Genomic DNA, 56,237 nt, shown 5'->3' on the forward strand with positions numbered 1-56,237 from the left:
CCGATGGTACTGCACTCGACAGGGTGTGGGAGAGTAGGACACCGCCGGAACATCCTTCGCGAAGGCCCCCAGCTCATGCTGGGGGCCTTCTGCGTATCCAGGGGTACCTGCGCGTATCCCGGGTACATATGGATAGGGTATGGATACACAGCAGGCTCCCAGCGAACAATCAGTTCTGATGGGGCCGGGAAGACAATGATCGACAGTATGATTCACCAGCTCGCGCCCCAGCGGCCGGCCGACCAGGCCCGGCGGTTCCGCTGGGCTGCTCTGTGGCTGCCCGCCACCTACAGCTATGTGGGTCTGCTGCTGCTGGGGGCCGTGGCCCTGACCATGGTCAGCGCGCCGCGGGAGTCGCGAATCGTGTTGCATGCCAGCACGAACCTGAACAATCTGACCGAGGGCCGCCTCGGCACGCTGTTCTCGAGCGCCTTCCTGGTGGGTGAGGGCGCGGCGACGGTGTTCCTGATCGTGCCGATGCTGGCCTGCCTGCTCGCTCTGGCGGAGCGGCGCTTCGGAACCGTGAAGCTGGTGCACACCTTCTTCGTCGGCCATGTGGGCGCGACCGTGCTGGTGGCGGTGGGCCTGTGGGTGGCGGTGCAGTCGCAGCTGGTGCCGGGCAGTATCGCGATGGCCGAGGACGTCGGCGTCAGCTACGGCGCGATGGCCGTGGTGGGTGCGCTGGTGGCGGTGCTGCCGCCGCATCGCCGGTGGGTGTGGGCGAGTACCTGGCTGGCGTTCGCGCTGGGCGGGGTGGTGCTCTGGCACACCTTCACCAATGTGGGTCACTTCCTGGCGCTGTGCCTGGGTCTGGGCATCGGGCGGTTGACGATCCGCCGGCAGGGCGGGGCGGTGCGGCCGTTGAACGTACCGGAATACCTGTTGCTGGCGGGCGGTTCCGTTTTTGCCTGCCTGATGCTGCTGGGCTGATGCCCGGTCACTAGACTCGACCGGTGCGCCTTGTGATTGCTCGTTGCCAGGTCGATTACGTTGGCCGTCTGACCGCCCATCTGCCCATGGCCCGTCGTCTGCTCATGATGAAGGCCGACGGTTCGGTGCTGGTCCATTCCGATGGCGGCTCCTACAAGCCCCTCAACTGGATGAGTCCGCCGTGCTGGCTGGAGGAACGGGAAACCGATTCCGAGACAACCCAACTGTGGGTGGTGTCCAACAAGGCCGGCGAGGAACTGCGCATCACCGTCGAGGACATCGAGCTGGATTCCAAGCACGAGCTGGGCGTCGATCCCGGGCTGGTGAAGGACGGCGTCGAGGCACACCTGCAGGAATTACTCGCCGAGCACATCGAAACCCTCGGTCCCGGTTACACCTTGATCCGCCGCGAGTACATGACCGCCATCGGCCCGGTCGACATCCTGTGCCGTGACGCCGACGGCGCGACGGTGGCGGTGGAGATCAAACGCCGCGGTGAGATCGACGGCGTCGAACAGCTCACCCGCTACCTCGAACTCCTCAATCGCGACCCGCTGCTGGCTCCCGTCGCGGGCGTCTTCGCCGCCCAGCAGATCAAGCCGCAGGCCAAGACCCTTGCCGCCGACCGCGGCATCCGCTGCCTCACACTGGATTACGATGCCCTGCGCGGCACCGACTCCAGCGAGTTCCGGCTGTTCTAACCTCGATACCATGCCCCGCCGGAAACCCCGCCCCAAGGACTCGGCGCGATCCCACTCGGACCCGCGCCCCCTGGGCGACGTCTTCGGCCGCACCGAACACGGTCCCGGGACCGACGAGACCTTCATCGTCCGCACGGTCCCCGGCACCCGCGCCACCAAGCCCTACCGCTGCCCCGGCTGCGACCACGTCATCCCACCGGGCACACCGCACATCGTCGCCTGGGCAGTCCACGGCGGCGAAGACGATCGCCGTCACTGGCACACCGGCTGCTGGAACGGCCGCAACACCCGCACCATCACCCGCCGCTGGTCCTGAGCCCCGGGAGGCACAAACGAATCGTGCTGGCGCTGAATGCGTTCGGGGCGGTTGCGGTATCGCAGATCCTGCCCGCAATCGTCGGTGACGGTCGCGTTCACGGACAGCGGGTCCTGATCGTCAACGGCTCCAGCGGGTTTGCATAAGGAAGGCCGCTTCCCCCGGAGGGGAAGCGGCCTTCGAACGGATGCGGGTTGTCGCCCGGTCGGTGAATTAGCTGGAGACGTCAGCGTTCTCGCGCTCGTCGACGATCTCGTCCTCTTCGCGAGCGTCGGCGATGGCCTTGCGGCCGCCCTTCTGGATGGAGCGCTGTTCCGGTGCGCCGTCGAGCAGTTCGCTCTCGCGGTTGACGGCGGCGAGCATGGCCGGGACCGAGTCGAGCTGGCCGCGGATGCCGAGCAGCTGGGCCAGGACGCGGCCGCGGAGCACACGCATCTCCTCGGCAAGTTCCTTGGCGTGCGCGATCTTTCGATCCGCGGTGTTGGTCGCCGAGGTGATGAGGCGGTTGGCCTCGTCGGTGGCGTCCTTGATGCGCTGGGCGGCCTCGGCGCGCGAGGTGGCCTCCAGCTCCTCCATGGCGCGGGTCAGCTTGGTGCGCCGCTCCGCCATGGTGACCTCGAAGTCCTGCTGTGTGGCCTTGCGCTTGGCCTCGGACTCCTTGGTGAGGCGGTCGGCCTCGGCATTGGCGGCTTCGACGATCTTGGCGGACTCGGAGCGGGCGTTCGCGAGAGTCTGCTCGAACTCGATTTCGAGCGCTTCGCGCTTCTCCTTGGTCTCGGAGAGGAGCGATTCGTACTTCCCACGCATTTCGGTGGCCTGCTGCTCGGCAATCGAGATCATCTCGGCGGCCTCGGCCTGCGCCTGGGCGCGGACCTCGGAGGCCTCATCCGAGGCCAGACGCAGCATGCGGGAGATGCGATCGGACATGCCTTCGGCGGTGGTCGGCGGCACCGAGAGCCGGTCGACCTCCTTACGGAGCTCGTCGATCTCGTCCCGGGCATCCTCGAGCTGGGCCGCCAGGTTGCGGGCCTGGGCTGCGGCGGCATCGCGGTCGGTGGCGGTGACCCTCAGCTCGGCATCGAAACGGTCGAAGTAGTTACGCACCTCGTCACGGTCATAGCCCTTCCGCACAACGGTAAAGGGCAGCGCGACGAAGCGATTACGATCGGGCTCAGTGGACGACATGACCCACAAACTACAGCCTGACGACACCCAATGGTGACCCGACCGCGAATGTTGTTACGCCCTCTTTAGGAGGGCGGAACACGGTACTAGTGGGTAGTTTTCGCCGCCGGTTCGACGAGTTCCACCAGCACACCGCCAGCATCCTTCGGGTGGATGAAATTGATGCGGGAACCAGCGGTGCCGCCGCGAGGCTCTGCGTACAGCAAACGCAAGCCACGTTCCCGCAGTTGCGCGGAAACAGCCTCGACATCGGTGACACGATACGCGAGCTGCTGCAGGCCAGGCCCGTTTCGGTCGATGAACTTCGCGATCGTCGACTCCTCGTTGAGCGGAGCCAGCAACTGCAGAGCGACCGAGCCGGCCGGAGTGCCGGGCACGGACAGCATCGCCTCGTGCACGCCCTGCGCCTCGTTGATCTCGCGATGCGTCTCCACCATGCCGAGATTGTCGCGGTACCAGGCCACCGCCGAATCGAGATCTGGCACAGCGATTCCGACGTGATCGACGGCGGTGACGTATTCCGACGGGATGAATCCGGTGTTCTCTGTGTTGCTCACACCAGTGACGGTAGCGCGCCCCTCGGAAGGATGCCGGAGCGCCGCACGTTACCTTTGAGTACGGCTCCGATGGTTGGCGGAGCAGTCACCAAACGACGTAAGCGAGGCTCATCGTGACCACCACCTCCGTCATCGTCTCCGGCGCGCGCACCCCGGTGGGCCGGCTGCTCGGATCCCTGAAGGACTTCAGTGGCTCCGACCTGGGCGGGTTCGCCATCAAGGCGGCGCTGGAGAAGGGCGGGGTGGCGCCCGAGCAGGTCGACTACGTGATCATGGGCCAGGTGCTCACCGCGGGCGCGGGCCAGATCCCGGCCCGGCAGGCCGCGGTCGCCGCCGGTATTCCGATGGATGTCCCGGCGCTCACCGTCAACAAGGTGTGCCTGTCCGGTATCAATGCAATTGCGCTGGCGGACCAGCTGATTCGGGCTGGCGAGTACGAGATCGTGGTGGCCGGCGGCCAGGAGTCCATGACCAACGCCCCGCACCTGCTGGAGAAGAGCCGCGAGGGCTACAAGTACGGCGACGTCAACCTGCGCGACAGCATGGCCTACGACGGCCTGCACGACATCTTCACCGATCAGGCCATGGGCGCGCTCACCGAGCAGCGCAACGACGCCGACGCCATCAGCCGCGAGGAGCAGGACGCCTTCGCCGCCGCCTCGCACCAGAAGGCCGCGGCCGCCTGGAAGAACGGCCTCTTCACCGACGAGGTTACCCCGGTCTCGATCCCGCAGCGCAAGGGCGACCCGATCCAGTTCGCCGAGGACGAGGGCATCCGCGCTGACACCACGGCCGAGTCGCTGGGCAAGCTGCGCCCGGCCTTCCGCAAGGACGGCACCATCACCGCCGGTTCCGCCTCGCAGATCTCCGACGGCGCGGCCGCGGTGGTCGTCATGTCCAAGGCCAAGGCCGAGGAGCTGGGTCTGAGCTGGATCGCCGAGATCGGCGCGGCCGGCGTCGTGGCCGGCCCCGACTCCACCCTGCAGGACCAGCCCGCCAACGCCATCGCCAAAGCCTGTGCCAAGGAAGGCATTTCGCCCGCCGAGCTGGATCTGGTCGAGATCAACGAGGCGTTCGCGGCGGTCGGCATCGCCTCCACCCGCAAGCTCGGCATCGACCCGGAGAAGGTCAATGTCAATGGCGGCGCCATCTCCATCGGCCACCCGCTCGGCATGTCCGGCGCCCGTATCGTGCTGCACCTCGCGCTCGAGCTGCAGCGCCGCGGCGGCGGTGTCGGCGCGGCCGCGCTCTGCGGTGGCGGCGGCCAGGGCGACGCCCTCATCGTCCGCGTGCGGTAGGGACAACTGCTCATGAGGAACAGCCCCGGCTCGTGAGCCGGGGCTGTTCCGGTTCTCATACCAGGAATCCAGCGCGCCCGTCCCAGATGTGACCAGGTCCACTACAGGGCGTCGTAGGCATCGGGCAGAATGGTTGCCATGGGTGATCTGTTCGACCTGTCCACGGTCGCTAAGCGCGTGCGTTTCTTCGGCCTGCTCGAGGTGCCCTCGTGGGTGCTGCTGTTCATCGGCTCGGCCCTGAAGCGCGCGGATGCGCTGGGGATCGCCGATCAGCCGATCAAGTGGCCGGTGATGGTGTTCGGCATGCTGCACGGCATCGTGTTCCTGGCCTACGCCATCAACTGCCTGCTGGCCTCGCGCGAGTTCGAATGGCCGGGCAAGACCACGGGTCTGGCGCTGCTGTCGTCGGTGGTCCCGTTCACGTCCGTGTTCTTCGAGCGGTGGGCGATCAACTCCGGTCAGCTGGGTGAACTGAGCCAAGCCGCGGCACCCGCCGCCGCACGGTCGTGACAAACTGGATGTCGTGACTCGACCTGCACGCCGTCCCTCCGCCGCCGCAGCCGCCGCCATGTCGGGCGCGGTGGACCTGTCCGCTCTCAAGCAACCGGCCGCCGCCGCGGGAGATGTCCCGGGCGACCATGCCGTCACCGAGGCCAATTTCGAGGATCGAGTGCTACGGCGCTCCACTCAGGTGCCGGTGGTGGTGGCGCTGTACTCGCAGCGCAGCCCCGGGAGTATCGAGCTGGTGAAGCTGCTGGAGCAGCTGGTCGGCCAGAGTGGTGGTGACTGGGATCTGGCCACCGTCGAGGCCGAGGCCAATATGCGCATCGCGCAGGCCTTCGGCGTGCAGGGCATTCCGACCGTGGTCGCCGTGGCCGCGGGCCAGCCGCTCGCCGACTTCACCGGCAATCAGCCGGAGGAGCAGGTGACCCAGTGGATCGCCGCCGTGGTGGACGCCGTGCGCGGCAAGCTCCCCGGCGTCGGCGCGGAGGCCGCCGCGGCCGAGCCCGAGGCTCCCGAGGATCCCCGCTTCGTCGCCGCCGAAGAGGCCTTGGAGCGCGGCGAATTCGACAATGCGATCGCCGCGTACGAGGCCATCCTGGCCGCCGAGCCGAACAACGCGGAGGCCAAGGCCGCCCTGCGTCAGGTCCAATTCCTTTCCCGCGTACAGGATCTCGACCCCGCCGCCGTCGCCAAGTCCGACGCCGACCCGGCCGATCTGGACGCTGCCATCGCCGCGGCCGACCTGGAAATGTTCAACCAGCAGCCGGAGGCCGCCTTCGACCGCCTCGTTGCCCAGGTCAAGCGCACCGCCGGCGACGACCGCACCAAGGCCCGCACCCACCTGCTCGAACTCTTCGAACTCTTCGACCCCGCCGAGCCCATCGTGGTCGCCGCCCGCCGCAAGCTCGCTGCCGCCCTGTACTGACGACTGGAGATCAGGGAGCTCTCACCGCGGGGATTCGGACGAAATCCCGCAGCGAGGGCTCCCTGATCTCGTTCAGACGGTGGGGAGGCCGGCGAGCGCGGCGTCGATACGGGGCTGGGGGAGTTCGAAGTCGGGGATTTCGCCTGCGAGGTAGCGCTCGTAGGCGGTCATGTCGAAGTGGCCGTGGCCGCACAGGGCGGTCAGCAGGACCTTCTCTTCACCGGATTCGGTGCAGCGCTTCGCCTCCTCGATGACGGCCGCCAGCGCGTGGGAGGGCTCGGGGGCCGGAAGAATGCCCTCGGCCTTGGCGAAAGTGACGGCCGCGGCAAAGCATTCGCGCTGCTGCTTCGCCACCGCCTCGAACAATCCGAGCTCGTACATGTGCGACAGCAGCGGCGACATGCCGTGATATCGCAGCCCGCCCGCATGTACCGGATCGGGGATGAAGTCGTGGCCCAGGGTGTGCATCTTCATCAGTGGGGTGAAGCCGGCGGTGTCGCCGAAGTCGTAGGCGTAGATGCCGCGCGTGAACGACGGGCACGCGGCGGGCTCGACGGCCCGGATCACCGGATCGGCTCGGCCCGCGAGCTTTTCGCGCAGGAAGGGCAGGAACAGTCCCGCGAAGTTGGAGCCGCCGCCGGTGCAGCCGACGATCAGATCGGGCGGGCGTTCACCCGCCGCGGCGAACTGTTTCAGCGCCTCCTCCCCGATCACGGTCTGGTGCAGCAGTACATGATTGAGCACGCTGCCCAGCGCGTAGCGGGTTGCCGGATCGGCCGCGGCCACCTCCACCGCCTCGCTGATGGCGATGCCCAGGCTGCCGGGTGAATCCGGATGGTCGGCAAGGATTTTCGCGCCCGCGGCGGTGATCGGCGAGGGGCTGGCGTGCACGGTCGCGCCCCAGGTCTGCATGAGCGTGCGCCGGTGCGGTTTCTGGTCGTAGGAGGCGCGCACCATCCACACCTCGCAGTCGATGCCGTACTGCGCACAGGCGAAGGCGAGCGCGCTGCCCCACTGGCCCGCGCCGGTCTCGGTGGTCAGTCGCCGGGTGCCCTCGGCGGCGTTGTAGAACGCCTGCGGCACAGCGGTATTCGGCTTGTGTGAGCCGGCCGGGGAGACACCCTCGTACTTGTAGTAGATCCGGGCCGGGGTGCCGAGCGCCTGCTCCAGCCGTCGCGCCCGGAACAGTGGCGTCGGCCGCCAGAGCCGGTAGACGTCGACGACCTCGTCCGGAATGTCGAGGTAGCGGTCGCCGCTCACCTCCTGCCGGATGAGCTCCATCGGGAACAGCGGGGCCAGATCCTCGGGCCCGACAGGCTGTCCGGTACCGGGGTGCAGTGGGGGCGGCGGTGGTGCGGCCAGGTCCGGGATGACGTTGTACCAACGCCTCGGGATCTCGGATTCGTCCAGCGTGATCTTGGTGCGCTCGTCCACGGGACCCTCCCGGCTCGAAACGGCTGTCTGTCCAGACTGCTCTCGCAGCGGACCCGTTGGTGTGGAATTCGCCGGATTGTCTCTGTCGCAGTCGCGCGGAAATTAGTAAGCTGGTGCGTATGATAAGCACATACGAAGAATTGCTGGCCTCGGGAACCGAACTGCTGGCGCTGGACGCCCGCGCGGTGCGCACCAGCATCGAGGTGGTGGCGGGACTCACCCCCGCCGATCTGGACGCACCCACGCCCTGCGCAGGCTGGACACTGCGAGACCTGCTGGAGCACATGATCGTTCAGCACTACGGCTTCGCGGCCGCCGCCCGTGGCGAGAGCGACCTCGCGCTGTGGAAGCCGCAGCCGCTCGGCGACGATCCGATCGGTGAGTACCGGGCGGCGGCCGAGCACGTGCTGGCCGCCTTCGCCGAGCCGGGCGTCCTGGAACGGCAGTTCCCACTGCCGGAGGTCCGCGACGGCATCGTGATTCCTGCGCCGCTGGCCATCAGCTTCCACTTCATCGACTACATCGTGCACGCCTGGGATGTGGCGCGGGCGCTCGGACAGACCGTGGAATTCGACGCGGACCTGCTGAGCGCGGGGCTGCCGGTGGCCGAGGCGGTGCCGCGCGGTCCGGAGCGGGAACTGCCGGGCTCGTCGTTCGCGCCCGAGGTCGCCGTGCCGGAGACGTCCGGGCTGGATCGGATCCTGGCTGTGCTGGGCCGCGCGCCCGGCTGGCCGGAGTGATCGGGGGGAGGCCTCCGTTCCGCACTCCCGTCCGGTGGGAACCGGTCGTCCTACCCGGTGCCGGCCGGTGGCGTCTTCGACAACCAGAGGGCACTGTTCGGCGCGAGGGTCAGGGCGGCCGACACCGGGCGGCCGTGCCAGGGCACGGGCTCGGCGGCGATCGCGCCGGCATTGCCCGTGCCGCTGCCGCCATAGGCGATGGCGTCGGTGTTCAGCACCTCGTACCACGAATCCGGTTCGGGCCCGGGCAATCCGATGCGATAGTCGCCGAGCTGACGGCCCGAGAAGTTGTAGACGCAGGCGAGAATGGATCCGTCGGTGCCGTACCGCAGGAACGACAGCACATTGTTGTCGCGGTCGTCGGCGTCGATCCAGGAGTAGCCGCCCGGCGACGTATCCTGGCTCCACAGTGCGGGATTGGCGGCATACCGCCGGTTGAGGTCCCCTACCAGCCGCTGAATGCCCTGGTGCAGAGGGTTTTCCAGCTCGTGCCAATCCAGTCCGCGATCGTGGTCCCACTCCCGGAACTGGCCGAATTCCTGGCCCATGAACAACAGCTGCTTGCCCGGATGCGCCCACATGTAGGCCAGCAGCGCGCGAACCCCGCTCGCCCTGGTGAAATCGTCGCCGGGCATCCGGGTCCACAGCGTCCCCTTGCCGTAGACCACCTCGTCGTGGCTGATGGGCAGCAGGTAGTTCTCGCTCCAGGCATAGGTCAGCGAGAAGGTGACCTCGTTGTGGTGCCAGGTCCGGTACACCGGGTCGTGGGCGAGATACCCGAGCGTGTCGTGCATCCAGCCCATATTCCATTTCATGGTGAAGCCCAGGCCGCCGACCTCGGTGGCGCGGGTGACCCCCGGCCAGGTGGTGGACTCCTCGGCCACCGTCAGCACGCCCGGATGGTGCTTGTGCACGGTCGCGTTCATTTCCTGCAGGAAGGCGACGGCCTCCAGATTCTCGCGGCCGCCGTGGATGTTCGGCTCCCAGTCGGGGCGGGAGTAGTCCAGGTAGAGCATCGAGGCCACGGCGTCCACGCGCAGGCCGTCGATGTGGAACTCCTCGATCCAGTACAGCGCGTTGGCGACCAGGAAGTTGCGCACCTCGTGGCGGCCGAAGTTGAAAACGTAGGTACCCCAGTCGAGTTGCTCGCCGCGGCGCGGGTCGGCGTGTTCGTAGAGGGCGGTGCCGTCGAATCTGGCCAGCGCCCACTCGTCCCGCGGGAAGTGCGCGGGCACCCAGTCGAGGATGACGCCGATTCCGCTGCGGTGCAGGTGATCCACCAGGAACCGGAAGTCGTCGGGGGAGCCGAAGCGGGCGGTCGGCGCGTAATAGGAGGTGACCTGGTAACCCCAGGAGCCGCCGAAGGGATGCTCGGCCACCGGCAGCAGCTCGACATGCGTGAAGCCCTGGGCGAGCACGTATTCCGCCAGCTGCTCGGCGATCTCGCGATACCCGAGCCCCGGCCGCCACGAACCCAGATGCACCTCGTAGACGCTGACCGGCGCGCGCAGCGGATCGGTGCGGGCCCGCGCCCGCAGCCATTCGGCATCGCCCCAGGTGAATTCGCTCGCGGTGACGACCGACGCGGTCGCGGGCGGGACCTCGCTGGCGTAGGCCATCGGATCGGCGTGGTCGGCGATGCGTCCGTCCGCCCCGTGCACGCGGTACTTGTACAGTGCCCCGGCCTCGATGCCGGGCAGGAACAGCTCCCACACCCCGGAATCGCCGAGTTTCCGCATGGGGGCGGTGTTTCCGCTCCATCCGTCGAAATCCCCGATCACCGCCACGCCCCGCGCATTGGGGGCCCACACCGCGAAGGCCGTGCCGGACACCTTGCCGTCGAGGGTGGGGTAGCGCTTCGGGTGCGCGCCCAGCACCTCCCAGAGCCGCTCGTGCCGGCCCTCGCCGAGCAGGTGCAGATCGATGTCGCCGAGGGTGGGCAGGAAGCGGTACCCGTCCGCGTCCACCACCGTGCGCCCGCCCGGATAGGAGGTGACCAGGCGGTAGTCCCACAGCTGCGGGAACGGCACCACGGCCTCGAACACGCCGTGCTCGCGGTGTGCCAGTGGATGATCCACGCCGTCGATCCGGGCCGCAACCGTCTCCGCGTGCGGCCGCAGCACCCGGATGACCGTCCCGTCGGGATGCGGATGCGCCCCCAGCACCGTGTGCGGATCGGGGTGCGTGCCCGCCGCCAGCAGCAGAAGGTCGCGCCGATTCATCGGAACGATCGGCGATGGGCGAGCTCGGTGCGCGCGGCGGCCGGCACCGGCGGCAGCACGAGAATGTGGGCTGCCACCCGGGCCGGGTCCAGACGCACGTAATTGCTCTGGCCCCAGTGGTATTCCTCGCCGGTGACCTCGTCGTACACCGTCGGCCGGTCGTGCCATTCGCGGCCGATGGCGGGCAGGTCGAGCGAGACCATGCCCTGCTCGGCGCCGAACGGGTTCAGGTTCACCACCACGAGCACCGCGTCGCCGGTGGTGGGGTCGAACTTCGAGAACGCCAGCAGCGCATCGTTGTCCACGTAATGGAAGTGGATGCAGCGCACCTGCCGCAGCGCGGGATGCGCGCGCCGGATCTCGTTGAGCCGGGTCAGCCACGGCTCCAGGGATTCCCCGCGCGCGGCCGCCTCGGCGAAACGGCGTGGCCGCAGCTGGTATTTCTCGGAGTCCAGGTACTCCTCGCTGCCCGGCTGCACCGCCTGGTGCTCGTACAGCTCGAAGCCCGAGTACACGCCCCAGGTGGCCCCGAGCGTCGCGGCCAGCACCGCGCGAATCGCGAACATGCCGGGCCCGCCGTACTGCAGGCTCTCGTGCAGGATGTCGGGGGTGTTCACGAACAGGTTGGCCCGGGCCTCATCGGCCTTGGCGGCCAATTCCCGGCCGAATTCCTCGAGGTCGTGTTTGTGGGTGCGCCAGGTGAAATACGTGTAGGACTGGCTGAATCCGCGCCGCGCCAGACCGTACATGCGCGCGGGACGAGTGAAGGCCTCCGACAGGAAGATGATCTCCGGATTCTTGCGGTGCACCTCGGCGATCAGCCATTCCCAGAAGTCCGCCGGTTTGGTGTGCGGATTGTCGACCCGGAACACGGTGACGCCCAGGCCGATCCAATGCCGCACCACCCGCAGCACCTCGGCGTAGAGCCCGTCGGGCTCGTCGTCGAAATTGATCGGATAGATGTCCTGATACTTCTTCGGCGGATTCTCCGCATACGCGATGGTGCCGTCGGGCAGCGTGGTGAACCACTCCGGATGCGCCGCCACCCACGGATGGTCGGGCGCGCACTGGAGCGCCAGGTCCAGCGCCACCTCCATATCCAATTCCCGTGCGGCCGCGACGAAGTCGAGGAAGTCGGCCTCGGTGCCCAGCAGCGGGTGGATGGCGTCGTGCCCGCCCTCCGCCGAGCCGATGGCCCACGGCGAGCCGACATCCGCGGGTCCCGCGGTCAGGGAGTTGTTGGGCCCCTTGCGATTCACCGTGCCGATGGGGTGGATCGGCGGCAGGTACACCACGTCGAAGCCCATGGCGGCAATGCGGGGCAGATCCTTGGCGGCGGTGGCGAAGGTGCCGTGCACGGGGCGGCCCTCGGCGTCCCAGCCGCCGGTCGACCGCGGGAAGAATTCGTACCACGCCCCGACCAGCGCCCGCTGCCGCTCCACCTGCACGGTGTGCAATGGTCCGTGAGTCACGAACTCCCGCAACGGTGTTGCTCGTAGGATCTCGCCGACCTCGGCGCCGAAGGCGGCGGCGACCCGGGCGGGCAGTTGCGTGTCGCTGCGCAGCGCGGCGGCCGCGGCGCGCAGGATCTCCCACTGCCGCTTCGGGACCGCGAGCGCGGCCCGCTCCAGCAGCCGGGCCCCGGTCTCCAGATCATTGGCCAGATCGACGGCGCTCTGCCCGACGGCGAGCTTGGCCTCGACCCCGGACCGCCAGGTGGCGAGGGGATCGCTCCAGCCCTCGATCCGAAAGGTCCAGCGCCCGGACATGGTCGGGGTGAACACCGCGTTGAACACGTCCGGCTCGTACTCCGGGCTCATGCGAATGCGGTGCGTGCGTGCCGAACCCGGGGCCTGCACCGCCAGCGTGGCGGCGACCGCCTCGTGGCCTTCGCGCCAGACCACCGCTCGCACCGGGACGACCTCGCCGACCACGGCCTTGGTCGGCCGGCCGCCGGGAATCACGGGGGCGGTGTCATCGATGGCGATGCGGCCGGTCACGCCCTCGAACTTACCGGAGTGGCTACTGCTGGCCCGGCTTGAGGAGCACGAACAGGCCGTGGGCCTCGGCACACAGCCGGTCGCCGTCGTGCAGGGTGGCGCGCACGAACACCTTGCGGCCCTCCTGCCGCTCCACCCAGCCGCGCAGCACCAGCTCGGTGTTCAGCGGCGTGATGGACCGGTAGTCGACGTGCAGGTAGGCGGTGCGGGTGGCCTGCCTGGTGTACAGCGCCGCCGTCATGCCGAGCAGGTCGTCGAAGCCGAGGGCGATGTGGCCGCCGTGGGCCGCGCCGTTGCCGCCCAGGTGGAAGGTGCGGAAGGTGATGCGGGCCCGCACCCCGTCCTCGCTCGCGGCGTCGACCTCGAACGGCGGCAGCGTGATGTTGCCGCGCGCGGGCAGGTCGTTGCGATGCCACGCCGGCGCGTCCCATTCGTCGACGACCGCCGCGTCGAGCTTGTCGTTGAGCTCCTTCAGGGTGGCGATCACATCCTGCGCCAGCGCGTCGGACGGGTCGGCCAGCCGCACCCGGTCCATCAGCCCGCGCACCTCGTCGATGAACTCCCCGTAGTGCGCTCCACCCCTGGTGTTGTCGCGGCCCAGTTCTCGGATCGGCCGGAACCCGCCCTCGTGATGCTCCTGGGTGGGCTGTCCCTCGACCGCCTCGATCTGCTGCTCGCTCATGTGAAGCACGTTATCGGTTGCCGACGGGATGCTCCGCGCGGGGGATGTTCTGACCAGCATCAGATGCGCGCAGAGGTTCGCGGCCGTCTCGATTCTGGCCCGCGGCTGGAATAGACCTCCGCCTTGGAGCGGGGGAGCGAAGCGGAGGAGCGGAGGAGGGAAAGAATCGAGACCTGGGGGCCGCGAACCCGCCCGGAGCGAAGCGGAGGGCAGAATAAGCACTGTGAAGGCATTGCGTCGATTCACCGTTCGTGCCCATCTGCCGGAGCGGTTGTCCGCATTGACCGAGCTGGCGACCAATTTGCGCTGGTCGTGGCACGGGCCTACCCAGGATGTTTTCGCGGAGCTGGATCCCCGGCTGTGGACCGAGGTCGGGCACGATCCCGTTCGGATGTTGGGGGAGGTGCCCGCGGCCCGGCTCGACGAGCTGGCCGGGGACGAGACCTACGTGCGGCGGGTCGATGCCGCGGCGGCCGATCTGCAGGACTATCTGGACCGCCCGCGCTGGTTCCAGAAGCAGCAGCGCGGGCCGCGGGGGATCGCCTACTTCTCCATGGAGTTCGGCGTCACCGAGGTGCTGCCCAACTATTCGGGCGGGCTCGGGATTCTGGCGGGCGACCACCTCAAGGCCGCCTCGGATCTGGGCCTGCCGCTCATCGGTGTCGGATTGCTGTACCGCTCCGGCTATTTCCGGCAGTCCCTGACCGCCGACGGCTGGCAGGCCGAGCACTATCCGGCCCTGGACCCGATGGGACTACCGCTCCGGCTGCTCACTGACGGCGGCGCGCCGGTGCTCGTGCACGTGGCCATGCCCGAGGGGCGGGTGCTGCGGGCCCGGGTGTGGATCGCCCAGGTGGGCCGGATTCCCCTGCTGCTCCTGGACTCCGATATCGCCGACAACGACCCGGAACTGCGGGCCGTCACCGACCGGCTCTACGGCGGCGATCAGGACCACCGCATCAAGCAGGAGATCCTGGCCGGCATCGGCGGCGTCCGGGCGGTGCGCGCCTACACCCGCGCCAACGGCCTGCCCGATCCCGACGTCTTCCACATGAACGAGGGCCACGCCGGATTCCTCGGCATCGAGCGCATCCGCGAATTCATGGCCGCCGGAATGGATTTCGACTCCGCGCTGGCCGCGGTCCGCGCCGGCACCGTCTTCACCACCCACACCCCGGTCCCCGCGGGCATCGACCGGTTCGCCGGCTCCCTGGTGCGCCGGTACTTCGGCGGCGCGCACGGCGAACGGGAATCACCGGTGCTGCCGGGCGTTTCCGTGGACCGCATCCTGGCCATGGGGCGCGAGGCCGATCCGTCGGTGTTCAACATGGCCCACCTCGGCCTGCGCCTGGCCCAGCGCGCCAACGGCGTGTCGAAGCTGCACGGCGAGGTCAGCCGCGCCATGTTCGCGCCGCTATGGCCGGGCTTCGACGCGAGCGAAGTCCCGATCGGCTCGGTCACCAATGGCGTGCACGCCCCCACCTGGGCCGCGCGCGAATGGATCGACAAGGCCCGCGAACTCATCGGCGCCGAACTGGTCGAGGAGGCCCGCGGCTGGGAGCGGCTGTGCGATGTGGACCTGCGTGAACTGTGGTCCACCCGGAATGCGCTGCGCGGCATCCTGGTCGGCGAGGTGCGCCGCCGGCTGCGCAACTCGTGGCTCGAACGCGGCGCCGCCAGCGCCGAACTCGGCTGGATCGATGAGGTTTTCGACCCGGACGTGCTGACCGTCGGCTTCGCCCGCCGCGTCCCCACCTACAAGCGCCTCACCCTGATGCTGCGCGATCCGGAACGCCTGCGCGCCATGCTGCTCCATCCGGAGCATCCGGTGCAGCTGGTGGTCGCCGGCAAATCGCATCCGGCCGACGAGGGCGGTAAGGCGCTCATCCAGCAGGTGGTCCGCTTCGCCGACGATCCGGCCGTGCGCCACCGCATCGTCTTCCTGCCCGACTACGACATGTCCATGGCCCGCTACCTGTACTGGGGCTGCGACGTCTGGCTCAACAATCCGCTGCGCCCGCTCGAGGCCTGCGGCACCTCCGGTATGAAGTCGGCCCTCAACGGCGGTCTCAACCTGTCCGTCCGCGACGGCTGGTGGGACGAGATGTACGACGGCGAGAACGGCTGGTCCATCCCCACCGCCGACGGCGTCCGCGACGAGCATCGCCGCGACGACCTGGAGGCGTCGGCCCTCTACGATCTGCTGGAACGCGCTGTGCTGCCGCGCTTCTACGACCGCGATCACGACGACCTGCCGGCCCGCTGGATGGAAATGGTCCGCCACACCTTGCGGACGCTGGGCCCGAAGGTGCTGGCCTCTCGCATGGTCCGCGACTACGCCGTCGACTACTACGCGCCCGCCGCCGCGGCCTATGAAGCGGTGTCCGCCAACGACTTCAAGGGCGCACAGGACCTGTCGGTGTACCGCCGCCGCGTCGAATCCGCCTGGCCCACGGTCAAAGTCCTGCAGGTGGACAGCTCCGGCCTGCCCGACACCCCGGTCATCGGCGCGGATCTGGATCTGCGCGCCCGCATCGACCTCGGCGGCCTGACCCCCGCCGACGTCAGCGTGCAGGCCGTGCTCGGCCGGGTCTCACCCACCGACGACCTGACCGACGTCCACACCTTCCCCATGCGCCATGCCGGAACCGATTCCGGCACCGACATTTTCACCATCCAGACGCCGGTCCCGCTGTCCGGTGCGGTCGGATACACGATCCGCATCCTGCCGCACCACCCGCTCCTCGCCACGGACGCCGAACTCGGCCTGATCGCCACGCCCAGCCCCTGACGATCAGGTGGGCGCGATCAGCGTCCGTTTGAGAATCTTCCCGGTGGGGTTGCGGGGCAACGCATCCAGGAACGTGACGTCGCGGGGGACGGAGAAGCGGCTGACGCGGTGGCGGATGTAGTTGCGGACCATGTCGGAGTCGAGGCCGGAGCCGGGGCGTTTGACCACGAAAGCGGCCAGGCGCTGGCCGAATTCGTGATCCGGGACGCCCACCACGGCGACCTCGCTCACCTGCGGCAGATGGGAGAGGGCCTCCTCGACGGCACGCGGGAAGACGTTCTCGCCGCCGGAGATGATCATCTCGTCGTCGCGGCCGGCCACGAACAGCTTGCCGGACGCGTCCAGGTAGCCGATGTCGCCGGTGTCGAGCATGCCGTCGGCCTCGTCGGGCGGGGTGGCGTCGGTGTAGCCGTCGAACAGCATGTGATTGCCGACGAAGATGCGCCCGGTCGCCCCCACCGGCACCGGACGCCGATCCGGGCCCAGCACCGCGAGTTTCGTGCCCAGCGGCGGTCGCCCCGCGGTGGTGGGGGACACGCGCAGATCCGCCGGATCGGCGATGGAGGCCCACGACACCTCGGTGGAGCCGTACACGTTGTAGAGGATCTCGCCGAAGGCATCGAGGAACGCCAGCACCGTCGCGCCGGCCAGCGGCGCCCCGCAGCTGGCCACGATGCGCAGGCTGGACAGGTTGTAGCGGGCGCGAACATCCTTGGGCAGGTCCAGGATCCGGTTCACCATGATCGGCACCACGATCAACGCCGTCACCTTGTGCTCGGCGATGCGGCGCAGGCAGTCCTCGGCGTCGAGGCGGTCACCCAGCAGCACCGTCGCACGGACGGCCGTGGAGATCTGCAGGGCCCCCAGCCCCCAGGTGTGGAACAGCGGGGCCGGAATGAACATGGTCTCGTTGGTGCCGAACGGAATTCGCGACAGCAGCGCCGCCACGGTCCCGAAACCCTTGGGATGCGGCCGCCGCGCGGCCTTCGGCATGCCGCTGGTCCCCGAGGTGAGCACCACCAGCCGGCCCGGCCGCGGCGGCTTGCGCGGCGGCTCCTGGCGCATGGCGATGAGTTCCTCGATGGTGGTGCGCCCGGGATCCGCTGCGGCGTCGTCGGTGGTGAAGCGCGGCAGCTCGGTGGGCAGATACCGCACCAGATGCTCGAATTCACTGTCCGCGAACAGCGCCGACAGCCGATGCCGCTCCACGATCTCCTCGACCTGCCGGGCGGGCAGCCCGGTATTGAGCAGCACCGCGTCCGCCCCCGACTTGCCCGCCGCCACCATGCACTCGACCATGCCGGTGTGATTGCGGCACAACAGCCCGATCGCGGTGCCGGGCCCGAACCCCAGCGCGGCGAAGGCTCCCGCCAGAGCGCTACTACGCGCGTGCAATTGGTCGAAGGTGCTGGAATACCGGTCGTCGATGACGGCCGGTCGCTGGGGCGAGTGCGCGGCCCCCGCCGCGTAGCCGCCGGCCAGGCTGAAGCCCCACTTGGCCAGCCCGCCGATCTGCCGCAGACCCACATCCGGCCGGTAGGTGCGCACCACGCCGGAGGCCACCATCCGCTTGACCACCCCGGCCTGCAGCCGCATCCGCGAATCCTCGCCATTGACGATGAGCGAGGACGGCGTGCCCTGGACCAGGTCGCCGACCCGCCGGAGCCCGGCCAGCGTCCAGGCCACCACCGCCGAGTTCGGCAGCTGCGCGGGCAGCGGATGCACCAGCCCGGCCTTGAAGTAGGTGACGTGGATCCGGGTGTGCTGGGTGTCGCCGCGCAGGCGCACGGTCGCGAAGCTGCCCTGTTCGGGGCAGTGCAGCTCGAAGCTCTCGCCCGCGCGGGTGAGGTGCAGTTGCACTCGCAGCACCCGGATTTCGATGCCATTGCCGCCGACGCGCATATTCAGCGTGGGATGCGTATCGACGGTGTCGAGTTGTTCGCATGCGCCGATTCCAGGAAATAGCCGGGGGTAGGTCTGCGGGTCGACCAGGACATCCCAGATCGCTTGGCGGTCGATCGCGAAGTCCGCGACCGCGTCGATGACATCGGTTACCACTGGCGTACTACTTCTGCCTGGCCGGTTCCCCTGAACACCTCCGGCGGAATACGTATTTGTAACGTTCCAGGCAATAGGGGTCAAGACTCTCAAATTACCGGCCGGTAGTTATTTAAATAGCCGACGAATTGCGCTGGCGGCACCGGAAATACAACGCTCAGGCAGGTGTGATTGCCCACAATTCGCGGGGTCAGTGACAGATCGTGCCATCCGGACCAGTACGGTGCCCACGGCAGCCTTCTACCCTCCCGCCGACTGGAGACACCCCACATGACCACCGACGTCCTCACGCGTACCAAGGGGCGCGTCGACGCGTACTTCGGCATCAGCGAACACGGATCCACCTTCAAGCGCGAGGTCATGGCGGGAACCATCACGTTCCTCGCCATGTCGTATGTGCTCGCCGTGAACCCGCGGATCCTGGGCGACCACGGCGACCTCGGTGACAAGGGCATGCCGTTCCAGGCCGTCTTCACCGCGACCGCCGTCGCCGCCATCTTCGGCACCCTGGTCATGGGCCTGTGGGCCAAGTATCCGGTCGCGCTCGCGCCGGGCATGGGCCTCAACGCCTTCTTCGCCTACACGGTCGTCCTGCACATGGGAATCCCGTGGCAGCAAGCACTTTCGGGCACCCTCATCTCCGGTGTGGTGTTCTTCGTCCTCGCTGTCACCAAGGTGCGCGAGAAGATCATCGAAGCCATCCCCATGCAGATGAAGCTCGCGGTCGGCGCGGGCATCGGCCTGTTCGTGGCGTTCCTGGGTCTCAAGAGCGCGGGCATCGTCACCTCCGACCCGGCCACGCTCGTGCACCTGGGCAATTTCCACCACGGCACCACCCTGCTGGCGCTCTTCGGCCTGGTCGTGACCGTCGTCTTCCTGACGCTCGGCTGGCACGGCGCGGTGCTCTACGGCATCCTCTGCACCACCGTGGTCGGCATCGTCACCGGCCTGGTGCAGCTGCCGAATTCGGTCGCCGCCATGCCGCACGGGCTGGATCAGACCTTCGGCCAGGCCATCATCCACCTGCCCGACGCCTTCACCGGGAAAATGGTGGTCGTCGTGCTGACCATGCTGTTCGTCGACTTCTTCGACGCTTCCGGCACCTTGATCGGCGTCGCCAACCAGGCCGGGCTGCTCACCAAGGACGGCAAACTGGACCGCGCGGGCCAAGCGCTGGCCGCCGACTCGGTCGGCACCGCCGCGGGCGCGATCATCGGCACCTCCTCGACCACCGCGTATGTCGAATCCACCGCGGGTGTCTCGGCGGGCGGCCGCACCGGCCTCACCGCGGTCACCACGGCCGGCTGGTTCCTGATCGCCCTGTTCTTCTTCCCGATCTTCGCCACCTTCGCCGATGTGTCGGCCGTGACCGCGCCCGCGCTCATCGTGGTCGGCGTGCTCATGTCCCGGGCGCTGGGCGAAATCGAGTGGAACAGGCTGGAATACGCGGTCCCGGCGTTCATCACCGTGATCATGATGCCGCTGACCTACTCGATCGCGAACGGCATCGCCATGGGCCTGCTGTTCTACCCGATCGTCATGGTGGCCAAGAAGCGTGCGCGCGAGGTGCATCCGGTCATGTGGGCGCTGATGGCCGTGTTCCTCTACTACTTCTGGTACCTGGCCAAGTAGAGCCGACTCTCAGGGGCCGGCCCTGAAGTCCCTTTCCGGGCGCGAGGCGGAATAGCCTCGCGCCCGGTCTCGTTTGGGGGCCTGCTGTAGGGTGCAAAACGGACCACGGTCCGGATGGGATCGCCGCCGAGCCGTACAGACCCGAGAGACGAGGACCCCGACATGACCGCAACCGTGAACGCCACCGCCCGAGCCGCCGCCTCGAACGGCCTCGGCGGCACCGATATCGGCCTGCTGGTCGCCCGGCTGGGCTTCGGCGGCGGACTGGCCGTGCACGGCGCGCAGAAGCTGTTCGGCTGGTTCAACGGCTACGGCCTGGACGCGACCGCGCAGGGCTTCCAGGGCATGGGCTACGACCCGGGCAAGTTCTTCGCCACCCTGGCCGGCCTGAGCGAGCTCACCGGCGGGCTACTGCTGATGCTGGGCCTGCTGACGCCGCTGGCCGGCGCCATCGCGCTGGGCACCATGATCAATGCCGTGCACGCCACCTGGAGTGGCGGATTCGCAATGTGGGAGCTGCCGGCGGTGTACGCCGTGGCAGCCGCCGCCTTCGCCTTCGCGGGGCCGGGCCGGCTGTCGCTGGACTCCGGCCGCCCGTGGCAGCGCCAGGGTCTGGTCTGGGGCGCCGGGGCGGTCGCGCTGGGCGTGGTGGCCGCGCTCGTCACCCTCGCGGTGAAGTAGGACGGGAAGAAAGTTTCGGTGTCCCCGCGCCGCGTGCAGGGCTTGGCGCGGGGACGACGGACACATCCGATGTGGGAATTGGGGGTTCACCGGAGTATCGAAAGCCAATTTACTTCTGATCGGAAGTAGGGACCACCCCTGTGACTGTTCTCACAAGCTCATTTCATTTGCGCGACACTATTTGTCAGTCTTTCGAGAGCTTTTGTCACAACTTGGGGATCGGATGTTTCCCAATATGGTGGTAATGATGCTCGGAGATAACCGCCATAGCGCGCCGTCGCCAGTCTCGAATCCAGAATTGCGATAACGCCGCGATCGTCCACACTGCGCAGCAAACGGCCCGTTCCCTGTGCCAGCAGCAGTGCCGCATGATTGGCCGCGACCGACAGGAATCCATTGCCACCTCGCGATTCCACCGCGCGCTGACGCGCCACCAGCAGCGGGTCGTCCGGGCGCGGGAACGGAATCCGGTCCAGGATCACCAGACTCAGCGACGGGCCGGGAACGTCCACGCCCTGCCACAGTGAAAGTGTCCCGAAGAGGGAGATTTCCGGGTCCTCGGCGAATTTCCGGACAAGGGCGCCGGTGGCGTCGTCACCCTGGCACAGGATGGGGGTGTCGAGACGCTCCCGCAGAATTTCGGTGGCCGCCTTGGCCGCTCGCATGGACGAGAACAGCCCGAGGGTGCGCCCGCCCGCCGCGCGGATGAGGCGTTCGATCTCGTCCAGGTACGACTGCGGCAGCCCGTCCCGTCCCGGCGCGGGTAAATGCTTTGCCACATAAAGGATTCCGGACTTGGCGTGGTCGAACGGCGAACCCACGTCGACCGAATTCCAGCGCAGCGTCTTCTCGTCCGACGGGGCCTCGGCGCCGGTGGCCAGTGCCGGGTCCACGGTCGCCGAGGACTGCGGCGGCAGGCCCCAGGTCACCGCCAGATTGTCGAACGAACCGCCGATCTGCAGCGTCGCCGAAGTGAGAACCACGGTGGCCGTGCCGAACAGGCGGCTGCGCAGCAGCCCGCCCACCGACAGCGGGGCCATGTGCAGCGTGCGGCGCGCGACTCCGCGCACATCCTCCGACGCCAGCCAGATGACATCGCGGTGCGCGGCGGGATCGGACTCCTCGAAGGTGGTCAGCACCCGCACCGCCGCGTCGTGCACCTCCTCGACGGCCGCCAGCGCCTGATTGCGGGCCGCCGCGGATTCCGGGTCGCCGGTGGCGGAACTTCCGCCCTGCGGCGCCAGGGCGGTGCGCGCGTTCCAGGCCGCGTCGCGGATGAGCGCGAGCACGGGGGCCGCGCCGTCCGGCATCCGGTCCCAGCGTCCGGGCTGCAGGTCGTCGAGCAGCTCGTGCCAGGCCTCGGCCGCACCCTCGAGCCGGTCCACCTCCTGCTCGTCGATGAGTTTCGTGCATCGCTTGGCCGCGGCGCTGATGGCCGAGGTGGACAGTTCGGCGGTGGCCACACCGGTCACCCGGTCCACCAGCTCGTGTGCCTCGTCGACGACCACCACATCGTGTTCGGGCAGCACCTGGATGCCGCTGATGGCGTCGATGGCCAGCAGTGCGTGGTTGGTGACCACCACGTCGGCCTGCCCGGATTCGGCGCGGGCCTTCTCGGCGAAGCAGTCCTGCCCGAACGGGCAGCGCGACTTGCCCAGGCATTCCCGGGAGCTCACGCTGACCTGCCGCCAGGCTCGATCGCTGACGCCGGGGGCGAGCTCGTCGCGGTCGCCGGTCTCGGTGTCGGACACCCACTCGTTCAGCCGCTGCACCTCGCGGCCCAGCTTGGAAATGGCGAAGGCGTCGAAGAGTTCGGCCTCCGGCTCCTCCGGAATGGCGCTGTTGATCTTGTTCAGGCACAGATAGTTGTTGCGCCCCTTGAGAATCGCGAACTGCGGCACCCGACCCAGCGGCGTCGCGAGCGCATCGGCCAGCCGCGGCAGATCCCGGTCCACCAGCTGCCGCTGCAACGCGATGGTCGCGGTCGACACCACCACGGTCCGCCCGGTCCGCACCGCGTGCCGCAGGCTCGGCACCAGATACGCCAAGGACTTCCCGGTACCCGTCCCCGCCTGCACCGCCAGATGCTCGCCGGTGTCGATGGCGTGCGCGACAGCCGCCGACATCGTCTGCTGCCCCTTGCGCTCCCTACCCCCCAACGCCTGCACAGCGGTGGCCAACAGCTTCGGGACGGGAGGCAGTTCGGGCACGGCGGCCAGATTACTGCGCCGCCCCGACAACCCTCGCGCAAACCTCTGCGGGCCGCCCAGCAGGACCGATTTCCGCCGATCAGGGGCAGGACTTCGCACCCGCCCGGGTACTGGGTCAGTTCTCCAGTGTTCCGGCCAGTTCGACGCCGGAGGCACGAAGTTTGTCCAGGGCGGTGGCCAGGGTCACGGGGGAGACGGCGGCGGTGAGGCCGAGGAGGACCCGGGTGTCGAAGCCTGCGGCGCGGGCATCCAGGGCGGTGGCGCGGACGCAGTGGTCGGTGGCGATGCCGCAGACGTCGACGGCGTCGATGGCGTGGGCGCGCAGCCAGTCGGCGAGGGTGGTCGAGCCGTCGGTGGCGGTGCCCTCGAAGCCCGAATAGGCCGCGGTGTACGCGCCTTTGGAGAAGATCTCCTGGATGGGCCCGGTGTTCAGGCTGGGATGGAAGTCGGCGCCGGGGGTGCCGACGCGGCAGTGCGGGGGCCAGGTGTCGACGTAGTCGGGCTGCTCGGAGAAGTGCGCGCCCGGGTCGATGTGGAAGTCGCGGGTGGCGACGATGGCGGTGTAGTCGGAGACGCCCAGGTATTCGGTGATGCGCTCGGCCACGGCCGCGCCGCCCGCGACGGCCAGTGATCCGCCTTCACAGAAATCGTTCTGGACGTCGACGACGATCAGGGCTCGGCTCATGCGCGGACCTCCCGGGAATCGGCGGCTGAACCACAACGGCGCGCCGCTCGTATTGCATTGTGCCGCCCGGCGCCCGGCCGGTCCACGGCAGCATCGGTCGCTCCATCGTGGGCCGAGACGAAATGTAACGGGGGAAATGATGAAAAGTGCCGCACTGATGGCCCTGCGGTTCTTCGTGGCGTTCGAGCTCGCCAGTGTGGTGGCGAATCTGGCGTGGCACGAGATCTCGTTCGAGGCCGATGACTTGCTGGGCGCGCTGGTGCGCACGGCCCTGTTCGCCGCGCCCGCCGCGGTGATCGCGGCGGGGCTGTGGTGGCGGGTCAGCTCAGAAACGTCGTCGGAATCGCGGGTTCGCCAGCCGACAGCTTCAGGCCCTCCCAGGGAAGGCTGATCAGGCTCTTGGCCACCAGTTCCCGGCTCTGCGCCAGGGTGGGCCGGCCGGTCAGCACCTCGCCATTCCGGACCAGCGGGACCTGGACGTCGCGGATGTCGAAGCCGTCCGGGTCGGGGCGGGCCGCGGCGGCGGGGTAGACGATTTCCTCGACGATGGTGCCGGTGCGCCGCGCCAGCCGGACCGCGCGCTTGGTGCCGCCGCGAGACTCCTTGTGGGAGCTGCGTTTCGCCACCGGGATGCCCTCCACCTCGACCAGCTTGTAGACCATGCCCGCGGTCGGCGCGCCGGAGCCGGTGACCAGCGAGGTGCCGACGCCGTAGACGTCGACCGGTTCGGCGCGCAGCGCGGCGATGGCGTATTCGTCCAGGTCACCGGACACCACGATGCGGGTGCGCACCGCGCCCAGCGCGTCGAGCTGCTCGCGCACCTGCCGGGCCAGCACACCCAGATCACCGGAATCGATGCGTACACCGCCCAATTCGGGCCCGGCCACCTCGATGGCGGCGGCCACCCCGCGGGTGATGTCGAAGGTGTCGACGAGCAGCGTGGTGCCCACGCCCAGTGCCTCGACCTGGCTGCGGAAGGCGGCCGCCTCGTGCGCGCCGTCCGCGCCGCTGTGCAGCAGGGTGAAGGCGTGTGCGCTGGTGCCGCCGCTGGGGACACCGTAACTGCGGGCCGCCTCCAGATTGGAGGTGGCGTCGAAACCGGCCAGGTAGGCGGCGCGGGCGCTGGCGGGGGCGGCGAGTTCGTGTGTTCGGCGCGAACCCATTTCGATCATGCGGCGGCCGCCGGCGGCGCTCACCATGCGGGCGGCCGCGGCGGCGATGGCGCTGTCGTGGTTGTAGATGGACAGGATGAGGGTTTCCAGCAGCACGCATTCGGCGAAGGTGCCGCGCACCGTGACGATCGGTGAGCCGGGGAAGTAGAGCTCGCCCTCGCGGTAGCCGTCGATGTCGCCGCGGAAGCGGTAGTCGCGCAGCCACTCCAGGGTGCGGTTGTTCAGGAAACGCCCGGCGACCGCGAGTTCGGGTTCGCCGAAACGGAATTCGCTCAGGGCCGTCAGCAACCGCCCGGTCCCCGCGACCACACCGTAGCGCCGGCCGTTCGGCAACCTGCGAGCGAATACTTCGAAGGTGCACTGCCGCTGGGCCGAACCGTCGGCCAGCGCTGCCGACAGCATGGTGAGCTCGTACTGGTCGGTCAGCAAGGCCGTACTGGTCAGTCCGTCCGCGATCATCACGGGAACACTCTAAGCACATCGACGGCCGTACCACCGACCGTGCGCCACGCCCGGGCATCGATCTCACGTCCACGTCGGGACGGCGTGTCGCGCGGGCTGTTGTTTCTGTGTTCTCAGGTCGTACCCTGGTTGTTATGGGTCTGTGTAATCAGGACGTTGTCCGGGTCGCCGCCGGTCCGGCGGGCGTCAACGTGACTATGTCGGCGGCACAGGCGACACCGGAGGCCATTGAATATTCCGAGATTCTGGAGGCCGAGGACCGGCCGTGGGTGACCGTCGTATGGGACGATCCGGTCAACCTCATGCACTACGTGACCTACATCTTCCAGAAGCTCTTCGGCTACAGCAAAGGCAAGGCAACCGAGCTGATGTTGAAGGTCCACAACGATGGCAAGGCCGTGGTGTCCGCCGGCTCGCGCGACAAGATGGAGCACGACGTCCAGCGGCTGCACGCGGCCGGGCTGTGGGCCACCATGCAACGTGACGAGTGAACAGGACGACTACGGTAACCCCGTGCGGAAGTGGAGCAGAAAGACCTCCCTGGGCGGGCCGAAACTGCGTTCGGAAATGGACGCCCACGAGGCGGAGGTATTGCGTTCGCTGGTCGGGGCCGTCACCGGACTGCTCACCGATCGGGCCCGTTCGGCGCCCGAGGACGACCTCGCGGAGCTGACCGGGCTACAGACGGGCAACACCGAGCCGCCCGATGATCCGCGGCTGGCCCGGCTGCTGCCGGACTTCCATCGCCCCGAACCGGGTTCCCCCGACGCCGAGCGCGCCGGCCTCAACAGCGCCCTGCGCAGCCTGCACGAGCCGGAGATCATCGAGTCCAAGGTGGCCGCCGGGCTGGTCATCCTGGAAACGCTGCCGCCGCAGGGCGGCAAGATCATCATCAGCCAGGAACAGGCGCACGCCTGGCTCACCGCGCTCAACGACGTGCGGCTGGCCCTCGGCACGGCTCTGGACATCACCACCGACACGCCCGACCATTTCCCGGACGACGATCCGCGCGGGCCGAGCCTCGAGGTCTACCACTGGCTCACCTGGATGCAGGACTCACTGATCCAGGCGCTCGCGCCCTAGGGCAGCGGACGTGGCCACCGAGGAGGAACTGCCGTGAACAGTGGTGCGGGACCACGTAATTCGATCACCGACGTCGACGGCGTCCTGGTCGGTCAGCACCACGTGCTGGATGCGAACGCCACCCTCGGGTCGGGCGCGGCCACCGGCTGCACGGTGGTGCGGGTGCCGGACGGGGCCGTGGCCGCGGTGGACGTGCGGGGCGGCGGTCCGGGCACCCGCGAGACCGACCTGCTGGACCCGGGAAACACTGTGCGGCAGGTGAATGCGATCCTGCTCACCGGCGGCAGCGCCTACGGGCTGGCCGCGGCCGACGGCGTCATGCGCTGGCTGGAGGAGCACCGGGAGGGCATCCCGATGGATCCGGCCGACCCGTCCCGCGTGGTGCCGATCGTGCCCGCGGCGGTCATCTTCGATCTTCCGGTGGGGGCGTGGAACATTCGGCCCGACGCCGATTTCGGTTTCCTGGCGGCGGAGGCCGCGGACCCGGCGTTCGAGCGCGGGTCGGTCGGTGCGGGCGTGGGCGCGCGGGCGGGGTCGATCAAGGGCGGGATCGGCACGGCCAGTGTGCGTTTCACCGACGGCCCGGCGGCGGGCATCACCGTCGGCGCGGTGATCGTGGCCAATCCGGTCGGCTCGGTCTTCGACCCGCGCACCGGATTGCCGTGGGGCGCGGGCACCGACGGCCCGGAGCATTTCGGATTGCGCCCGGCCACCGCCGAACAGCTGGCGGCCGCGAATGCCCTCGCGGTGAAGGGAACCGTGCTCAACACCACCATCGGCGTGGTCGCGACCGACGCGGCGCTGGATCCCGCGGCCTGCAAGCGGCTGGCCGCGACCGCGCACGACGGACTGGCCCGGGCCATCCGGCCGGCGCATTCGCCGCTGGACGGCGACACCCTGTTCGCGCTGTCCACCGGCACCGCCGCGCAGCCGCCGGCGCTTCCGATGCCTCCGGCCTTCCCCGCTGATCTGCTGATCCTGGACCAGCTGTGCACGGCGGCGGCGGTCTGCGTGGAGCGCGCGATCGTGGACGCGATCCTGTCGGCGACCTCGGTGGCGGGCATCCCCGCCTACCGTGACCTGTTCGGGTCGCCGCCGTGACGGGTGCGGGGCGCCGGGGTGTGACCGGGTTCATCGGGAATAGCCGCCTAGTCTCACCTGTTGACGACAGCGTTTCGGCCGTTCGGCCGCGGGCGTCGAGCGGAAGGATGCGACTGTGCTGGTGATCAGGGCCGACCTCGTGGAGGCGATGGTCGCGCACGCGCGCGCCGACCACCCCGACGAGGCGTGCGGTGTCATCGCCGGTCCAGAGGGCTCCGATCGGCCCGAGCGGTTCATCCCCATGATCAATGCCGCGCGCTCGCCCACCTTCTACGAGTTCGACTCGGGTGAGCAGCTGCGGCTGTGGCGGGAGATGGATGCCGCCGACGAGGAGCCGGTGGTCATCTACCACTCGCACACCGCCACCGAGGCGTACCCGAGCCGCACCGACATCGCCTTCGCGTCCGAGCCCAATGCCCACTACGTGCTGATCTCCACCCGCGATCCGGAGCGGCACGACCTGCGCAGCTATCGGATCCTCGAGGGCGAGGTCACCGAGGAGCCCGTCGAAATCGTCGCCGCCTATAGCGAATCCGCCGACGCCTGAACGACTTTCATCGCATCCCGCCCGCCGGAACAACACAAGGAGTCCCCCTCATGCCGGTCACCGTGTCCATCCCGACCATCATGCGCCCGATCACCAAGGGCGAGAAGCGGGTTCAGGCCCAGGGCGCGACCCTGGCCGCCCTCATCGCCGACCTGGAGGCCAACTACCCGGGCCTGGAGGCGAAGCTGCTCAAGGACGGCAAGCTCAACCGCTACGTCAACATCTATGTCGACGACGAGGATGTCCGCTTCAGCGGCGGGCTCGAGGCCGAGGTGCCCGAGCACGGCACCGTCACCATCCTCCCGGCGGTCGCCGGCGGCGCGCGCTAATCGTGGCGCGCTACGAGTCGCTGATCGCGACACTGGGCAACACCCCGCTGGTGGGGTTGAAGAACCTGTCCCCGCAGTGGGATGGTGACGAGCACGTGCGGCTGTGGGCCAAGCTCGAGGACCGCAATCCGACCGGATCCATCAAGGACCGCCCGGCGCTGCGCATGATCGAGCAGGCCGAGGCCGACGGGCGGCTCACGCCCGGCTGCACGATTCTCGAACCCACCAGCGGCAATACCGGTATCTCGCTGGCCATGGCGGCCAAGCTCAAGGGCTATCGCCTGGTGTGCGTGATGCCGGAGAACACCTCGGTGGAGCGGCGGCAGCTGCTCACCATGTTCGGCGCCGAGATCATCGACTCCCCGGCCGAGGGCGGCTCCAATCAGGCTGTGGCGCTGGCCAAGCAGATCGCCGCGGAGAATCCGGACTGGGTGATGCTCTACCAGTACGGCAATCCGGCCAACTCGCTGGCGCACTACGAGACCACCGGCCCCGAGATCCTCGCCGACCTGCCCGAGATCACGCACTTCGTGGCGGGTCTGGGCACCACCGGCACGCTCATGGGCACCGGCCGCTTCCTGCGTGAAAAGGTCCCCGGCATCGACATCGTCGCCGCCGAGCCGCGCTACGGCGAACTGGTCTACGGCCTGCGCAATCTCGAGGAGGGCTTCGTCCCCGAGCTCTACGACGAGTCCGTCCTGACCTCCCGCTTCTCGGTCGGCCCCTACGACGCCGTCCGCCGCACCCGCGAATTGATCCTCGAAGAGGGCATTTTCGCGGGCATCTCCACCGGCGCCATCCTGCACGCCGCCCTCGGCGTCGCCAAGAAGGCCCAGCAGGCCGGCAAGCGCGCCGACATCGCCTTCATCGTCGCCGACGGCGGCTGGAAATATCTCTCCACCGGCGCCTACGACGGCACCCTCGAAGAGGCCGAGGAGAAGCTCGACGGCCAGCTCTGGGCCTGACTCGGCCCCGGCGCCTCGGGGATTTCCCCGAGGCGGTCCGACTCGGTACGGCGGTAGGCTCGGGGCAGGGCGGCTAGGAGGTCTTGCTATGAGCGGCGGGAGCGGGATGGGCGCGTCGTTCGATCCGGATCGGATCGCGCGGTTGCGGGGGCAGCTGGCGAAGCCGGCGGGCGGGTCGGACGGGAATGGTGCTCTGAAGTTGCTGTGGCAGCGCGCCATTGCGCTGACCCTGGGATTCACAGCGTTGCTGTATCTCGTGGAGGGGGTCAACAGCCTCACGAACAACGAGCTGGATCAGGCGGGGGTGAAGCCGCGCAGCGAGGACGGGCTGGCCGGCATTCTGTTCGCGCCTGTGCTGCATGCCAATTGGGGGCATCTGTTCGGGAACACGCTGCCGGTGATCGTGCTCGGGCTGCTCACCCTGCTGACCGGGATCGGGCGGGGGCTGACGGCGACGGCCATCATCTGGGTGATCGCCGGGGTGGGCCAGTGGTTCACGGCGCCGCCGCACAGTGTGTCGGTCGGCGCCTCGGTGCTGGTGTTCGGCTGGCTCACATATCTGATCTGCTGGGGCTGGTTCGCGCGAAATGTGTTGCAGATCGCGGTCGGAGTCGCGGTGGCGGTGCTCTACGGTTCGATCCTGTGGGGCGTTCTGCCCGGCAACCCGGAAATCTCTTGGCAAGGACATCTTTTCGGGGCGATAGGTGGAGTGGTTGCCGGATGGGTACTCTCTGGGAATGAACGTCGTCATCGTCGTGGGGCTGACGCCGGCCGTCTCGCGTCGCAGGGGTGACGCTGGACGCGGTCGGCGATTTGGGGGATCCCTCCTTGAGTGAGAATGCAGCGTGGCAGCATGGGGGAATGCGCCTCACCGTCCTCGGGTGCTCGGGCAGCGTGTCCGGCCCGGATTCCCCGGCGTCGGGTTACCTGCTGACCGGCCCGGATATGACACCGACCGTCATCGATTTCGGCCCCGGGGTACTCGGCGCGCTGCAGCGCCACCTGGATCCGGGTGAGGTCGACATCTTCCTGACCCACCTGCACGCCGACCACTGCCTGGATTTGCCGGGCCTGCTGGTGTGGCGCCGTTACCACCCCAATCCGCCCACGGGTAAGGCCGTCGTCTACGGCCCCACCGACAGCGCGCTGCGAATCGGCAACGCCTCGGCGGAGATCGGCGGCGAGACCGACGACTGGTCCGACGTGATCGACATGCGGGTCTGGCAGGCGGACGTTCCGTCGCCCTTCGGCCCCGGCCACACCGTCGAGGCCCGCCGCATGTACCACCCGCCGGAGTCCTACGGCCTGCGCATCTCCACCGCCGCCGGCCGCACCCTCGTCTACACCGGCGACACCGCCCTGTGCGACGAGGTCTTCGAGTTGGCCAGCGGCGCAGACGTTCTGCTCTCCGAGGCCTCCTGGACCCACGACCCGGCCAACCGCCCGCCGGGCATCCACCTCTCCGGCCACGAGGCGGGCCTGATCGCCGCCCAGGCCGGCGTCGGCGAACTTCTCCTCACCCACATTCCCCCGTGGACCTCCCGCGAGGACGTCATCGCCGAAGCCAAGGCGGTTTTCAGCGGTCCCGTGCACGCGGTCTCCCCGGGCGAGGTCTTCGACATCTGATCTTCGCCACGCGCCGACGCTATTCAGCGGGGCGCGGGCGACAGCGGATCATCGGCCACTACGCTGAGGGCCGTGTCGAAACGAGCCGATGGCAGGGCGGATGACGAACTCCGCGACGTACGGATCACCCGCGGTTTCACCACGCACCCGGCGGGGTCCGTGCTGGTGGAGTTCGGGCAGACGCGGGTGATGTGCACCGCGAGCGTCACCGACGGGGTGCCGCCGTGGCGGCGCGAGTCCGGATTGGGCTGGCTGACGGCCGAATACGCCATGCTGCCCGCCGCGACGCACACCCGCTCGGGACGAGAGTCGGTGAAGGGCAAGGTCGGTGGCCGCACCCAGGAGATCTCGCGACTGATCGGCCGTTCGCTGCGCGCCTGCATCGACCTGTCGGCCATCGGCGAGAACACCATCGCGGTGGACTGTGATGTGCTGCAGGCCGACGGCGGCACCCGCACCGCCGCCATCACCGGCGCGTACGTCGCGCTCTCGGACGCCATCACCTACCTGGGGGCGGCCGGGAAACTGGCCGACCCGCAACCGATCTCCTGCGCCATCGCCGCGGTGAGCGTCGGCGTGGTCGACGGCCGGGTGCGGCTCGACCTGCCGTACGAGGAGGATTCGCGCGCCGAGGTCGACATGAACGTGGTCGCCACCGACACCGGCACCCTGGTGGAGATCCAGGGCACCGGCGAGGGCGCCACCTTCCCGCGCTCCACCCTGGACAAGCTGCTCGACTCCGCGCTGGCGGGCTGTGAGCAGCTGTTCGTGGTGCAGAAGGCCGCCCTCGCGCTGCCCTACCCGGGCGTACTGCCGGAGCCCGGAGAGTCCAAGAAGCGATGACCCGCCGCCTCCTGGTCGCCAGCCGCAATGCCAAGAAGCTGAACGAGCTGCGCCGCATCCTGGATGAGGCCGGTATCGCGGGCATCGAGATCGTCGGGCTGAACGACGTGCCGCCCTACGACGAGGCCCCCGAGACCGCCGCCACCTTCGAGGGCAATGCCGTCGCCAAGGCCCGTGACGGTTTCGCAGCCACCGGATTGCCTTGCGTCGCAGATGATTCCGGTCTCGAGGTGGATGCGCTCAATGGCATGCCCGGCGTGCTGTCGGCGCGCTGGTCCGGTACCCACGGCAATGACGGGGCCAACAACACACTGCTGCTGGCCCAGCTCGGCGACGTCCCCGACGAGCGCCGCGGCGCCCGCTTCGTCTCCGCCTGCGCCCTGGTCGCCGAGGGCGTCGAGGAGGTCGTGCGCGGCGAATGGCCGGGTGTGATCGGCCGGAAGCCGGTGGGCGACGGCGGTTTCGGCTACGACCCGCTGTTCTTCCCGGACGGCGGCGACGTCTCCTCCGCCCAGCTCACCCCGGCCGAGAAGGATACCGCCTCGCACCGCGGCCGCGCCCTGCGTCAGCTCCTCCCGGCGCTGGCTGCCCTCGCCGGCAACTGAATTCCCGTGGACGCGAACAGGGTTCGGGACCTGGTCCCGAACCCCGTTCGGACATTCGCGGGTAGCTCGATCGAGAGGTCGGCAAGTGATCTCGTGCCGTTCGGGGTAACTCCCCGGGTACGTCCGAGATGGTTTCGGCACCCGACCGCCGGCACGGGTGCGCGACAGTCAACGCCTCCCGAGCCCCCCGCTAGAGTCCCGGAGAGGCGGTGAGAGCTCTGACCTCGCGGGTGCGGTAGTGCTCGAAGACGAAGGACAGGAACGGAATCGTGCCCGCGATGCAGGTCAGGGCCGTGGTGGCGGGCTTCCAGCGGGCCTTGATGCCGAGGTCGATGGTGAAGACCAGGTAGATCATGTAGAAGATGCCGTGCACCTGGCCGATGTAGAACAGCCAGTGCGGGGCGGTGCTGCTGTCGTCGAGGATGAGGTACTTGTAGACCATCTCACCGCACAGCACCAGCAGCCAGACACCGGTGATGTAGGCCAGGGCGCGGTAGCGGGTCAGCGCGCCGCGGATCTTCGCGGGCGCGGCGGCGCCGAGTGGGCGGGGTGCCAGCGTGGTGTCACCGGCGACGGGGGATGGTGCGGAGTTGTCGCGGGTGCTCAACCGGCGCTCCTCTCGGTGTGGTGCAGACCGGCGTCACGAACCCTGTCGTCCATGTCGCGGGCGTGCAGATCGGCCAGGTACCTGTTGTATTCGGCGAGCTCGGGATCCTCGTCCCGGGCGGCTTTCGGGCGCTCCGGCAGCAGGCCCGCCGGGATTTCGCGCGGCGCCGTGGGTTTCGGCCGGCGCGGCCGGTCGGCGGGGGCGCCGGCCGGCGTGGAGGCGGCATCCGGTTCGGACACCGGAGCGTCGTCCTGCTCGGCTTCCTGCTCCAGGCGCACGAATCGGACATAGGCCCACACCACGAATCCGGCGAACAACGGCCATTGCAGCGCGTAGCCGAGATTCTGATAGGTGCCGCCGCCGGACTCGAAACGGGTCCACTGCCAGTAGCCCAGCCCCAGGCATGCCGCGAACGCCACGACCACGAACACGATCAGAGCCGGGCGGCGATGGGGAGCGGACACGCACTCCACGGTACCTGGGGACTACGCACTGCGTAGTAGGAGGTGGGTAACAGCAGGGCCCGCCGCACCGGATCATGCGACGGGCCCCGGGCACGAGGCTCAGAACTTGTAGGTGACCCCGGTCAGACGTTCGGACTCGGTCCAGAGCCGGCGCAGCAGTTCCGGATCCTGCGAGATCTTGCTGGACGGCGAGGGCTCGACCGGGCCCTGGCTGCCGAACCAGCGGGTGGGACCCCAGTAGACGGTCGGGTCGGCGTCGGTCTTGGTCGCGGCGAACAGCGAGGAGTAGGCCGCGTGGTACGGGGACTGGCCCACGATCCGGATGAACGGCTTCGAGATCTTGTCGAGGACGGTTTCGGTGTGGGCGAACAGGTCGGTCGCCGAGACGCCCGGGTGCACCGCGTAGGAGCGCTTGGCCGAACCGGCCTCGGTCAGCCGCCGCTGCAGTTCGCGGGCGAACATCAGGTTCGACAGCTTGGCCTGCGCGTAGGCGAGATTGCGCTGGTAGCGGCGGTGCTCGTAGTTGAGGTCGTCGATCCACAGCTTGGGCGTCTGCTTGTGGGCGATGGAGGCCAGGGTGACCACCCGGTCGCCGATCCGGTCCAGCAGCAGCCCGGTCAGCGCGAAGTGGCCGAGATGGTTGACGCCCCACTGGGTTTCGAAGCCGTCCCTGGTGCGGGAGAACGGGATGTTCATCAGGCCCGCGTTATTGATGAGCACGTCGAATTCGCCTGTGCCCTCGGCGAACTGGCGCACCGAGTCGAGGCTGGCCAGGTCCAGGCTCGCCACCCGCACGTCACCCTCGATGCGGTCGGCCACCTCCTGGGCCTTGGCGGCATTGCGGCAGGCCATGATGACGGTGGCGCCCTTGCCCGCGAGCACCTTGGTGGTCTGCTCGCCGAGCCCGCCGTTGGCGCCGGTGATCACGAAGGTGCGTCCGGTCTGGTCCGGGATTTCGCTGGGCTTCCATGCCATGGCTGCTGACCTCACAATTCGAGTCGTTTGTTCGACCTTACTTCAGAGTAAGTTCCGGCGGTAGCCCTCGCGGGCCGGGGCAAACTTGTGACAGTCATAAAATGGTGATGATAATGGTTTCATGGCATCTCCGCCCACCGCCGCGCCGCTGGGCCTGCGCGAGCGCAAGAAGCTGCAGACCAGACAGAACATCTCGAACACCGCCACCCGGCTGTTCCTGGACCGCGGCTACGACAATGTCACCATCGCCGAGATCGCCGAGGCGGCCGAGGTGGCCAAGATGACCGTGACCAATTACTTCCCGCGCAAGGAAGACCTGGTGCTGGATATTCACGACGCCTTCGTCGCGGGTCCGGCGGTCACGGTGCGCGAGCGGCGGGCCGGTGAGTCGGCGCTGGCCGCGCTGCGGCGGGTGTATCTGGCCGCGGTCGCGGACAAGGATGCCGTGCTCGCCGGCTTCTCCGGGCCGGACTTCGCCGCCCTGATCACCGGCAGCCCCGCGCTGGTGGCGCGGCTGCGGGAGTTCCACGAGGACCGGGAGCGGCGGCTGGCCGAGGTGCTGGCGCTGGAAACCGGTTGCGCCGCAGATGATTTCACCGCCCGGCTCGCGGCCGCACTGCTGGGCGGCGTGCATCGCACCCTGTTCGAGGAGGTGCTGCGGCGCACGGTCGCGGGGGAGTCGAACGACGCCATCGCCGCTGTGCTGGGCGAGCAGGTGGCCGCGGCCTTCGACACCCTCGGGCCCGCGCTCGGCGGGTACGCGGTGCGGACGAACTGACCGGTGCCGCATACGAACTGATCGGTCGCTCTGCTGGAATGGCCGAGGCGCCGTGTCGTTGCCGCAGAGTGGCTGGTGAGCGGCACATACTGGGCCGATGACCGGTGCCAGCGCCACCGCAGAGAAGCCTGCCCTGCCTCGTCCGCTGAGCCGGGCCCGCAGAAATGTCATCTTCGGAACCGTCGCGCTCGGCATGCTCATGGCCGCGCTGGATTCCACCATCGTCTCCACGGCGCTGCCGACCATCGTGGCGGATCTGGGCGGGGCCGGGCACATGGCCTGGGTGGTCACCGCCTACCTGGTGGCCGAGGCCATCGCGACCGCCCTGTCCGGCAAGTTCGGCGACCTGTTCGGCCGCAAGCTGGTGTTCCAGATCAGCGGCGCCGTCTTCATCGTCGGCTCGATGGTCGCCGGGCTCGCGAACGGCATGACGCTGCTCATCGTGGCGCGCGCGGTGCAGGGGCTGGGCGCGGGCGGGCTCATGGTCACCTCGATGGCCCTCATCGCCGATGTCATCCCGCTGCGCGAACGCGGCAAGTACCAGGGCGCGCTGGGCGCGGTCTTCGGCATCACCACCGTCATCGGGCCGACACTGGGCGGGCTGTTCACCGACCACCTGAGCTGGCGCTGGTGTTTCTACGTGAATGTCCCCCTGGCCATCGTCATGATCGCGCTGGCGGCCCGCACCATCCCGATGACCAGGGCGGTCGTCAAACCGATCGTGGACTACCTCGGCATCGCGCTGATCGCGGTCGGCGTCGCCTGCCTGATCCTCGGATTGGAGTGGGGCGGGCAGGAATACGCGTGGGGCTCGCCCACCATCATCGGCCTGTTCGCGGCCGCGGTGGTGCTCATGGCGACCTTCGTGGCCGCGGAGTTCCGGGCCCCCGAACCCATGCTGCCCATGCACCTGTTCCGCAGCAACGTGTTCACGGTGTGCTCGATCCTGAGCTTCATCGTCGGTTTCGCGCTGCTGGGCGCCATGACCTACCTGCCCGCGTATCTGCAATACGTGCAGGGTGTTTCGGCGACCGCGTCCGGAGTACGCACGCTGCCGCTGGTGGTCGGGTTGTTCTTCACGTCGATCCTGTCCGGCAATATCGTCGGAAAGACCGGGCACTACAAGGCTTTCCCGATCATCGGCTGCGCGGTGATGGCGCTGGGGCTCTACCTGATGTCGACGATGGGGGCGAACACCAGCTTCTGGGTCATGTCGGTGTACATGCTGATCCTCGGTCTGGGTGTCGGTCTGGCCATGCAGGTGCTGACCATCGCCGTGCAGAACAGCGTCCCGTACTCGGATCTGGGGACCGCCACCTCCGGCGTCACCTTCTTCCGCACCATCGGCAGCGCGTTCGGCACCACCGTGTTCGGCACCCTGTACACGAACAAGCTGCGCCCGAATCTGGAGGCGGCGCTGATCGAGGCGCGGGTCCCGCCGCAGGCGGCGCAGAATCCGGCGGTGCTGCGGGATCTGCCGAAACAGCAGTCCGCACCCATCATTCACGCTTACGCGGACTCCATCGACTTCGTCTTCCGCTGGGTGGTGCCGGTGGCGCTGCTCGGTGTCGTGGTGGCGTTCTTCCTGAAGCAGGTGACACTCCGCGACAGCGCGCGTGCCGAGGCCACCGATGTGGGGGAGCAGTTCTCCGTGCCGGACTCCGCCGATCGATTGGTGCAACTCGAGCGTTGCGTCGCGCGGGTGCTGAGCAAGCAGCGCGACAATGGCGTGCCGGATCCGGGAATCCTGGCGGCGGCGGGCAGTTCGCTGGGCCGCGACGAGGCGTGGGCGCTGGGTCAGGTGCGCATGTACAACCGCCTGCGGGGGACGGCGACCATCGACGACATCGCCCGAACCCATTGGATCCCGGTGGAATTGATCGGCCCGGTATACGACAAGGCCGAACGCGAGGGTCTGCTGCGCCGTGACGGTGACCAGCTCGCACTCACCGACAAGGGCGTGCAGGAGGTGGACCGGGTGCGCGGCGCGTGGAAGCGCTGGCTCGAAACCGAGCTCACCGATTGGGATTCCACCGATGCCGCCGATCGGGTCCTGCTGGATCAGGCCATCGACAATATCGCCACCAAGCTGCTCGACGAGGCCGACCGCCCGGACGTCCTGCCGGTGCGCTGACCGTGGCGTCCGCTGCCCCGCCGCGGAATCCACAGCGGGGCATCGGTTTTCGATGGCCGGGCCGCTCGACGATCAGACCGGCACGGTGGCGGGCCGCACGGTGGCGTCCCAGTCGATCCGGAAGCGCTGCTCACCGCCCAGCAGCTTCTCCGGATCCATCCGCTTGAACAGCAGCGGCATCATCAGCTGCATGGCCTTGCGGGCGACGGGCCCGGCGGCCTTGGTCTGGTTCATCCGGGCGACGCGGGCCGCGACCCCCTCCACCCGCGGCCGCCGCAGCGCCTCGTAGGTGGCGAAAGCCCGCGCCGGATCGTCGATATCGCGCAGGCACCGGGCCAGCTCGATCCCGCTCTCGATGGCCAGCGAGGCCCCCTGCCCGGAGGTGTTGCTGGGCGCGTGGATGGCGTCGCCGGTGAGTACCAGCCGGCCCCGGTGCCAGTGCGGCACCGGCGGCATGATGTGCAGCGCGCCGATCACGGCCAGCTGCGCCGGGGTGGTGCTGCGGGCCAGCTGCTCGCCCGGATCCTCCCCGGCGTAGGTTTCGCGCAGCGTGCGCAGCCACCGCTCGGCGGGGACGGCCCGGGCCTCGGTCAGCGAGTAGTACTGCTCGCTGGGCAGATTCGCGCCCCACGAGACCCGCCCGTCGGGCATGGCCCAGTACAGGTAATAGGCGCGCCGGCCGAAGGCGAAGGTCATCATGCCCGGTTCCAGCTCGATCGGGCAGTCGGTGTACGCGCCGAAGCTGAGCATGCGCAGGTACGTCGGCCCGGGGGCCTTCGGATCGACCAGGGTGCGCACGGTGGAGCGGATTCCGTCCGCGCCGATGAGGACATCCGCGGTCGCGCTGCTGCCGTCGGCGAAGATGGCGGTCACCCCGCCCGCGTGCTCCTCCACCTCGATGAGCCGCTTGTCGTACTCGAAGCGCACCCCGGCGGCGACGGCACTGTCGTGCAGTACCCGGTGCAGGTCGGCGCGGTCGATCACCCGCAGCGGCTCGATATCGGTCATGCCGGGCAGCTCGAATCGCTTGCCGTTGACCGACATCGAGGATCCGCTGATCGGCACCGCGTGGGCGCGCACCGCGTCGCCGGCTCCGACGATGTCGAGCGCGGCCACGCCGTTGGGCGCGAGCGCCAGGTTGGAGCCGATGCCGTAGGCGGGACCCGGATAGGCCTCGTAGACGGTGACGTCGATACCGGACTTGTGCAGCGCGGTGGCGGTGACGGGGCCGGAGATGCCGCCGCCGATGACGAGTGCGGAACGAATGGACATGGTTCTCTCCCGAGAAGTGTTCGCAGGGTGTCGAAAACCCCGAACCGTCCCGCGCGTGGAGAACCCAGTTATCCTGTAGTTGCCAAACTCGGTGCCGGGTTCGCCTGCACGGACGCGGTTCGAGACGGTGTGTTCCCGGGCTTCGGCGGCGGTGTTGCAGCACCCTCGCCGGGGCCCGGTCCATGTGGATCAGTCGTGCTGGGACTGCGGTGTGTCGGCTCCCCCTTCCGCCAGCTCTGCGATGTCTGTGGGCATGACGCCGTCGCGATGCCAGGCCCGCCAGCCCTCCACGTCCGGGAAGCTGCCGTCGGCGAGTGAATCGCGCAGTGCGCGTGCCCATTCGGACTCCGCCGCCAGCATGGCCAGCTCGTAGTCCTCTTCGATCAGGAACAGCCGCGGCACCGTGCCGTCCAGGGCGGCCAATTGGGAGCGGTTCTCGGCAATGGTCCTATCCAGCTTGGTGATTCGCTGGGTGAGCAGGTCGACGACCTCGTCGGGCGGCAGCACCGAGGCGACCGACAGCCCGGCCATGAAGCGGCGCTTCTCGGGCTCGGGGTCGGCGATGAGTTCCCTGGTCCAGTCGGTGAGTTCGGCGCGCCCGGCGTCGGTGATCCGGTAGATGGTCCGTTCCGGCCGGGCGCCGTCGCGTTCGCTGCCCGCGATCTCGAGGAAGCCGTGCTTGGCGAGGTTGTCCACGACCGTGTAGAGCGAGCCCCACTTGACGCTCATGTCGTTGTCCTTGCCCCATGCCCGCAACTGCGCGGCGATCTCGTAGCGATGCATGGGTTTGACGACGACGGCGGACAGCACCGCCAGCCCCATCAGATTCGCGACCTTGCGCTTGCGGGCCATCCGGCACCCCCTTACTCGTCTACGAATATACGTCTACGAGTATTCGGCGGCAAGCAGTCGGCCGGAACCGAGCTCCGATCGGCGTCTACGCGTGGGCGAAGCGGGCGCGCAGGTGGTCGGAGGTGGCCTGGTCGGCGGGCAGGAACGCCTCGAGGTGCAGCTCGGACAGGGTGATGTCGGTGGCTGTCGCGAACGAGGTGACCGTCGTGATGAGCCGCAGCTCGCCCGCCTCGGACCGCAGCCGCAGCGGTACCGCGAAACCCAGATGCCCCGGGCCCGGCTCCACCGGCGGCAGATAGCCGTCGAGTTCGGCGATGAGCGCGTCCAGCGCGGGATCGGGGCTGCGGCCCGCGCGATTGCGGAGGCTGTCGGTGACGTGCCGCCCCCACTCCGGCAGGTTCTCCACCCGCCGGCCCAGCCCGTCCGGGTGCAGGGCCAGCCGCAGCACATTGATCGGCGGCTCCAGCAGTTCCGGCGCACAGCCCTCGGTCAGCAGCTCGAATCCGGGATTGGCCGCCACCAGCACGCCGAACGGCCGGGTCACCACGGCCGGATACGGTAGATGCCCCTGCAGGATGGTGTCGAGCGCATGGCGGACCGCGTCGAGTTCCGGTGCGTCCAGCGAGGATTCGGGAAAGATCGGCGCATAGCCCGCCGCCAGCAGCATTGCGTTGCGCTCCCGCAGGGACAGTCCCAGCACCTCGGCCAGGCGGACCACCATGATCCGTCCCGGCTGCGAGCGCCCCTGCTCCAGGAAGCTCAGATACCGCTGGCTGGTCTCGGCGGCGATGGCCAGATCGAGCTGACTCAACCGCCGCCGTGTCCGCCAGCCGCGGAGCTGCTGGGCGAACGGTGTGGTCGTGGCCGGGGCCATGGTCGTCATACCTCCACTGTGTTCGAGGCGGTGTCGCGTCGCGATTCCCTCCAGGGAATCGTCACACGGCAGGGAAGCCGCGCCTTGATCATTCCCTGCAGGGAATCGCGGTGGCTGCCGGCGCGGCACAGACTCGGAGCCATGAGCGATGGACATGATCAGAACCCGAATGGTGTTGCCTACCACCTGGATCCGCTGCGCGGCCTGGCCGGATTGAGCACGGCGGTGCAGGTGGCGCCGATCCCCGGACCGCACCAGGTGCTGGTGCGGGTGCGCGCCGCCGCCCTGAACCGGCGCGACATCATGCTGATGGAGGGCACCTACCCGGTGCCGGCCCGGCCGGGCGTGGTGCCGCTGGTGGACGGCGTCGGTGAGGTGATCGGCCTGGGTGCGGGCGTGACGCGTGCGGCGCTGGGCGACCGGGTGATGGGCACCTACTTCGTCGGCTGGAACGACGGCCCGCAGACCCAGGCGCTGAGCGGTGAGCAGTACGGCGCGACCCACGACGGCTGGCTCGCGACCTACGTACTGCTGGAAGAGGACTCGGTGGTGCAGGTGCCGTCGTATCTCACCGACGCGGAAGCCGCCGCCCTCACCTGCGCGGGTCTGGTGGCCTGGGCCGCGGTGACCAAGCCGGTGCCGGTCGGCCCGGGCGACACCGTGCTCACGGTCGGCTCGGGTCCGGTCGGCCTCTTCGCGGTGCAGCACGCGAAAATGCTGGGCGCGCAGGTCATCTCCCTCACCTCGTCGCCGGAGAAGGGTGAGCGCCTGCGCAAGCTGGGCGCGGACGAGGTGGTGGACCGGACCGCGACCCCGGACTGGGAGCGGGTGGTGCTGGAGCTCACCGACGGCCTGGGCGTAGAGCGCGTGGTGGAGGCGGTGGGCAAGCGGACGCTGGCGAAATCCCTTGCGGCCACGGCCTACAACGGCGAGGTCGTGCTGATCGGGGCCTTCCCGGCCGAGCCGGGGCAGCAGCCCGCCGATCCACTGGGCGGCAAGTACGCCGGCCTGCGCCGCATCGCGGTGGGCAGCCGGGCGGATCTGGAGTTCATGAACCGCACGATGGCCGAGCACGGGATGCGGCCGGTGATCGATCGGGTGTATCCGTTCGAGCGGGCGGTCGAGGCGTTCGAATACTTCGAGACCGGTGACCTGTTCGGCAAGGTGGTGCTCACCCTGGATTGAGTGCAACTTACCGGCAATCGGTTCGGATAGATATCTACCTGGGACTATTTCCTTACCTTGTAGCCGGTTCAGATAGTCAGCAAATATGTGTACCGTGCCTTGAAGGAGAAGCATTTCGGATCTACGAGCGTGTGCTTCGAGCCGAAGGAGTTCCCCGATGGCGGTGGGCGCGGTACGCGAGAGACCCGGTGCGGCGGGGGAGGAACCCGCCGCCGCAGCGAATGACGGGACCCCCGGTCTGACCGCGGTGGGGACGATGCCCGCCAAGGTGCTCGGCGGCCTCCTGGTCCTCTCGTTCAGCGTGATCGTCGCCCTCATCGGCGGCACCATGTGGGCCGCGCTCGACAGACCCGGCGGCGCCGAAACACCGGACACCCCACCGGCTTCCACGTCCACCGCCCCGGTGTCGGTCAAGGCGCAGCCCCAGGCGCCCCCGTCCGCCACCTCCGCCGCTCCGTCACCACCACCGCTCGCCCCGGCCGCAGCGCAGAATCCCACGCCCGCCCCGGCGCCCGCGCCTGCCCCCGCTCCCGCTCCCGCTCCCGCTCCGCAAACCGAGCAATACGTCCCTCCGCCCGCGCCCGTCCAGGTGGCTCCCGAGCCGCCCGCACCCGCTCCGGTGGCGCCGCCTCCACCACCGGCTCCCGCACTGCCGGACATTCTGGCCCCGATCCTCCCGTTCCTGGTGCCACCCCCGCCCCCGCCCGCTCCCTAGCCGGCGCGGCCCGGAATCCGAAGGAGGACAGCCATGCTGGGCACGGCAGACGAGATCCGGCGCGACCAAGGCGATATCGACCCCCGGCGGCTGGTCCGCGTGGTCCTGGCCGCCGTCCTGATGGCGATGGCCGTCGGGGCGGGCATCTGGTTCACCTCGTCCGGTGATCGCCCGATCGCCGATACCTCGATCGTGAATGTCCCCCGACCGCGTCACGACCATTTCGCGCCCGCTCCGCATCCGCCCAAAGTCGCGCCCGCCCCGCGCCCGCCCAATGCCCCTCCCGCCGAACAGGTTCCGTCCGCTCCGAAACCGGCCCCGGATCCGGCTCCGCCAGTGGTGATTCCAGCGCCGGTCGCACCGCATCCGGTGAATATCCCGGCGCCGGTGGGCCCGGGCGGCGGGCCGGCGAATCCGCTCGCGCCGCCGGAGGATTCGGGCCGGCCCTCCGGCTAGAGTCCGGAAATCCCTGCCAGCTGACCGATTCCGTAGGTGACGGCCATGGCCAGCGCACCGCCGATGACCACCCGGAGCACGGCGCGGCGTGGATTGCTGCCACCGAGCCGGGCGCTCACCGACCCGGTCAGGGCCAGCGCCACCAGCACGGCGGCGAAACAGACGGGGATGCGCCATGGGGTCGGGGGCAGCAGGATGGCCAGGATCGGCAGGATGGCGCCGATGGTGAAGGAGACGGCCGACGACAGCGCGGCCTGCCACGGATTGGTGAGTTCGTGTGGGTCCAAACCCAATTCGGCCTCGGCGTGGGCGGCGAAGGCGTCGTGTGCGGTGAGTTCCTGGGCCACCCGGCGGGCGGTCTCGGCGGACAGGCCCTTGGCCCGGTAGATCTGGGTCAGCTCGGCCAGTTCGTATTCCGGCTCCTCGGCCAGCTCCCGTTTCTCCTTGGACAGCAGGGCGCGCTCGGAGTCGCGCTGGGTGCTGACCGAGACGTATTCGCCGACCGCCATGGAGATGGCGCCGGCGGCCAGACCCGCGACGCCCGCGGTGAGGATGGCGCTGGAGTCGGTGGACGCGGCGGCGACACCGACCACCAGGCCGGCGGTGGAGACGATGCCGTCATTGGCGCCCAGCACGCCGGCCCGCAACCAGTTGAGGCGGGCGGCGAGGCCCTCGTCGTGCGGCTCGTGCGGGTGCGGTAGTGCTGCGTCGGCGGCTCCGGTGTCGTCCACGTGGGCAGCCTAATTCACCGGGACGTACTCATGCGGTAAGGCGTTCGGGGGAGGCATGGCTCCCATTTCCGGGGTGTGCGGACGGTTTGCTGCAACGATGGGGTCATGGTGGGTTTCTGCAGGCGGTACTGGTCGGCCATCCTCCCGGTGCTGGGCGCCGCGGTGCTGGTGGTGGCCTGGGGCCGGCAGTTGGGCCCGGTCCCGGCGGTACTGGTGGGAGCCGTGCTGATCGGCGCGGTGCTGGCCGCGGTGCACCACGCGGAGACGGTCGCGCACCGGGTGGGCGAGCCGTTCGGATCGCTGATCCTGGCGGTTGCGGTGACCATCATCGAGGTCGGGCTGATCGTCACGCTCATGGTGTCCAGCCCGGAGAAGTCCGCCTCGCTGGCCCGCGACACCGTCTTCGCCGCCGTAATGATCACGTGCAATGGCATTTTCGGCCTTTCGCTGCTGGTGGGCGCGCTGCGGCGGCGGGTGGCGGTGTTCAATGCCGAGGGCACCGGCGCGGCGCTGGCCACGGTCGCGACACTCGCAACGCTGAGCCTCGTGCTGCCGACCTTCACCACCAGCGAACCCGGCCCGGTGTTCTCGACCTCGCAGCTGGCCTTCGCCGCCGTGGCGTCGCTGGTTCTCTACGGCGTCTTCGTCATGGTGCAGACGGTCCGGCATCCGGACGACTTCCTGCCCGTCGAGGGGATCGCGGAGGTCGACGATGAGCACGAGGAGCCGCCCACCCGCGGGCAGGCGTTGCTGAGTCTGGGTTTGCTGCTGATTGCCCTGATCGGCGTGGTCGGGCTGGCGAAGGTGGACACACCGAATATCGAATCCGGTATCGCCGCGGCCGGGCTGCCGCAGTCCGCGGTCGGTGTGGTGATCGCGATGCTGGTGCTGCTGCCCGAAACCATTGCGGCCGTACGTACTGCGCGCCGCGACCGGGTGCAGATCTCGCTGAATCTGGCGCTGGGTTCGGCCATGGCCAGTATCGGCCTGACCATTCCGGCCATTGCGCTCGCCTCGGTCTGGATCGCGGGCCCGCTCATGCTCGGCCTGGGCGCGACCCAGATGGTGCTACTGGCATTGACCGTGGTGGTCGGCGCGCTCACCGTGGTGCCCGGACGCGCGACCCTGCTCCAGGGCTGTGTGCACCTGGTGTTGTTCTCGGCCTTCGTTTTTCTGGCGGTCAGTCCGTAATCAGGAGTTCCAGCGATAGATCTGGCCGTCGCGCAGTTCGTAGGACGTCGCGGGATTGGTGGCATCGTGCCGGGACAGCAGCGCCATGACGCGGGTTCGTCCGCGGGTGGTGACGCCGTCCTCGGTCCAATGCACATAGGGGTGCACCAGCTTCGCGAATTCCGCCCAGTCGCCGGCTTCGATCGTGTGCAGGACCGCCGACACCGTGTTGTCCACAGCGACAGTGAACACGCACTGTCGGGGTTACGCGTGCGTTCGATGTGAAATCGGAGGTTGCTGCGAGATCACTCGATTCGGCTTCAGGTATGGCAGAGGGCCGCGAAACCGCCTCGCCGGGGGTTCGCTCGGGGTGTGCTCGGCGTCATAGTTATAGCCGATCTGCTCTGATAACACGTTCTAGAACTGCAGGTCACATGGCCATTCGTCCCGCTGGCCGGGACCGACTCCGGGCGTACCGGTAGGTAACTTAGAGGTTCCGATCACATCTTGGGCCGATTTGTTGTAACTCCGGGTAACCATTAGCTTTGATGGCAGGCAGTGTTGCCGATCACGGAGAAGAAATTTGAAGCTCGCCACCACACGTCGGTTCCGGCGTCTCGAAGAAGCAGTCCTGCGATGACCCGGGCCGTCCATGATCGGTCCGCCGTGCGCATCGTGCGTGACAACTTCTCCAGCACCTCGGTGGCGTCGCTGCGCACCTTCGGTCGCGCGGTCGGAATTGCCGAGGAAGCGGTGGTCGGCACCGTCACCGATATCGCGCGCCGCCAATTCCAATGGAAAGAAGCCATTCTCCAGGCCTGGCGGCTCATTACCGTGACCGCGATTCCGGCCGTGCTCATCGCGATTCCGTTCGGCGTCATCGTTTCGGTCCAGGTGGGCAATCTGATTCACACCCTGGGCGCGGATTCACTGCTGGGCGCGACCGGCGGCCTGGGCGTCATCAAACAGGGCGCGCCTTTGGCCACCGGCTTCCTGCTGGGCGGCGCGGGCGCCGCGGCACTGGCGGCGGATCTGGGCGCGCGCACCATTCGCGAGGAGATCGACGCGCTGAACACCATGGGCATCAGCCCGATTCACCGGCTGGTGATCCCGCGCCTGGTGGCCATGGTCTTCGTCGCGCCGCTGCTGAACGTGCTCATCATCTTCGTGGGCGTGCTGGCCGGCTACGGCGTCGCCATCGGCGGGCAGGGCGTGACACCGGGCTCGTACTGGTCCACCTTCGGAGCCTTCACCAGCACCGCCGATGTATGGGTGTCGCTGTTGAAGGCCGTGATCTTCGGCTTCCTCGTGGTGATCATCGCCTGCCAGCGCGGGCTCGAGGCGAAGGGCGGCCCGCGGGGTGTCGCCGACGCCGTGAACGCCGCGGTGGTGCTGTCGGTGGTGTCGATCGTGACCGTCAATCTGGTCGCCACCCAGATCACCGATCTCTTCCTGCCCACGAGGCTGGCCTGATGTCGGCAACCTATGTGCCCAAGGGGCTGGGCTGGGCCGCGCGCGCCTATCGCCGCCGTGGCCTGATCCTGCGCCGGGTGGAGAACCTGGGCTTCACGCTGGCCTTCGTCTGGCAGGTACTGTCGTCGATTCCGTTGACGCTGAAGCGGTATCGCAGCGAGACCATGCGGGCAATCTCGGATATGACCTGGGGCCGCGGCTCGGTCATCGTGGGCGGCGGGACCGTGCCGATGATGATCGTGCTCGGCCTGGTCATGGGCGCGTCGGTGGCGGTGGAGTCGTTCACCACGCTGGACATGCTGGGCATGGGCCCGGTGTCCGGCCTGGTGTCGGCCTACGCCACCACCCGGGAGCTGGCGCCGATCGTGGCGGCCATCGGGTTCGCCGCGCAGGCGGGCTGCCGCATGACCGCCGAGATCGGGTCGATGCGTATCTCCGAGGAGATCGACGCCATCGAATCCCTCGGTCTGCGTTCGGTTCCCTTCGTGGTGACCACCCGCGTGCTCGCGGGCGCGGTCGCCATCGTGCCGACCTTCCTGATCGCGCTGATCCTGTCCTACGCGGCCTGCCGCGGGCTGATCACGCTGGTGCACGGGGCGTCTGCCGGTGTGTACGACCATTACTTCTTCCAGTTCGTGTCCGGGTTCGACGTGATCGCCGCGGTGGTCAAGGTGGCCGTGTTCGCGGTGGTGGTCATCCTGATCCACTGCTACTTCGGCTTTTTCGCGACCGGCGGGCCGGAGGGTGTGGGTATCGCCTCGGGTAAGGCGGTGCGCGCGAGTTCGGTGGCCATCGTGGCCATGGACATGGTGCTGTCGCTGTCCCTGTGGGGCTTCAACTCGGCGATTACGTTCACGGGGTAGGGGATGCCGAATTACGGAATGCCGGGTGTGGCCGTCGATCGCAAGCGGGCGATGACGGTCGGCACCGTCGCGCTGGCGCTGGTGGTGGCCGTGGTGGCGGGCTGGGCGCTGTACCGGTCACAGAAAACCGAGGCCGGACTGCCGATTTCACTGCGCACCGAGCAGATCGGTGACGGCGTGCTGGTCGGCACCGACGTGCGGGCCAATGGCGTGGTGATCGGCAAGGTCACCGAGATCGCGCCGGATCAGCACGGGACACAGCAGATTTCGCTGCGGCTCGACGATGCCGAGCTGTTCGGGCTGGACGACAGCCTGCAGGTGGATTACGCCCCGGCCAACCTCTTCGGCATCAGCGAGATCGAATTGCGCAGGGGCGCGGGCGGTTCCCCGCTGCGCTCGGGCACGGTGCTGGACTTCACCGGCAGCCGCGCCGCCGCGGTCTACGACGCCACCATGGGCTCGCTGCTGCGCAGCGCCTCGCAGGTGGGCGGTTCGGTGCTGACCCCGCAGATGGCGTCGGTGATCGCACAGGCCGCGGCCGATACCCAGGCGCTCATGCCGCTGGCCCAGGCGCTCATCACCGCGCAGCGCACCGTTACCGACAACCAGAAGATGCCGATGTCGGAGCTGGTCGGCGACCTCGGCCCGGCCTTCGACGGCGGCGGACGGTTCGCGGGCGCGACCGTGCAGGTGGTGGATCTGATCCGCAGTATGCAGCGGCTGCAGACCGACCGCGCCGCCTATGACAAGGACGTCGCGACGGTCACCGGTCAGCTGCTGCCGGCGCTGGCGACGACCTTCACCCAGGCCGGGAATCAGCTTTCCGGCACCACCGACATGCTGGTCCCGGTGCTGACCGCACTCGCGCAGATGGTGCCGCAGCCGCAGCAGTCCGCGGCCGAATTGCGTCTGCTGCTGGAGCTTTTGCGCGCGGCCATGCCGGACACCGGGCAGGGGCCGGTGCTGAATGTGGAGGTCGACCTGAAGGGTGTGCCGGCCATCGCGGTGCCGCTGTTGGGAGGGGCCAAATGAGGCGTGCATCGCGCAGCGATTCCATCAGGGGTGGCGGTGGGGCGACGGGTGGGCGAGTGAAATCTGCGGCCTGGCGGCTGGCCTTGTTCGCGGGCGTCATCGTGGTGGTGCTCATGTTGGTGCTCACCGCCATTCAGCGCCCGGTGTCGGGGAAGACCGAGACCCACGATGCCATCTTCACCGACGCCAACGGTTTGAAGGTCGGCGACGACGTGCGCATGTTCGGCGTGCAGGTCGGCAAGGTGAAGCAGATCGGTCTCGAGGGTGCGAAGGCACGGGTGCAGTTGTCGGTCAAGACCGATGCGCCCGTCTACGACAACTCCAAGCTGGCCATCCGCTACCAGAATCTGACCGGCCAGCGGTACCTCGATCTGCAGCAGCAGCCGCAGCCGGGCAACCGGATTCCGGCGGGCGCGCGCATCGGCGAGGACCACACCGTGCCGTCGTTCGATGTGACGCAGCTGTTCAACGGCCTGAAGCCGGTGCTGCAGACCATTTCCCCGGAGGCCATCAACCAGTTCAGCGCCAGCATGGTGGCCCTGATCGAGGGTGACGGCAGCGGGATCGGCCCGGCCATGGACGCGATCGGGAAACTGGCGTCGTACGTGGACAACCGGCAGCAGGTGATCTCGACGCTGATCCACAACATGTCGGATCTGTCGGACCGGCTGGGCGGGCGCGTGCACTACCTGGTGCCGCTGCTGAAGCAGCTCTCCGACATCTTCGAGGCGTTGCAGCAGAACATCGGCGGCCTGGCGCAATTCGCGGTCACCGCGCCCTCGGTGCTGCGGCCCATCGACAATCTGCTGCGCTCATTGGGGATCGACAGCGGGTCCGATGTGGACGCGCTGATCCGCAGGATCTTCCCCGATGCCAAGGAGGCGGTGGACGCCTTCGGCCGCCTGCCCGCGGTGCTGGGGGCGGCCGACGCGGCCCTGCCGACCAGTCCGAGCGGCTGGAAGCCGGTGTGCAGCAAGGGAACCGCCGATGTGCCGACGGTGGTCAGGGTGCTCGTGTCGGGACAGCAGGTGGCGATATGCAACGGATGACATTGCCCCGCTTCTCGAGCGGGCTCGGTTTGAAACGTGACGATCGGGTGGTCGACGACGCCACCAAGCAGCAGCGGCACCTGCGCAAGGGCATCATCGGCGCGGTGCTGGTGGTGCTGGGCCTGACCGCGGCCGGTGCGCTGTACGTGATCCCGTTCGGCAAGCACACCTACACCGCGGAACTGTCCGAGGCACAGTCGGTGAAGGCGGGCGACGACGTGCGCATCGCCGGCATCTCGGTCGGCGAGGTGAAGTCGCTGGAATTGAAGCCGGACAGGGTCGTCATGCGCTTCACGGTGAAATCCGATGTGTTCCTGGGTGATCAGACCTCCCTCGACATTCGCATGCTGACCATTGTCGGCGGCCACTATGTGGCGGTGTTCCCGGCCGGGAGCAAGCCGCTGGGGTCGGCGGCCATTCCGGCGGACCGGGTGCGCCTGCCCTACAGCCTGATCGAGACCTTCCAGGACGCGGCCGCCCCGCTCTCCAAGATCGACGGCTCGACGCTGAACAAGAACCTTGCGGCACTGGGCAGTTCGATCGACGGCTCACCCGACACCCTGCGCACCACGCTGGCCACGGTCGACACTTATGTGGACGCGCTGGACAAGCAGCGCGGCCAGGTGTCCAATGCGGTGGCCGTGGCCGACGAGTACGTGCGTATGTACGACGGCGCGAAATCCGATCTGGGCCGGCTCATGGACAATGCCAACCTGCTGGTCACCGTGCTCGACGACAAGCATGCCGAGATGGCCGAGGCCATCCGGCTGCTCAGCGATGTGCTCGGCCGGCTCGGCGGTGCGGAACCCACCTGGTCGGATCTGAAGCCCAAGCTGACCGACGCCATCACCCAGCTCGAACAGCTCGGCCAGAAGTTCACTCCGACCCTGACCGCCGCGCAGGACCTGCAGAAGAAGCTGTCGGACCTGGTGATTCCGGACGGCGGCGTGCAGATCGACCAGTCGCAGCAGACCGTCGCCCTGTCGCAGCAGCCTGTGGCGCAGCCGCAGGTGTGCATTCCGGTGCCGGGGAAGGACTGCTGATGTTCAAGCGGATGCTCGGATCGCAGGCGTTCATGTCGGTCGCCGGTGCGATGCTGGTGGTACTGCTGGCGGTGGTCGGGTACCTGCTGTGGTTCAACCCGATGAAGAAGACAGTCTCCTACTGCGCCGTCATGCCCGACGCGGTCGGTCTGTACGCGGGCAACAAGGTGACCATGCGCGGAATCCCGGTCGGCACCGTCGATTCCATCGATTCGGACGGCGCCAAGGTCAAGGTGAAGTTCTCCGTCGACGCGAAGTACCCCGTGTACGCGGACGCCGCCGCCACCACGGTCTCGGATTCGATTGTGGCCGACCGCAATCTGGCGGTACTCAACAGTGGCAAGGATCTGGCGCACTGGGATTCGTCGCAGTGCATCACCAAAACCCTGACGCCCAAGAGCATTACCGAGACACTGACGGCGCTGACCGATCTGTCCGCGCAACTGCAGCAGGCGCAGGCCCCGGATGCGCTGGCGCACGGGCTGTCCGCGCTGGACTCGGCCACCCAGGGCGCGGGCCCGCAGATCAACGAGATCGTCAAGAAGCTGGGTTCGGCGCTCGCCCAGCCGGACGCCGACATCGGGCACCTGGCGGGCATCTTCGACGCCTTCGCCGCGGTCGGTGCGAAGGTCGAGCAGCACTGGGGCGACCTGCGTTCCATGCTGCTGCGGCTGGCCCCCGCCCTGAACAATGCGAGCACCGAATTGCTCGGTCCCGGTGCGCAACTCATCGACCGGCTCGGTGCGGTGCTGCCCATGCTCAATGATCTGGTCACCATCGCGGGCGACCCGATCATGCGCGGTCTCGACGACACCCTGCCGCTGGTCCGGCTGCTGCGCGCCAATGTCGGCTCGCTCTCCGAGGTCATGCTGAAACTCCCGGTGCTGACCAATGCGGCCCAGAACGTCATGGGCAGCGGCATCACCTACGGCTCTCCGCGCGCGGCCCTGCCGGCCCCGCAGGCCGAACAGGTCTGCGCCGCCGTCAATGCCGTCACCCCGGGCAGCTGCACCGACGCCGCCAACGGCATGGTGAACGTCCCGCTGGTCCCGTTGGTGCTCGGAATGGCAGGTGTGCGATGAGGTTCGGACGCTGGGAGATCGTCGTCGCCACCCGGCCCGGCTCCGGTGCGGGAACGGGCGGCTCGCCGTGGTCGAAGCCTGCGCAGGGGGCAGGCTCCGACGAGCGGCCGCGGGGACGTGCGGCCAGGCGTGCGGGAGCCGCTGTGCTGGCTGCCGGGTTGTTCGCCGGGGCGGGGGGCTGTGCCTTCGATCCGTCCTCGGTGCCGGTGCCGGGCACCACGATTTCGGGGCCCACCTACCGGATTCACATCGAGTTCGGCAATGTGCTGAATCTGCCCGCGAAGGCCAAGGTCATCGCCAATGGCGCGCAGGTCGGTTCGGTCAGCGGTGTGCGCGTGGTGGATTCGGCGCACGCGGGCGGGCGCGGCGGCTATGTCGTGGTGGACGCGGACATCTCGTCCAAGGTGCAGCTGCCGGTCACGACGGTGGCCGAGCTGCGGCAGAACACGGTGCTGGGTGACATCCATCTGGCGCTGACCACGCCGCCGGACGGTTTCGGGTCGCTGCTGAAGGACGGCGGCACCATCACCCAGGACCACACCCGCCCGCCGGTGCAGCTCGAGGACACCATGGCCGCGCTGGCCGCCTTCACGCAGGGCGGGGCCGTGAATCAGTTGCAGGACATCATCAACCACTTCAATGCGGTGCTGCCCCGCGATCCCGAGGAGACCAAGCGGATCGCGCAGAACGCGGCCGGGAACGCGGTGGATCTGGCGGTCAATCTGGACCAGGTCGACAAGCTGCTCGACGGTCTGGGTGTCAACGCCCAGGTGCTGCACGATCGCGCGGACTTCCTGGACCACGAGCTCAGCCAGGAGTCGGTGGACGCCATGACCGGGATCACCGGCTCGCTCGCGGGCGTCACCCGGATCTTCGCCGTGCTCGGCCAGCTCGGGCAGTCGCTGGTGTGGCTGGCCCCGCTGGCCACCGCACTGGATCCGGTGACGCAATCCTTTGCACCGCTGGCGCTTTCGGGACGACCGCTGGATCTGTCGGTGCCGTCGAACCTGTCGCTGCTGACCTCGCTGCTGCGGGACAAGCTGATTCCGTTCGTCGAGAACGGGCCCAAGGTGAACATCACCGGCGTCCGAGCGGATTCGGTCTCCCGAGACGATCAGGTCACCAACATTCTGGCCGGGCTGCGCATGATCGGAGCGGTGCGATGAAGTGGGGTTCGCTGGCGTCGCTGGGCGGCATCGCGGCCGTCACCGTGGTGGGCGCGAGCTATCTGACCTTCGGCGTGGTGCGGGCGGATCCGTTCGCGCACCACACCGACGGGTCCATGGTGATGGCGAATTCCGGTGGGCTGAGCGTGGGTTCGCCCATCCTGCTCACCGGCATGCGGGTCGGCAGGATCACGTCGGTGGACTCCACCGCGCGCGGCGTCGAGGTGGGCTTCCGCATCGACGGGGACCGCAGGCTGCCCACCGACAGTGACGTCACCATCGAGCAGCTGTCCGCGCTGGGCGAGCCGTTCGTGGAGTTCCGGCCCCGCACCGCGGGCGGGCCGTACCTGAGGGACGGCCAGCGCCTGGATGCCGCCGCGGTGAAGTCGCCACTGTCCATTCCCGAGGTGTCGCGACTGGTCAACAAGGTCATGAACCAGCTCGACCCGAAGGTCGCGGCTTCGCTGGCGAGCACGTTGGGAGCGGCCTTCCACGACACGGATTCGGCCATGCCGAACCTGACCCGTGCCGGTGATCTACTGGCCGCCGCGATCATGAGCCGAGAACCCAAGATTGCTCAGCTACTCAACAGCTTCCAGGTGGCGGCCTCGAATATCGATGGCATGGGCGAGGCCACGGCGGCCGCGGCACCAGCGTTCGTGCAGTTCGAGCAGTCGCTCGAGGAGCTCATCAATGCCGTCGGTAGACTGGTCGACCGTGCCCCCGGGCCGCAGGCATATGTCTCCGGCAACGGATTGGCGCCTTTCCTGGCCAAGCTGACCGAGTGGCTGCGGCAGGCCGGACCCGAATTGAAGACCCTCGCGCCCCAATTGCAGCCGCTCGCCGACGCGGCACGCACCGCCGGGCCTCAGCTCAATATCAGCAGCTTGATCTCGCAGGCGCTCGCGTCCACCGGTGACGGTGCCGTGCGCGTGCAGGTCGGCGTGAAGTAGCAGTATCAGCAAGGAGGAGACCATGTCTCAGGACACCGAATCGAAGCAACCGGTCGACCCGGATCCGGTGCCGGCCCCGGGCAAAACGGTGCAGCTGAAGGTCTCGACGCTGGTGACCGCGGTTGCCGCGGTGCTGCTCGTCGGTGCGCTGGTGACGGTCACCGTGCTGTGGCAGTCCGCGCGCGGGGACCTGAAGGACCGCGACGCCCAGGCCGCGAACGACAAGCACGCCGAGCAGGTGGCCTCCGACTACGCCATGGGCGCGGCCAACCTCAACTTCTCCGACTTCAACGCCTGGACCGCTCGCCTCAAGTCCAACACCACCCCGGCGCTGGCGAGCAAGTTCGACGCCACCTCCTCGAAACTGCAGGAGATCCTGGTTCCGCTGAAGTGGACCTCGAGCCCGACCCTGCTCAGCTCGCAGGTCACCAATCGCGACAACGGCGCCTACAAGGTGAACGTCTATCTGAACGTCAACTCCACCAACGCGCAGAACCCGGACGGCGTGCTGACCACCATCTACTACACGGTGAGCGTCGACCCCGGGAGCGACTGGAAGGTCACCGACGTCGGCGGCATCGACCTCCCGCTGCCCAAGCAGTAATCGCGCGCCGGAAAACCCTGGCCCGCCGCAGCTTTCGAGCTCGGCGGGCCTTTCGGCGCACCCGTCAGGCGGCGGCGCCGCGCAGCGTGTCGGCCAGCCGCACCGCCAGCGCGACGATGGTCAGGGTGGGGTTGGCGTGGCCGTTGGTGGGGAAGACCGAGCTGCCGGCGATATAGAGGTTGCTGATGCCGTGCACGCGGCAGTCGCCGTCCACGACGCCGGTGCGCGGGTCCGCCGACATGCGGGTCGCGCCGGTGGGATGCGCCCAGTCGGTCAGCCGGACCGGGAGATCACTGGCCTCGCGGACCCATTCGTCCAGGGCGGGCGGGGGATAGCCGAGGCGGGCGAACTCGCCGGCGACCAGGGCGGCGGCGCGGCGGACGGTGGCGTCCTCCTGGGCGCTGACCTGCCAGTCGATGCGCGGATGCGGCATGCCCAGGCGATCCACGGTGTCGCTCAATGTGATCCGGCTGCGCGGATCCGGGGTCTGCTCCACCATGCAGCGCAGTTCCACGTGTTCGAGCTTGCGCGGCAGGCCGGTGTGGTCGATGAGACGGCGTTTGGCCCCGGAGAGCAGCAGGCCGGGATGGCCGGCGACGGTGCGGGCGTCGTGCAGGTTCAGGTGCCCGCGCAACAGGTTCTTCACCGACTCCCAGGGGTCGTCCTCGGCGGGCACCTCCTGAATCCACAGGGCGCAGTTGAGGAGTCCCTCGTCGGCCTGGATTTCCGGCGACAGTGCCAGCCCGTGCAGGAAGGTGTGCTTACCGCCGCGGGTTTTCACCACGTATTTGCCGAATCGGTCACGCGCGGCGGCCGAGGTGTGCGGGTCGAGCGCGCCCACCACGCCGCAACGATGATCCAGCAGGTACCGGCCCACTACGTCGTGACGATTACCGATACCCTCCGGCACAATGCGATTCGACGCGAGCAGCAGGCGCGCGTTTTCGATTCCTCCGGCGGCCAGCACAATTCGCGTCGCACGCACAATACGGATATCTCCGTCGGAATCCACCACCCGTAATGCCTCGACCCGGGTGCCGTCCGGATCGGTGTCGATATGGGAAACGGTGGCATTCAGTAGAATTCGAACATTGGCCGCAGAGATTTCCCCGGCGTGGACGCCGAATCGCTTGGAGTCGAACGGATCCGCCGGGTCCTTGCTGATCTGCCAGAAGTAGGGCCGCAGCCAGCGCCGGTCCACCTCCGGATGGGCCGGAGTCCGGTCGGCCAGCTCCCAGAACCGGTCGCCGGTGAACCCGGCCCCGTACCCCAGTCCCAGATGTCCCGCCGCCCGATCCAGATACGGTTGGACCTCGGTGAATCCGATCGGCCAGCCGGAGAACGGGACCCAGGCGCGGGCCGCGAAATCCAGTTCGTCCAGCGGTGCGCAGCGTCCGCTCCAGGTGTGCGAACTGCCGCCCAGAATGCGATTGCGGGCATTGCGATACGGCTGGGCCCGCGCCGCGCCGATATTCTCGATGTCATTGAGCGCATCGGTGCGGGGGGCGAGTTCGCGCCCGCCGCTCTCCAGCACCAGCACCCGTAGCGAACTTGCCGCGAGTTCGGCAGCCAGGGTCAGACCCGCCGGTCCGGACCCGATAATGCACAGGTCGGCCGTCAGCTCGCTGTCCCGCACGGCACGAATGTCGTCGATACGCACCGGAAATCCTCCCGCACCCGCATCCACCCCCGCGACGGACGCGCTTCCCTTTGCCCGGACCTCATCGTAACCGTTCAATTGCGCGGCCGTGGCCCATCTTTCGGCTCAGCATCCGCCCTGCAGAAACGCGCGCACATAACCCGCCGACTGCCGCACATACATCCACGACCAGAACAACAGCCCCGAATCGCTGGGGCTGGCGACCATGGTGATCTGGCCGGAAAAACACTTCCCCACGATGTATCGCGCGCGCGAGACGTGCGGTGTATAGGTCACCACGATGATGTGCTGCCAGTGCCCGGCCTGGGCCCGCCGGCGGACTTCCTCGGCCTCGCCCTGGGTGGTCCACGGATTCGGCACGAAGCAGGAGACCGTGAAGGCGAACCCGCCGTCGCAGTAGCGGTCCATCACCGGGTCGTTCTGGCCGGTGGATCGCGAGATCAGCAGCTCGGGCGCATAGCCCTGCTCGGCGAGCCGCAGCCCGACGTCGTAGCGCGCGTACGCCGTCCCGCCGAGCACCACGATGGCGTCGGCCCGGCGCAGCGGATCCACCTGCGGGTGCACGAACACCGGCAGCCCCGCGAACGCGAGAGCGACGATCAGCGCCGTGACGGTGACGACCCCTGCGATGACCCTCCGGAGAGCAGGCACGCCTCCGACGGTACCGATCCCGCGGTCGACCTTCCCGGCGTGATCGTGGGGCAGACTGTATTGCGCACGAACGCATGGCATCACGCACGAAACAAAGGCATGTCGTCCCCAACGGAGGAGTCCGCCATGGAGCTGGGCCTGCACTACTGGAACTACTCGCACCC

Annotated in this window: 56 protein-coding genes (1 of these 56 running past the window's edge); 36 read left to right on the forward strand and 20 right to left on the reverse strand. The window is 68.6% G+C overall.

Annotated features, from left to right (window positions below; all coding sequences use genetic code 11):
• The first annotated feature begins 207 nt into the window (after positions 1-207).
• Genes ACWEKS_RS25810 through ACWEKS_RS25820 form a run of 3 tightly spaced genes read left to right on the forward strand, consistent with a single transcriptional unit; the run spans position 208 to position 1,947 of the window.
• Complete coding sequence (locus tag ACWEKS_RS25810; protein ID WP_379405775.1) at positions 208-930, forward strand: rhomboid-like protein; 723 nt, start codon at positions 208-210, stop codon at positions 928-930.
• Positions 931-953: 23 nt separating this feature from the next.
• Positions 954-1,631, forward strand: coding sequence for an endonuclease NucS (gene nucS / locus ACWEKS_RS25815; RefSeq protein WP_354850151.1), 678 nt, complete (start codon positions 954-956; stop codon positions 1,629-1,631).
• A gap of 10 nt (positions 1,632-1,641) precedes the next feature.
• Entirely contained in the window at positions 1,642-1,947 is a 306-nt protein-coding gene (locus tag ACWEKS_RS25820) for an ATP/GTP-binding protein (protein ID WP_364621610.1), read from the forward strand.
• Positions 1,948-2,160: 213 nt separating this feature from the next.
• Here the strand turns inward: ACWEKS_RS25820 and ACWEKS_RS25825 are convergent, their stop codons facing one another.
• Positions 2,161-3,132: a coiled-coil domain-containing protein gene (locus ACWEKS_RS25825; protein ID WP_354850157.1), complete on the reverse strand. Its 972-nt coding sequence runs from the start codon at positions 3,130-3,132 to the stop codon at positions 2,161-2,163.
• An 86-nt stretch (positions 3,133-3,218) separates the two neighbouring features.
• The gene (mce, locus tag ACWEKS_RS25830; RefSeq protein ID WP_354850160.1) at positions 3,219-3,689 is read right to left on the reverse strand and encodes a methylmalonyl-CoA epimerase; all 471 of its coding nucleotides are present in this window, start codon (positions 3,687-3,689) and stop codon (positions 3,219-3,221) included.
• 113 nt (positions 3,690-3,802) lie between these two features.
• Between mce and ACWEKS_RS25835 the strand changes: the two genes are divergently transcribed.
• From ACWEKS_RS25835 to ACWEKS_RS25845, 3 genes are all read left to right on the forward strand, one after another.
• Positions 3,803-4,987, forward strand: a complete 1,185-nt coding sequence (locus ACWEKS_RS25835; protein WP_452342457.1) for an acetyl-CoA C-acetyltransferase — start codon at positions 3,803-3,805, stop codon at positions 4,985-4,987.
• Between the two features lie 138 nt (positions 4,988-5,125).
• Complete coding sequence (locus tag ACWEKS_RS25840; RefSeq protein ID WP_354850166.1) at positions 5,126-5,497, forward strand: DUF3817 domain-containing protein; 372 nt, start codon at positions 5,126-5,128, stop codon at positions 5,495-5,497.
• A gap of 58 nt (positions 5,498-5,555) precedes the next feature.
• Positions 5,556-6,416: a tetratricopeptide repeat protein gene (locus tag ACWEKS_RS25845; protein WP_452342553.1), complete on the forward strand. Its 861-nt coding sequence runs from the start codon at positions 5,556-5,558 to the stop codon at positions 6,414-6,416.
• Positions 6,417-6,488: 72 nt separating this feature from the next.
• On the opposite strand, the gene ACWEKS_RS25850 is transcribed toward ACWEKS_RS25845, so the two are convergent.
• Positions 6,489-7,850 (reverse strand): TrpB-like pyridoxal phosphate-dependent enzyme, encoded by a 1,362-nt coding sequence (locus ACWEKS_RS25850; RefSeq protein WP_452342458.1) that lies wholly within the window; start codon positions 7,848-7,850, stop codon positions 6,489-6,491.
• Positions 7,851-7,969: 119 nt separating this feature from the next.
• On the opposite strand from ACWEKS_RS25850, the gene ACWEKS_RS25855 reads away from it, so the two are divergent.
• Positions 7,970-8,590 (forward strand): TIGR03086 family metal-binding protein, encoded by a 621-nt coding sequence (locus ACWEKS_RS25855; protein WP_452342459.1) that lies wholly within the window; start codon positions 7,970-7,972, stop codon positions 8,588-8,590.
• A gap of 50 nt (positions 8,591-8,640) precedes the next feature.
• Here the strand turns inward: ACWEKS_RS25855 and glgB are convergent, their stop codons facing one another.
• The 3 genes from glgB to ACWEKS_RS25870 are packed head-to-tail and all read right to left on the reverse strand — an operon-like array spanning position 8,641 to position 13,494.
• Positions 8,641-10,812 (reverse strand): 1,4-alpha-glucan branching protein GlgB, encoded by a 2,172-nt coding sequence (gene glgB / locus ACWEKS_RS25860; protein WP_452342460.1) that lies wholly within the window; start codon positions 10,810-10,812, stop codon positions 8,641-8,643.
• Positions 10,809-12,812: a maltotransferase domain-containing protein gene (locus ACWEKS_RS25865; RefSeq protein WP_452342461.1), complete on the reverse strand. Its 2,004-nt coding sequence runs from the start codon at positions 12,810-12,812 to the stop codon at positions 10,809-10,811. Before ACWEKS_RS25865 ends, glgB begins: the two co-directional genes overlap by 4 nt.
• A 22-nt stretch (positions 12,813-12,834) precedes the next feature.
• Positions 12,835-13,494: a PaaI family thioesterase gene (locus ACWEKS_RS25870; protein WP_452342462.1), complete on the reverse strand. Its 660-nt coding sequence runs from the start codon at positions 13,492-13,494 to the stop codon at positions 12,835-12,837.
• 223 nt (positions 13,495-13,717) lie between these two features.
• On the opposite strand from ACWEKS_RS25870, the gene glgP reads away from it, so the two are divergent.
• Positions 13,718-16,285, forward strand: a complete 2,568-nt coding sequence (gene glgP / locus ACWEKS_RS25875) for an alpha-glucan family phosphorylase (RefSeq protein WP_452342463.1) — start codon at positions 13,718-13,720, stop codon at positions 16,283-16,285.
• A gap of 3 nt (positions 16,286-16,288) precedes the next feature.
• Here the strand turns inward: glgP and ACWEKS_RS25880 are convergent, their stop codons facing one another.
• Positions 16,289-18,343: an AMP-binding protein gene (locus ACWEKS_RS25880; RefSeq protein WP_452342464.1), complete on the reverse strand. Its 2,055-nt coding sequence runs from the start codon at positions 18,341-18,343 to the stop codon at positions 16,289-16,291.
• A 270-nt stretch (positions 18,344-18,613) separates the two neighbouring features.
• Here ACWEKS_RS25880 and ACWEKS_RS25885 point away from each other — a divergent pair, with 270 nt between their 5' ends.
• Complete coding sequence (locus tag ACWEKS_RS25885) at positions 18,614-19,975, forward strand: NCS2 family permease (protein WP_452342465.1); 1,362 nt, start codon at positions 18,614-18,616, stop codon at positions 19,973-19,975.
• Positions 19,976-20,137: 162 nt separating this feature from the next.
• Positions 20,138-20,656: a DoxX family protein gene (locus tag ACWEKS_RS25890; protein ID WP_452342466.1), complete on the forward strand. Its 519-nt coding sequence runs from the start codon at positions 20,138-20,140 to the stop codon at positions 20,654-20,656.
• Between the two features lie 158 nt (positions 20,657-20,814).
• On the opposite strand, the gene ACWEKS_RS25895 is transcribed toward ACWEKS_RS25890, so the two are convergent.
• The 3 genes from ACWEKS_RS25895 to ACWEKS_RS25905 all read right to left on the reverse strand — a co-directional run bounded on the left by ACWEKS_RS25895 (position 20,815) and on the right by ACWEKS_RS25905 (position 25,182).
• Positions 20,815-22,866 (reverse strand): ATP-dependent DNA helicase, encoded by a 2,052-nt coding sequence (locus ACWEKS_RS25895; RefSeq protein ID WP_452342467.1) that lies wholly within the window; start codon positions 22,864-22,866, stop codon positions 20,815-20,817.
• 115 nt (positions 22,867-22,981) lie between these two features.
• The gene (locus ACWEKS_RS25900; protein ID WP_452342468.1) at positions 22,982-23,551 is read right to left on the reverse strand and encodes an isochorismatase family protein; all 570 of its coding nucleotides are present in this window, start codon (positions 23,549-23,551) and stop codon (positions 22,982-22,984) included.
• Positions 23,552-23,871: 320 nt separating this feature from the next.
• Positions 23,872-25,182, reverse strand: coding sequence for a nicotinate phosphoribosyltransferase (locus ACWEKS_RS25905; RefSeq protein ID WP_452342554.1), 1,311 nt, complete (start codon positions 25,180-25,182; stop codon positions 23,872-23,874).
• Positions 25,183-25,319: 137 nt separating this feature from the next.
• Between ACWEKS_RS25905 and clpS the strand changes: the two genes are divergently transcribed.
• The 10 genes from clpS to ACWEKS_RS25955 all read left to right on the forward strand — a co-directional run bounded on the left by clpS (position 25,320) and on the right by ACWEKS_RS25955 (position 32,284).
• Complete coding sequence (gene clpS / locus ACWEKS_RS25910) at positions 25,320-25,676, forward strand: ATP-dependent Clp protease adapter ClpS (protein ID WP_379387882.1); 357 nt, start codon at positions 25,320-25,322, stop codon at positions 25,674-25,676.
• A 22-nt stretch (positions 25,677-25,698) separates the two neighbouring features.
• On the forward strand, positions 25,699-26,268 hold the full coding sequence (gene aosR, locus ACWEKS_RS25915; protein ID WP_364621944.1) for an oxidative stress transcriptional regulator AosR: 570 nt from the start codon (positions 25,699-25,701) through the stop codon (positions 26,266-26,268).
• Between the two features lie 33 nt (positions 26,269-26,301).
• Positions 26,302-27,369 (forward strand): P1 family peptidase, encoded by a 1,068-nt coding sequence (locus tag ACWEKS_RS25920; RefSeq protein WP_452342469.1) that lies wholly within the window; start codon positions 26,302-26,304, stop codon positions 27,367-27,369.
• A gap of 115 nt (positions 27,370-27,484) precedes the next feature.
• Positions 27,485-27,916: a M67 family metallopeptidase gene (locus ACWEKS_RS25925; protein ID WP_354850204.1), complete on the forward strand. Its 432-nt coding sequence runs from the start codon at positions 27,485-27,487 to the stop codon at positions 27,914-27,916.
• 50 nt (positions 27,917-27,966) lie between these two features.
• Positions 27,967-28,245 carry a MoaD/ThiS family protein gene (locus tag ACWEKS_RS25930; protein ID WP_452342470.1) on the forward strand — a complete coding sequence of 93 codons (279 nt, stop codon included), beginning with the start codon at positions 27,967-27,969 and terminating at the stop codon, positions 28,243-28,245.
• Between the two features lie 2 nt (positions 28,246-28,247).
• A complete protein-coding gene (locus tag ACWEKS_RS25935; protein ID WP_433564876.1) occupies positions 28,248-29,210 on the forward strand; it encodes a cysteine synthase in 963 nt (320 codons plus the stop codon).
• 88 nt (positions 29,211-29,298) lie between these two features.
• Positions 29,299-30,003: a rhomboid family intramembrane serine protease gene (locus tag ACWEKS_RS25940; RefSeq protein ID WP_452342471.1), complete on the forward strand. Its 705-nt coding sequence runs from the start codon at positions 29,299-29,301 to the stop codon at positions 30,001-30,003.
• Positions 30,004-30,071: 68 nt separating this feature from the next.
• Positions 30,072-30,836 (forward strand): cyclic nucleotide-degrading phosphodiesterase, encoded by a 765-nt coding sequence (locus ACWEKS_RS25945; protein ID WP_452342555.1) that lies wholly within the window; start codon positions 30,072-30,074, stop codon positions 30,834-30,836.
• A 72-nt stretch (positions 30,837-30,908) separates the two neighbouring features.
• Positions 30,909-31,679, forward strand: a complete 771-nt coding sequence (rph, locus tag ACWEKS_RS25950; RefSeq protein WP_452342472.1) for a ribonuclease PH — start codon at positions 30,909-30,911, stop codon at positions 31,677-31,679.
• Positions 31,676-32,284, forward strand: coding sequence for a non-canonical purine NTP pyrophosphatase (locus ACWEKS_RS25955; RefSeq protein ID WP_452342473.1), 609 nt, complete (start codon positions 31,676-31,678; stop codon positions 32,282-32,284). Before rph ends, ACWEKS_RS25955 begins: the two co-directional genes overlap by 4 nt.
• Positions 32,285-32,474: 190 nt before the next feature.
• On the opposite strand, the gene ACWEKS_RS25960 is transcribed toward ACWEKS_RS25955, so the two are convergent.
• The 3 genes from ACWEKS_RS25960 to ACWEKS_RS25970 all read right to left on the reverse strand — a co-directional run bounded on the left by ACWEKS_RS25960 (position 32,475) and on the right by ACWEKS_RS25970 (position 34,330).
• Positions 32,475-32,840, reverse strand: a complete 366-nt coding sequence (locus tag ACWEKS_RS25960) for a DUF3817 domain-containing protein (RefSeq protein WP_452342556.1) — start codon at positions 32,838-32,840, stop codon at positions 32,475-32,477.
• 47 nt (positions 32,841-32,887) lie between these two features.
• The gene (locus tag ACWEKS_RS25965; protein WP_452342474.1) at positions 32,888-33,364 is read right to left on the reverse strand and encodes a transcriptional regulator; all 477 of its coding nucleotides are present in this window, start codon (positions 33,362-33,364) and stop codon (positions 32,888-32,890) included.
• A 90-nt stretch (positions 33,365-33,454) separates the two neighbouring features.
• Positions 33,455-34,330, reverse strand: a complete 876-nt coding sequence (locus tag ACWEKS_RS25970; protein WP_452342475.1) for an oxidoreductase — start codon at positions 34,328-34,330, stop codon at positions 33,455-33,457.
• Positions 34,331-34,451: 121 nt separating this feature from the next.
• On the opposite strand from ACWEKS_RS25970, the gene ACWEKS_RS25975 reads away from it, so the two are divergent.
• On the forward strand, positions 34,452-35,108 hold the full coding sequence (locus ACWEKS_RS25975) for a TetR/AcrR family transcriptional regulator (RefSeq protein ID WP_452342476.1): 657 nt from the start codon (positions 34,452-34,454) through the stop codon (positions 35,106-35,108).
• Between the two features lie 97 nt (positions 35,109-35,205).
• A complete protein-coding gene (locus tag ACWEKS_RS25980; RefSeq protein ID WP_452342477.1) occupies positions 35,206-37,242 on the forward strand; it encodes an MDR family MFS transporter in 2,037 nt (678 codons plus the stop codon).
• Positions 37,243-37,314: 72 nt separating this feature from the next.
• Here ACWEKS_RS25980 and ACWEKS_RS25985 read toward each other — a convergent pair whose 3' ends face one another.
• The 3 genes from ACWEKS_RS25985 to ACWEKS_RS25995 form a co-directional block, all read right to left on the reverse strand.
• Positions 37,315-38,514 (reverse strand): FAD-dependent oxidoreductase, encoded by a 1,200-nt coding sequence (locus tag ACWEKS_RS25985; protein WP_452342478.1) that lies wholly within the window; start codon positions 38,512-38,514, stop codon positions 37,315-37,317.
• A gap of 189 nt (positions 38,515-38,703) precedes the next feature.
• Positions 38,704-39,366: a PadR family transcriptional regulator gene (locus tag ACWEKS_RS25990; protein WP_452342479.1), complete on the reverse strand. Its 663-nt coding sequence runs from the start codon at positions 39,364-39,366 to the stop codon at positions 38,704-38,706.
• Between the two features lie 85 nt (positions 39,367-39,451).
• Entirely contained in the window at positions 39,452-40,249 is a 798-nt protein-coding gene (locus tag ACWEKS_RS25995) for a helix-turn-helix domain-containing protein (protein WP_379400634.1), read from the reverse strand.
• 132 nt (positions 40,250-40,381) lie between these two features.
• On the opposite strand from ACWEKS_RS25995, the gene ACWEKS_RS26000 reads away from it, so the two are divergent.
• The 3 genes from ACWEKS_RS26000 (at position 40,382) to ACWEKS_RS26010 (ending at position 42,596) form a co-directional block, all read left to right on the forward strand.
• Entirely contained in the window at positions 40,382-41,425 is a 1,044-nt protein-coding gene (locus ACWEKS_RS26000) for a zinc-dependent alcohol dehydrogenase family protein (RefSeq protein ID WP_452342480.1), read from the forward strand.
• 157 nt (positions 41,426-41,582) lie between these two features.
• Positions 41,583-42,140, forward strand: coding sequence for a hypothetical protein (locus ACWEKS_RS26005; RefSeq protein WP_452342481.1), 558 nt, complete (start codon positions 41,583-41,585; stop codon positions 42,138-42,140).
• 33 nt (positions 42,141-42,173) lie between these two features.
• Positions 42,174-42,596, forward strand: coding sequence for a hypothetical protein (locus ACWEKS_RS26010; protein WP_452342482.1), 423 nt, complete (start codon positions 42,174-42,176; stop codon positions 42,594-42,596).
• Here the strand turns inward: ACWEKS_RS26010 and ACWEKS_RS26015 are convergent.
• On the reverse strand, positions 42,593-43,327 hold the full coding sequence (locus tag ACWEKS_RS26015) for a VIT1/CCC1 transporter family protein (protein WP_452342483.1): 735 nt from the start codon (positions 43,325-43,327) through the stop codon (positions 42,593-42,595). The two genes, ACWEKS_RS26010 and ACWEKS_RS26015, sit on opposite strands and share 4 nt — an antisense overlap.
• A 105-nt stretch (positions 43,328-43,432) precedes the next feature.
• Here ACWEKS_RS26015 and ACWEKS_RS26020 point away from each other — a divergent pair, with 105 nt between their 5' ends.
• Positions 43,433-44,518, forward strand: coding sequence for a calcium:proton antiporter (locus ACWEKS_RS26020; RefSeq protein WP_452342484.1), 1,086 nt, complete (start codon positions 43,433-43,435; stop codon positions 44,516-44,518).
• On the opposite strand, the gene ACWEKS_RS26025 is transcribed toward ACWEKS_RS26020, so the two are convergent.
• Positions 44,519-44,734: a nuclear transport factor 2 family protein gene (locus ACWEKS_RS26025; protein ID WP_452342485.1), complete on the reverse strand. Its 216-nt coding sequence runs from the start codon at positions 44,732-44,734 to the stop codon at positions 44,519-44,521.
• Between the two features lie 399 nt (positions 44,735-45,133).
• Between ACWEKS_RS26025 and ACWEKS_RS26030 the strand changes: the two genes are divergently transcribed.
• From ACWEKS_RS26030 to ACWEKS_RS26070, 9 genes are read left to right on the forward strand one after another with little or no spacing between them, the layout of a single operon-like run.
• Complete coding sequence (locus ACWEKS_RS26030) at positions 45,134-45,970, forward strand: ABC transporter permease (RefSeq protein ID WP_452342486.1); 837 nt, start codon at positions 45,134-45,136, stop codon at positions 45,968-45,970.
• Positions 45,970-46,833 (forward strand): ABC transporter permease, encoded by an 864-nt coding sequence (locus ACWEKS_RS26035; protein ID WP_379387864.1) that lies wholly within the window; start codon positions 45,970-45,972, stop codon positions 46,831-46,833. The genes ACWEKS_RS26030 and ACWEKS_RS26035 overlap by 1 nt, the downstream gene beginning before the upstream one ends.
• A 3-nt stretch (positions 46,834-46,836) precedes the next feature.
• Complete coding sequence (locus tag ACWEKS_RS26040) at positions 46,837-47,865, forward strand: MlaD family protein (RefSeq protein ID WP_452342487.1); 1,029 nt, start codon at positions 46,837-46,839, stop codon at positions 47,863-47,865.
• A 56-nt stretch (positions 47,866-47,921) separates the two neighbouring features.
• The gene (locus ACWEKS_RS26045; RefSeq protein WP_452342488.1) at positions 47,922-48,914 is read left to right on the forward strand and encodes an MlaD family protein; all 993 of its coding nucleotides are present in this window, start codon (positions 47,922-47,924) and stop codon (positions 48,912-48,914) included.
• Positions 48,911-49,957 (forward strand): MlaD family protein, encoded by a 1,047-nt coding sequence (locus ACWEKS_RS26050; protein WP_452342489.1) that lies wholly within the window; start codon positions 48,911-48,913, stop codon positions 49,955-49,957. The genes ACWEKS_RS26045 and ACWEKS_RS26050 overlap by 4 nt, the downstream gene beginning before the upstream one ends.
• Positions 49,957-51,039, forward strand: coding sequence for an MlaD family protein (locus tag ACWEKS_RS26055; RefSeq protein ID WP_452342490.1), 1,083 nt, complete (start codon positions 49,957-49,959; stop codon positions 51,037-51,039). Before ACWEKS_RS26050 ends, ACWEKS_RS26055 begins: the two co-directional genes overlap by 1 nt.
• Positions 51,036-52,205 carry an MlaD family protein gene (locus ACWEKS_RS26060; RefSeq protein WP_452342491.1) on the forward strand — a complete coding sequence of 390 codons (1,170 nt, stop codon included), beginning with the start codon at positions 51,036-51,038 and terminating at the stop codon, positions 52,203-52,205. Before ACWEKS_RS26055 ends, ACWEKS_RS26060 begins: the two co-directional genes overlap by 4 nt.
• Positions 52,202-53,158: an MlaD family protein gene (locus tag ACWEKS_RS26065; protein WP_452342492.1), complete on the forward strand. Its 957-nt coding sequence runs from the start codon at positions 52,202-52,204 to the stop codon at positions 53,156-53,158. Before ACWEKS_RS26060 ends, ACWEKS_RS26065 begins: the two co-directional genes overlap by 4 nt.
• A gap of 22 nt (positions 53,159-53,180) precedes the next feature.
• Positions 53,181-53,762, forward strand: a complete 582-nt coding sequence (locus tag ACWEKS_RS26070; protein WP_452342493.1) for a hypothetical protein — start codon at positions 53,181-53,183, stop codon at positions 53,760-53,762.
• Between the two features lie 64 nt (positions 53,763-53,826).
• On the opposite strand, the gene ACWEKS_RS26075 is transcribed toward ACWEKS_RS26070, so the two are convergent.
• Both ACWEKS_RS26075 and ACWEKS_RS26080 read right to left on the reverse strand, forming a co-directional pair.
• A complete protein-coding gene (locus tag ACWEKS_RS26075) occupies positions 53,827-55,422 on the reverse strand; it encodes a GMC oxidoreductase (protein WP_452342494.1) in 1,596 nt (531 codons plus the stop codon).
• A gap of 105 nt (positions 55,423-55,527) precedes the next feature.
• Entirely contained in the window at positions 55,528-56,073 is a 546-nt protein-coding gene (locus tag ACWEKS_RS26080; protein ID WP_452342495.1) for a YdcF family protein, read from the reverse strand.
• Between the two features lie 126 nt (positions 56,074-56,199).
• On the opposite strand from ACWEKS_RS26080, the gene ACWEKS_RS26085 reads away from it, so the two are divergent.
• On the forward strand, positions 56,200-56,237 hold the start of the coding sequence (locus tag ACWEKS_RS26085) for an LLM class F420-dependent oxidoreductase (RefSeq protein WP_452342557.1). 829 nt of this gene lie beyond the right edge of the window; only the first 38 of its 867 coding nucleotides appear in the window; it begins with the start codon at positions 56,200-56,202; the stop codon falls past the right edge of the window.

Source organism: Nocardia sp. NPDC004711, from assembly GCF_053601595.1.

Excerpts from the sequence above, each read along its gene's own strand:
- ACWEKS_RS25810 (WP_379405775.1), top strand. The coding sequence starts at position 208 with ATGATTCACCAGCTCGCGCCCCAGCGGCCGGCCGACCAGGCCCGGCGG.
- ACWEKS_RS25820 (WP_364621610.1), top strand. The coding sequence starts at position 1,642 with ATGCCCCGCCGGAAACCCCGCCCCAAGGACTCGGCGCGATCCCACTCG.
- ACWEKS_RS25825 (WP_354850157.1), bottom strand. The coding sequence starts at position 3,132 with ATGTCGTCCACTGAGCCCGATCGTAATCGCTTCGTCGCGCTGCCCTTT.
- ACWEKS_RS25840 (WP_354850166.1), top strand. The coding sequence starts at position 5,126 with ATGGGTGATCTGTTCGACCTGTCCACGGTCGCTAAGCGCGTGCGTTTC.
- ACWEKS_RS25845 (WP_452342553.1), top strand. The coding sequence starts at position 5,556 with ATGTCGGGCGCGGTGGACCTGTCCGCTCTCAAGCAACCGGCCGCCGCC.
- ACWEKS_RS25855 (WP_452342459.1), top strand. The coding sequence starts at position 7,970 with ATGATAAGCACATACGAAGAATTGCTGGCCTCGGGAACCGAACTGCTG.
- glgB (WP_452342460.1), bottom strand. The coding sequence starts at position 10,812 with ATGAATCGGCGCGACCTTCTGCTGCTGGCGGCGGGCACGCACCCCGAT.
- ACWEKS_RS25870 (WP_452342462.1), bottom strand. The coding sequence starts at position 13,494 with ATGAGCGAGCAGCAGATCGAGGCGGTCGAGGGACAGCCCACCCAGGAG.
- ACWEKS_RS25885 (WP_452342465.1), top strand. The coding sequence starts at position 18,614 with ATGACCACCGACGTCCTCACGCGTACCAAGGGGCGCGTCGACGCGTAC.
- ACWEKS_RS25890 (WP_452342466.1), top strand. The coding sequence starts at position 20,138 with ATGACCGCAACCGTGAACGCCACCGCCCGAGCCGCCGCCTCGAACGGC.
- ACWEKS_RS25900 (WP_452342468.1), bottom strand. The coding sequence starts at position 23,551 with ATGAGCCGAGCCCTGATCGTCGTCGACGTCCAGAACGATTTCTGTGAA.
- ACWEKS_RS25905 (WP_452342554.1), bottom strand. The coding sequence starts at position 25,182 with ATGATCGCGGACGGACTGACCAGTACGGCCTTGCTGACCGACCAGTAC.
- clpS (WP_379387882.1), top strand. The coding sequence starts at position 25,320 with ATGGGTCTGTGTAATCAGGACGTTGTCCGGGTCGCCGCCGGTCCGGCG.
- ACWEKS_RS25930 (WP_452342470.1), top strand. The coding sequence starts at position 27,967 with ATGCCGGTCACCGTGTCCATCCCGACCATCATGCGCCCGATCACCAAG.
- ACWEKS_RS25940 (WP_452342471.1), top strand. The coding sequence starts at position 29,299 with ATGAGCGGCGGGAGCGGGATGGGCGCGTCGTTCGATCCGGATCGGATC.
- ACWEKS_RS25945 (WP_452342555.1), top strand. The coding sequence starts at position 30,072 with ATGCGCCTCACCGTCCTCGGGTGCTCGGGCAGCGTGTCCGGCCCGGAT.
- ACWEKS_RS25955 (WP_452342473.1), top strand. The coding sequence starts at position 31,676 with ATGACCCGCCGCCTCCTGGTCGCCAGCCGCAATGCCAAGAAGCTGAAC.
- ACWEKS_RS25970 (WP_452342475.1), bottom strand. The coding sequence starts at position 34,330 with ATGGCATGGAAGCCCAGCGAAATCCCGGACCAGACCGGACGCACCTTC.
- ACWEKS_RS25975 (WP_452342476.1), top strand. The coding sequence starts at position 34,452 with ATGGCATCTCCGCCCACCGCCGCGCCGCTGGGCCTGCGCGAGCGCAAG.
- ACWEKS_RS25980 (WP_452342477.1), top strand. The coding sequence starts at position 35,206 with ATGACCGGTGCCAGCGCCACCGCAGAGAAGCCTGCCCTGCCTCGTCCG.
- ACWEKS_RS25985 (WP_452342478.1), bottom strand. The coding sequence starts at position 38,514 with ATGTCCATTCGTTCCGCACTCGTCATCGGCGGCGGCATCTCCGGCCCC.
- ACWEKS_RS25990 (WP_452342479.1), bottom strand. The coding sequence starts at position 39,366 with ATGGCCCGCAAGCGCAAGGTCGCGAATCTGATGGGGCTGGCGGTGCTG.
- ACWEKS_RS25995 (WP_379400634.1), bottom strand. The coding sequence starts at position 40,249 with ATGACGACCATGGCCCCGGCCACGACCACACCGTTCGCCCAGCAGCTC.
- ACWEKS_RS26000 (WP_452342480.1), top strand. The coding sequence starts at position 40,382 with ATGAGCGATGGACATGATCAGAACCCGAATGGTGTTGCCTACCACCTG.
- ACWEKS_RS26005 (WP_452342481.1), top strand. The coding sequence starts at position 41,583 with ATGGCGGTGGGCGCGGTACGCGAGAGACCCGGTGCGGCGGGGGAGGAA.
- ACWEKS_RS26010 (WP_452342482.1), top strand. The coding sequence starts at position 42,174 with ATGCTGGGCACGGCAGACGAGATCCGGCGCGACCAAGGCGATATCGAC.
- ACWEKS_RS26020 (WP_452342484.1), top strand. The coding sequence starts at position 43,433 with ATGGTGGGTTTCTGCAGGCGGTACTGGTCGGCCATCCTCCCGGTGCTG.
- ACWEKS_RS26030 (WP_452342486.1), top strand. The coding sequence starts at position 45,134 with ATGACCCGGGCCGTCCATGATCGGTCCGCCGTGCGCATCGTGCGTGAC.
- ACWEKS_RS26035 (WP_379387864.1), top strand. The coding sequence starts at position 45,970 with ATGTCGGCAACCTATGTGCCCAAGGGGCTGGGCTGGGCCGCGCGCGCC.
- ACWEKS_RS26040 (WP_452342487.1), top strand. The coding sequence starts at position 46,837 with ATGCCGAATTACGGAATGCCGGGTGTGGCCGTCGATCGCAAGCGGGCG.
- ACWEKS_RS26050 (WP_452342489.1), top strand. The coding sequence starts at position 48,911 with ATGACATTGCCCCGCTTCTCGAGCGGGCTCGGTTTGAAACGTGACGAT.
- ACWEKS_RS26055 (WP_452342490.1), top strand. The coding sequence starts at position 49,957 with ATGTTCAAGCGGATGCTCGGATCGCAGGCGTTCATGTCGGTCGCCGGT.
- ACWEKS_RS26060 (WP_452342491.1), top strand. The coding sequence starts at position 51,036 with ATGAGGTTCGGACGCTGGGAGATCGTCGTCGCCACCCGGCCCGGCTCC.
- ACWEKS_RS26065 (WP_452342492.1), top strand. The coding sequence starts at position 52,202 with ATGAAGTGGGGTTCGCTGGCGTCGCTGGGCGGCATCGCGGCCGTCACC.
- ACWEKS_RS26070 (WP_452342493.1), top strand. The coding sequence starts at position 53,181 with ATGTCTCAGGACACCGAATCGAAGCAACCGGTCGACCCGGATCCGGTG.